General features: G+C 65.4%; 59 protein-coding genes, 4 tRNA genes and 1 riboswitch (2 of these 64 only partly in view). Of the genes, 34 read left to right on the top strand and 29 right to left on the bottom strand.

Features of this window, described 5'->3' with window-relative positions; translation table 11 throughout:
• A protein-coding gene (locus AC1DJH_RS12800) for a voltage-gated chloride channel family protein (RefSeq protein ID WP_055839859.1) crosses the window boundary here: on the bottom strand, positions 1–1083 show its 5' portion. Its footprint begins 255 nt before the window's first position; the window shows 1083 of its 1338 coding nt (coding positions 1–1083); it begins with the start codon at positions 1081–1083; its stop codon lies off the left edge, out of view.
• 81 nt (positions 1084–1164) lie between these two features.
• Positions 1165–1237, bottom strand: a riboswitch (Fluoride riboswitch).
• Positions 1238–2068: 831 nt separating this feature from the next.
• Here AC1DJH_RS12800 and AC1DJH_RS12805 point away from each other — a divergent pair.
• Positions 2069–2959 (top strand): restriction endonuclease, encoded by an 891-nt coding sequence (locus tag AC1DJH_RS12805; protein ID WP_478185938.1) that lies wholly within the window; start codon positions 2069–2071, stop codon positions 2957–2959.
• 120 nt (positions 2960–3079) lie between these two features.
• Here the strand turns inward: AC1DJH_RS12805 and AC1DJH_RS12810 are convergent, their stop codons facing one another.
• On the bottom strand, positions 3080–3970 hold the full coding sequence (locus AC1DJH_RS12810) for an ORF6N domain-containing protein (RefSeq protein ID WP_478185939.1): 891 nt from the start codon (positions 3968–3970) through the stop codon (positions 3080–3082).
• An 8-nt stretch (positions 3971–3978) separates the two neighbouring features.
• Positions 3979–4104 (bottom strand): hypothetical protein, encoded by a 126-nt coding sequence (locus tag AC1DJH_RS12815; RefSeq protein WP_478185940.1) that lies wholly within the window; start codon positions 4102–4104, stop codon positions 3979–3981.
• Positions 4105–4418: 314 nt separating this feature from the next.
• Between AC1DJH_RS12815 and AC1DJH_RS12820 the strand changes: the two genes are divergently transcribed.
• Positions 4419–4733: a hypothetical protein gene (locus AC1DJH_RS12820; RefSeq protein WP_478185941.1), complete on the top strand. Its 315-nt coding sequence runs from the start codon at positions 4419–4421 to the stop codon at positions 4731–4733.
• 202 nt (positions 4734–4935) lie between these two features.
• Here the strand turns inward: AC1DJH_RS12820 and AC1DJH_RS12825 are convergent, their stop codons facing one another.
• Entirely contained in the window at positions 4936–5859 is a 924-nt protein-coding gene (locus tag AC1DJH_RS12825; RefSeq protein ID WP_478185942.1) for a Kiwa anti-phage protein KwaB-like domain-containing protein, read from the bottom strand.
• Positions 5852–6448: a hypothetical protein gene (locus AC1DJH_RS12830; protein WP_478185943.1), complete on the bottom strand. Its 597-nt coding sequence runs from the start codon at positions 6446–6448 to the stop codon at positions 5852–5854. The genes AC1DJH_RS12825 and AC1DJH_RS12830 overlap by 8 nt, the downstream gene beginning before the upstream one ends.
• A gap of 355 nt (positions 6449–6803) precedes the next feature.
• Between AC1DJH_RS12830 and AC1DJH_RS12835 the strand changes: the two genes are divergently transcribed.
• Together AC1DJH_RS12835 and AC1DJH_RS12840 are read left to right on the top strand one after the other, a co-directional pair.
• Entirely contained in the window at positions 6804–7391 is a 588-nt protein-coding gene (locus AC1DJH_RS12835) for a ComF family protein (RefSeq protein WP_478185944.1), read from the top strand.
• Positions 7388–7939, top strand: coding sequence for a hypothetical protein (locus tag AC1DJH_RS12840; protein WP_478185945.1), 552 nt, complete (start codon positions 7388–7390; stop codon positions 7937–7939). The genes AC1DJH_RS12835 and AC1DJH_RS12840 overlap by 4 nt, the downstream gene beginning before the upstream one ends.
• A 344-nt stretch (positions 7940–8283) precedes the next feature.
• On the opposite strand, the gene AC1DJH_RS12845 is transcribed toward AC1DJH_RS12840, so the two are convergent.
• From AC1DJH_RS12845 to AC1DJH_RS12875, 7 genes are all read right to left on the bottom strand, one after another.
• Positions 8284–8730 carry a DUF4124 domain-containing protein gene (locus AC1DJH_RS12845; RefSeq protein ID WP_478185946.1) on the bottom strand — a complete coding sequence of 149 codons (447 nt, stop codon included), beginning with the start codon at positions 8728–8730 and terminating at the stop codon, positions 8284–8286.
• Positions 8731–9169: 439 nt separating this feature from the next.
• Positions 9170–9245, bottom strand: a tRNA-Thr gene (locus AC1DJH_RS12850).
• Between the two features lie 25 nt (positions 9246–9270).
• Positions 9271–10284, bottom strand: coding sequence for a class 1 fructose-bisphosphatase (locus AC1DJH_RS12855; protein ID WP_472118784.1), 1014 nt, complete (start codon positions 10282–10284; stop codon positions 9271–9273).
• Positions 10285–10310: 26 nt separating this feature from the next.
• Entirely contained in the window at positions 10311–13004 is a 2694-nt protein-coding gene (gene pepN, locus AC1DJH_RS12860; protein WP_478185947.1) for an aminopeptidase N, read from the bottom strand.
• Positions 12991–13686 carry an HAD family hydrolase gene (locus tag AC1DJH_RS12865; RefSeq protein WP_478185948.1) on the bottom strand — a complete coding sequence of 232 codons (696 nt, stop codon included), beginning with the start codon at positions 13684–13686 and terminating at the stop codon, positions 12991–12993. The genes pepN and AC1DJH_RS12865 overlap by 14 nt, the downstream gene beginning before the upstream one ends.
• A gap of 5 nt (positions 13687–13691) precedes the next feature.
• Positions 13692–14796, bottom strand: a protein-coding gene (prfB, locus tag AC1DJH_RS12870) for a peptide chain release factor 2 (protein WP_187111328.1) whose coding sequence is annotated in 2 segments (ribosomal slippage) — positions 13692–14714 and positions 14716–14796 — 1104 coding nt in all. Because the reading frame shifts where the segments join, the coding sequence is not laid out codon by codon here.
• A gap of 230 nt (positions 14797–15026) precedes the next feature.
• A complete protein-coding gene (locus tag AC1DJH_RS12875) occupies positions 15027–15839 on the bottom strand; it encodes a MetQ/NlpA family ABC transporter substrate-binding protein (protein WP_472118796.1) in 813 nt (270 codons plus the stop codon).
• A 246-nt stretch (positions 15840–16085) separates the two neighbouring features.
• On the opposite strand from AC1DJH_RS12875, the gene AC1DJH_RS12880 reads away from it, so the two are divergent.
• From AC1DJH_RS12880 to AC1DJH_RS12895, 4 genes are read left to right on the top strand one after another with little or no spacing between them, the layout of a single operon-like run.
• Entirely contained in the window at positions 16086–16955 is an 870-nt protein-coding gene (locus AC1DJH_RS12880) for a methionine ABC transporter ATP-binding protein (protein ID WP_478185949.1), read from the top strand.
• Positions 16948–17610 (top strand): methionine ABC transporter permease, encoded by a 663-nt coding sequence (locus tag AC1DJH_RS12885; RefSeq protein WP_435444524.1) that lies wholly within the window; start codon positions 16948–16950, stop codon positions 17608–17610. Before AC1DJH_RS12880 ends, AC1DJH_RS12885 begins: the two co-directional genes overlap by 8 nt.
• A gap of 35 nt (positions 17611–17645) precedes the next feature.
• On the top strand, positions 17646–18473 hold the full coding sequence (locus AC1DJH_RS12890; protein ID WP_478185950.1) for a MetQ/NlpA family ABC transporter substrate-binding protein: 828 nt from the start codon (positions 17646–17648) through the stop codon (positions 18471–18473).
• A gap of 33 nt (positions 18474–18506) precedes the next feature.
• Entirely contained in the window at positions 18507–18857 is a 351-nt protein-coding gene (locus AC1DJH_RS12895; RefSeq protein WP_435484552.1) for a hypothetical protein, read from the top strand.
• A 279-nt stretch (positions 18858–19136) separates the two neighbouring features.
• Here the strand turns inward: AC1DJH_RS12895 and AC1DJH_RS12900 are convergent, their stop codons facing one another.
• The 3 genes from AC1DJH_RS12900 to AC1DJH_RS12910 all read right to left on the bottom strand — a co-directional run bounded on the left by AC1DJH_RS12900 (position 19137) and on the right by AC1DJH_RS12910 (position 22431).
• Positions 19137–20501 (bottom strand): LLM class flavin-dependent oxidoreductase, encoded by a 1365-nt coding sequence (locus AC1DJH_RS12900; protein ID WP_478185951.1) that lies wholly within the window; start codon positions 20499–20501, stop codon positions 19137–19139.
• Positions 20498–21331: a MetQ/NlpA family ABC transporter substrate-binding protein gene (locus AC1DJH_RS12905; RefSeq protein WP_472118808.1), complete on the bottom strand. Its 834-nt coding sequence runs from the start codon at positions 21329–21331 to the stop codon at positions 20498–20500. Before AC1DJH_RS12905 ends, AC1DJH_RS12900 begins: the two co-directional genes overlap by 4 nt.
• A gap of 161 nt (positions 21332–21492) precedes the next feature.
• On the bottom strand, positions 21493–22431 hold the full coding sequence (locus tag AC1DJH_RS12910) for an alpha/beta fold hydrolase (protein ID WP_478185952.1): 939 nt from the start codon (positions 22429–22431) through the stop codon (positions 21493–21495).
• 126 nt (positions 22432–22557) lie between these two features.
• On the opposite strand from AC1DJH_RS12910, the gene AC1DJH_RS12915 reads away from it, so the two are divergent.
• The 5 genes from AC1DJH_RS12915 to AC1DJH_RS12935 all read left to right on the top strand — a co-directional run bounded on the left by AC1DJH_RS12915 (position 22558) and on the right by AC1DJH_RS12935 (position 26019).
• The gene (locus AC1DJH_RS12915) at positions 22558–23619 is read left to right on the top strand and encodes an aldo/keto reductase (protein WP_478185953.1); all 1062 of its coding nucleotides are present in this window, start codon (positions 22558–22560) and stop codon (positions 23617–23619) included.
• 61 nt (positions 23620–23680) lie between these two features.
• On the top strand, positions 23681–24172 hold the full coding sequence (locus AC1DJH_RS12920) for an aminoacyl-tRNA deacylase (RefSeq protein WP_478185954.1): 492 nt from the start codon (positions 23681–23683) through the stop codon (positions 24170–24172).
• Between the two features lie 8 nt (positions 24173–24180).
• Entirely contained in the window at positions 24181–24987 is an 807-nt protein-coding gene (locus AC1DJH_RS12925; protein WP_478185955.1) for a DUF6348 family protein, read from the top strand.
• A 28-nt stretch (positions 24988–25015) separates the two neighbouring features.
• Positions 25016–25654: a glycerol-3-phosphate 1-O-acyltransferase PlsY gene (plsY, locus tag AC1DJH_RS12930; protein WP_478185956.1), complete on the top strand. Its 639-nt coding sequence runs from the start codon at positions 25016–25018 to the stop codon at positions 25652–25654.
• A gap of 11 nt (positions 25655–25665) precedes the next feature.
• Positions 25666–26019 carry a RidA family protein gene (locus tag AC1DJH_RS12935; RefSeq protein WP_435436314.1) on the top strand — a complete coding sequence of 118 codons (354 nt, stop codon included), beginning with the start codon at positions 25666–25668 and terminating at the stop codon, positions 26017–26019.
• A gap of 17 nt (positions 26020–26036) precedes the next feature.
• On the opposite strand, the gene AC1DJH_RS12940 is transcribed toward AC1DJH_RS12935, so the two are convergent.
• Positions 26037–26708: a retropepsin-like aspartic protease family protein gene (locus tag AC1DJH_RS12940; RefSeq protein ID WP_478185957.1), complete on the bottom strand. Its 672-nt coding sequence runs from the start codon at positions 26706–26708 to the stop codon at positions 26037–26039.
• A gap of 10 nt (positions 26709–26718) precedes the next feature.
• Complete coding sequence (locus tag AC1DJH_RS12945; RefSeq protein WP_435436316.1) at positions 26719–27204, bottom strand: YajQ family cyclic di-GMP-binding protein; 486 nt, start codon at positions 27202–27204, stop codon at positions 26719–26721.
• Between the two features lie 45 nt (positions 27205–27249).
• Between AC1DJH_RS12945 and murB the strand changes: the two genes are divergently transcribed.
• Both murB and AC1DJH_RS12955 read left to right on the top strand, forming a co-directional pair.
• On the top strand, positions 27250–28302 hold the full coding sequence (gene murB, locus AC1DJH_RS12950; protein ID WP_478185958.1) for a UDP-N-acetylmuramate dehydrogenase: 1053 nt from the start codon (positions 27250–27252) through the stop codon (positions 28300–28302).
• An 18-nt stretch (positions 28303–28320) separates the two neighbouring features.
• Complete coding sequence (locus AC1DJH_RS12955) at positions 28321–29178, top strand: glycine-rich domain-containing protein (protein WP_478185959.1); 858 nt, start codon at positions 28321–28323, stop codon at positions 29176–29178.
• 69 nt (positions 29179–29247) lie between these two features.
• Here AC1DJH_RS12955 and argG read toward each other — a convergent pair whose 3' ends face one another.
• The 4 genes from argG to AC1DJH_RS12975 all read right to left on the bottom strand — a co-directional run bounded on the left by argG (position 29248) and on the right by AC1DJH_RS12975 (position 32223).
• Positions 29248–30588, bottom strand: coding sequence for an argininosuccinate synthase (gene argG / locus AC1DJH_RS12960; protein WP_478185960.1), 1341 nt, complete (start codon positions 30586–30588; stop codon positions 29248–29250).
• 165 nt (positions 30589–30753) lie between these two features.
• Positions 30754–31080: a pyrimidine/purine nucleoside phosphorylase gene (gene ppnP, locus AC1DJH_RS12965; RefSeq protein ID WP_435436320.1), complete on the bottom strand. Its 327-nt coding sequence runs from the start codon at positions 31078–31080 to the stop codon at positions 30754–30756.
• Between the two features lie 125 nt (positions 31081–31205).
• On the bottom strand, positions 31206–31811 hold the full coding sequence (locus AC1DJH_RS12970; protein WP_478185961.1) for a hypothetical protein: 606 nt from the start codon (positions 31809–31811) through the stop codon (positions 31206–31208).
• A 58-nt stretch (positions 31812–31869) separates the two neighbouring features.
• Complete coding sequence (locus AC1DJH_RS12975) at positions 31870–32223, bottom strand: ArsC family reductase (protein ID WP_472118845.1); 354 nt, start codon at positions 32221–32223, stop codon at positions 31870–31872.
• A gap of 36 nt (positions 32224–32259) precedes the next feature.
• Between AC1DJH_RS12975 and folC the strand changes: the two genes are divergently transcribed.
• From folC to AC1DJH_RS13025, 10 genes are all read left to right on the top strand, one after another.
• Positions 32260–33567: a bifunctional tetrahydrofolate synthase/dihydrofolate synthase gene (folC, locus tag AC1DJH_RS12980; protein WP_478185962.1), complete on the top strand. Its 1308-nt coding sequence runs from the start codon at positions 32260–32262 to the stop codon at positions 33565–33567.
• Between the two features lie 73 nt (positions 33568–33640).
• Positions 33641–34507, top strand: a complete 867-nt coding sequence (locus AC1DJH_RS12985) for an SPOR domain-containing protein (protein ID WP_472118850.1) — start codon at positions 33641–33643, stop codon at positions 34505–34507.
• Positions 34508–34529: 22 nt separating this feature from the next.
• Positions 34530–35015: a CvpA family protein gene (locus AC1DJH_RS12990; RefSeq protein WP_435484538.1), complete on the top strand. Its 486-nt coding sequence runs from the start codon at positions 34530–34532 to the stop codon at positions 35013–35015.
• A 12-nt stretch (positions 35016–35027) separates the two neighbouring features.
• Positions 35028–36530, top strand: a complete 1503-nt coding sequence (gene purF, locus AC1DJH_RS12995; RefSeq protein ID WP_472118853.1) for an amidophosphoribosyltransferase — start codon at positions 35028–35030, stop codon at positions 36528–36530.
• Positions 36531–36538: 8 nt separating this feature from the next.
• Positions 36539–37768, top strand: coding sequence for an O-succinylhomoserine sulfhydrylase (locus tag AC1DJH_RS13000; protein ID WP_478185963.1), 1230 nt, complete (start codon positions 36539–36541; stop codon positions 37766–37768).
• A gap of 9 nt (positions 37769–37777) precedes the next feature.
• Positions 37778–39166: a glutamate--tRNA ligase gene (gene gltX / locus AC1DJH_RS13005; RefSeq protein ID WP_472118861.1), complete on the top strand. Its 1389-nt coding sequence runs from the start codon at positions 37778–37780 to the stop codon at positions 39164–39166.
• A 34-nt stretch (positions 39167–39200) separates the two neighbouring features.
• Positions 39201–39276 (top strand) — tRNA-Ala (locus AC1DJH_RS13010).
• A 53-nt stretch (positions 39277–39329) separates the two neighbouring features.
• Positions 39330–39405: transfer RNA gene (locus AC1DJH_RS13015), tRNA-Glu, on the top strand.
• Between the two features lie 70 nt (positions 39406–39475).
• Positions 39476–39552: transfer RNA gene (locus AC1DJH_RS13020), tRNA-Asp, on the top strand.
• A 466-nt stretch (positions 39553–40018) separates the two neighbouring features.
• Positions 40019–40420 carry an HU family DNA-binding protein gene (locus AC1DJH_RS13025; protein WP_435436694.1) on the top strand — a complete coding sequence of 134 codons (402 nt, stop codon included), beginning with the start codon at positions 40019–40021 and terminating at the stop codon, positions 40418–40420.
• A 98-nt stretch (positions 40421–40518) separates the two neighbouring features.
• Here AC1DJH_RS13025 and AC1DJH_RS13030 read toward each other — a convergent pair whose 3' ends face one another.
• The 3 genes from AC1DJH_RS13030 to AC1DJH_RS13040 form a co-directional block, all read right to left on the bottom strand.
• Positions 40519–40728, bottom strand: coding sequence for a hypothetical protein (locus tag AC1DJH_RS13030; RefSeq protein WP_435484533.1), 210 nt, complete (start codon positions 40726–40728; stop codon positions 40519–40521).
• Between the two features lie 160 nt (positions 40729–40888).
• Positions 40889–41557, bottom strand: a complete 669-nt coding sequence (locus AC1DJH_RS13035) for a DUF418 domain-containing protein (RefSeq protein WP_478185964.1) — start codon at positions 41555–41557, stop codon at positions 40889–40891.
• A gap of 130 nt (positions 41558–41687) precedes the next feature.
• Positions 41688–42704, bottom strand: a complete 1017-nt coding sequence (locus AC1DJH_RS13040; protein WP_478185965.1) for an AraC family transcriptional regulator — start codon at positions 42702–42704, stop codon at positions 41688–41690.
• 197 nt (positions 42705–42901) lie between these two features.
• On the opposite strand from AC1DJH_RS13040, the gene AC1DJH_RS13045 reads away from it, so the two are divergent.
• From AC1DJH_RS13045 to AC1DJH_RS13060, 4 genes are read left to right on the top strand one after another with little or no spacing between them, the layout of a single operon-like run.
• Positions 42902–43693, top strand: coding sequence for an SDR family oxidoreductase (locus tag AC1DJH_RS13045; protein WP_478185966.1), 792 nt, complete (start codon positions 42902–42904; stop codon positions 43691–43693).
• A 16-nt stretch (positions 43694–43709) separates the two neighbouring features.
• On the top strand, positions 43710–44948 hold the full coding sequence (locus AC1DJH_RS13050) for a styrene monooxygenase/indole monooxygenase family protein (protein WP_478185967.1): 1239 nt from the start codon (positions 43710–43712) through the stop codon (positions 44946–44948).
• Positions 44945–45469 carry a flavin reductase family protein gene (locus AC1DJH_RS13055; RefSeq protein ID WP_478185968.1) on the top strand — a complete coding sequence of 175 codons (525 nt, stop codon included), beginning with the start codon at positions 44945–44947 and terminating at the stop codon, positions 45467–45469. The genes AC1DJH_RS13050 and AC1DJH_RS13055 overlap by 4 nt, the downstream gene beginning before the upstream one ends.
• A gap of 44 nt (positions 45470–45513) precedes the next feature.
• Positions 45514–46764: a dienelactone hydrolase family protein gene (locus AC1DJH_RS13060; protein ID WP_478185969.1), complete on the top strand. Its 1251-nt coding sequence runs from the start codon at positions 45514–45516 to the stop codon at positions 46762–46764.
• Between the two features lie 32 nt (positions 46765–46796).
• Here AC1DJH_RS13060 and AC1DJH_RS13065 read toward each other — a convergent pair whose 3' ends face one another.
• The 4 genes from AC1DJH_RS13065 to AC1DJH_RS13080 form a co-directional block, all read right to left on the bottom strand.
• Entirely contained in the window at positions 46797–47156 is a 360-nt protein-coding gene (locus AC1DJH_RS13065) for a hypothetical protein (RefSeq protein WP_435436336.1), read from the bottom strand.
• Between the two features lie 109 nt (positions 47157–47265).
• Positions 47266–47649, bottom strand: coding sequence for a roadblock/LC7 domain-containing protein (locus AC1DJH_RS13070; RefSeq protein WP_478185970.1), 384 nt, complete (start codon positions 47647–47649; stop codon positions 47266–47268).
• Positions 47650–47676: 27 nt separating this feature from the next.
• Complete coding sequence (locus AC1DJH_RS13075; RefSeq protein WP_435436338.1) at positions 47677–48201, bottom strand: GTP-binding protein; 525 nt, start codon at positions 48199–48201, stop codon at positions 47677–47679.
• Positions 48198–48941 carry a hypothetical protein gene (locus tag AC1DJH_RS13080; protein WP_478185971.1) on the bottom strand — a complete coding sequence of 248 codons (744 nt, stop codon included), beginning with the start codon at positions 48939–48941 and terminating at the stop codon, positions 48198–48200. The genes AC1DJH_RS13075 and AC1DJH_RS13080 overlap by 4 nt, the downstream gene beginning before the upstream one ends.
• A gap of 401 nt (positions 48942–49342) precedes the next feature.
• Here AC1DJH_RS13080 and AC1DJH_RS13085 point away from each other — a divergent pair, with 401 nt between their 5' ends.
• On the top strand, positions 49343–49927 hold the full coding sequence (locus tag AC1DJH_RS13085; protein ID WP_472118888.1) for a BPSL1445 family SYLF domain-containing lipoprotein: 585 nt from the start codon (positions 49343–49345) through the stop codon (positions 49925–49927).
• A 42-nt stretch (positions 49928–49969) separates the two neighbouring features.
• On the opposite strand, the gene AC1DJH_RS13090 is transcribed toward AC1DJH_RS13085, so the two are convergent.
• Positions 49970–50800 (bottom strand): ParB N-terminal domain-containing protein, encoded by an 831-nt coding sequence (locus AC1DJH_RS13090; RefSeq protein WP_478185972.1) that lies wholly within the window; start codon positions 50798–50800, stop codon positions 49970–49972.
• 285 nt (positions 50801–51085) lie between these two features.
• On the opposite strand from AC1DJH_RS13090, the gene AC1DJH_RS13095 reads away from it, so the two are divergent.
• The 4 genes from AC1DJH_RS13095 to AC1DJH_RS13110 form a co-directional block, all read left to right on the top strand.
• Positions 51086–51607 (top strand): sigma-70 family RNA polymerase sigma factor, encoded by a 522-nt coding sequence (locus AC1DJH_RS13095; protein WP_478185973.1) that lies wholly within the window; start codon positions 51086–51088, stop codon positions 51605–51607.
• A 336-nt stretch (positions 51608–51943) separates the two neighbouring features.
• Positions 51944–52195, top strand: coding sequence for an MbtH family protein (locus AC1DJH_RS13100; protein ID WP_478185974.1), 252 nt, complete (start codon positions 51944–51946; stop codon positions 52193–52195).
• A 5-nt stretch (positions 52196–52200) separates the two neighbouring features.
• Entirely contained in the window at positions 52201–52962 is a 762-nt protein-coding gene (locus tag AC1DJH_RS13105; protein ID WP_478186101.1) for a thioesterase II family protein, read from the top strand.
• On the top strand, positions 52940–52985 hold the start of the coding sequence (locus AC1DJH_RS13110; protein ID WP_478185975.1) for a 4'-phosphopantetheinyl transferase family protein. The gene runs 641 nt beyond the window's last position; 46 of the gene's 687 nt are visible here — the first part of the coding sequence; its start codon is at positions 52940–52942; the stop codon falls past the right edge of the window. Before AC1DJH_RS13105 ends, AC1DJH_RS13110 begins: the two co-directional genes overlap by 23 nt.

The following is a 52985-nucleotide window of genomic DNA, read 5'->3' on the forward strand; positions in this document are numbered from 1 at the left end:
GCCCGCGAACACGGCCACAAAGCCGATGCCGGCGAGCATGGCGAAGGGCAGCTGCAGCATGGGCGCCAGGACGTTGCCCAAGGTCGCGCCGATGTAGAACAGCGGCGTGACCTCGCCGCCCTTGAAGCCTGTGCCGAGCGAGGTGACGGTGAAGGCCAGCTTGCCAAAAAAATCCCACGGCGCCGAAGGTTCCTGGAAGGCGTTGACGATGCTAGGAATGCCCAGCCCGATGTAGCGATGCGCATCGAAGCCCGCTCTGCCGAGAGCCCAGAGGGCGAGCGCGATCACGATGCCGCCCAACATCGGGCGCAGCGGCGGATAAAAGATCCATCGCTTGACAAGCCCTCCGAGCTGGTGCGTCGCGGTCGCAAACACGAGGCCGACGAGACCGAAAATCACACCAGCGATCACGACGGCTCCGACGCTCCAAGGCGTAACCGCGACCACCTCTCCGATCGCGTAGTGCATGTGGTGCACGCCCCAGGCCATGCCGACCTGATCGGCCACGATGCCAGCGACCATGCAGGGAAATAGGGCGTCGTAGCGCATCCGGCCTATGGCCAGCACCTCGAGGCCGAAGAGTGCCCCCGCCAGCGGGGTCCCGAACACGGAGGCGAAGCCAGCGCTGATGCCCGCCATCAGCAGGATGCGGCGATCGGCAGGCTGCATTCGAAAGACGTGCGTGAGCTGGTCCGCCAGTGCGCCGCCCATCTGCACCGCCGTCCCCTCGCGACCCACGGACGCGCCGAAGAGATGTGACATGACGGTGCCGCCCAGGACGAGCGGGACCATGCGCAGCGGCACGACCTTCTTCGGGTCGTGGATCTCGTCGATCAGCAGGTTGTTGCCGGCCTCGACCTGCTTGCCGAGCTTGAAGTACACCCAGCCGACGGCGCCACCGGCGAGGGGCAACAGCCAGATGATCCAACGATGCGCTTCGCGCCAAGCCGTGGCGCGGTCGAGGGCGAAGAGGAAAAGTGCGGAAGCGCTGCCGGCCAGGAAGGCCACAACGGAGGCAATCACGAGCCACTTGCCGATGTACGGCAGCAGGTCGAATTGTTCAGGTCGTCTAAATCGGCTCATGCGGGTCAAGGAAACGAATCAATCGGCCTGACCAAGCAAAGAATCTGAGCGCGAACGCCTACAGCCCTGTAATGTGATCAGGTGTCTGTAGGCATCATTAGCCCCGGGCGATGCCAGGGCGGTTCACGGAAGGAATGCCATCTCCGTCGAAAAATTATAGCGAAATGGACTGGAAAAAGTAAAACGGCGCGGCATGCGGTTGAGGCTGCTTTCAGATCACAAGGCAAACATCAACTCGGCAAGTCATGAAGAGGTCGTACTTGCAACATACCCTGCCCGACATTTACATCACCTGGGGCAGCTGGTGCAGGGAGCATCGCACTCGCCGGCAGCAATGGCGACGTCAGGAACGTTGATGTGGGCGACGCCGCACAGTAGGGGTGTTCATCCGAAATAAGCCGTCAGCCGTCAGCAAACGGCAGCTACCCCGCCTAGAGCAGACACTGATCGGCCGACGGTCGCCGGCAGCAATCGCTGCAAAGCGGACATTCGAAGGGCTCGGTCGGCTGACTATCCAGCCGATCTTCCTGACGCGTACGGCCGCATCCAACCCCGCCTTCCTGCTGACGAAGCGCGAGACGCTGATCCTTGTGTCCGGCTAAAGCGTGGCCCTTCGCGCGCAGATCATCGACCAGTGGCAGGAACTTGAGGCGGCAGTCGCTCGGCCGGCGTTGTCAAACTTTGGCGACCCGAAGGCCGCCGACTCGCCCATCGCAAAGCTCCTCCTAGAAGGGGAGCTTTACCCCCAGAAAGGGGAAAACTCTCGATCCCGTGAAGCGCGCCCAAAAGGGCGATCTTTAGGCGGCGCGCCGGGTCGGGCCGGGCGGAATCGCGACTGAGAAGTTTTCGCCCAAGAAGGCGTAAACCTAGCGATGGACGATCGCGCGACGGCACGAAGCGGTCGCTAGGCGGCCCCCATTGAGAGCCGCCATCGGGCTCGGCCTTAACGATAATTTGCTCATCACAAACTGAGCTTTGGGACACGATGGCCGCGATCCGAACACTCGACATGCTTATGTTGGACGACATCCTTGGGATGGATGGTGGCTATGTCCTAAACTTTAAAGATCGCACTTTCACGACGTTTTTCGCCGACGAATTAAATATCGATATCGACAACCCGCTGTATGCGCGCGACGGCGCGTCTAAGGCAAAGCGGTTGCGGTGTTTTCTCAGGACGGTGGATGTGCCTACTGCGGCCCGAGTGCTTCGGGCACTTTGGGAGTACCGTGAGGCGACGCGTCAGCGCGCTGGAAAAGAAGAAACGGTCGCAAACGCGGCTGGTCAATTTTGGACCCTGATAAACCGTCTGGAAGGGCGAGGGGTTAGCGATCCGCGCCCGCCTGTCGCGAACACAGTGGGGCAGGCTCCGATCCCGGCTTACGATCGTCAGAAAATCGTGACACTGCGGCACGAGCTGCTTGCGCTTTCCGGCCTCTCGCCACAAGCGCGGGGCTACGAGTTCGAAGGTTTTTTGAAGCGCCTGTTCGATGCTCACGGCCTCGCAGCGCGAGAGCCGTTCCGGCTGCGGGGCGAGCAGATCGATGGAAGCTTTCAACTCGACGGCGAAACCTACCTTGTCGAAGCCAAATGGCAGGCAGAGCCGACGGGTAACGGCGATCTGCACACTTTCCATGGAAAACTCGAACAGAAGGCCTTCTGGACGCGCGGCCTGTTTGTGAGCAATAGTGGTTTCACGCCCGACGGACTGGCAGCATTCGGAAAAGGAAAGCGCGTGATCTGCATGGACGGCCTCGATATCTATGAGACTCTAGAACGCGAAATCCCGCTGAATCATGTTCTAGCGCAGAAGGTGCGACGTGCTTCTGAAACTGGCGAGGCTTTTGTGCGGGTGCGCGATCTCTTCCCGCGTTGAGGGCCGCGCGCTTCACACCCCCACCCTTGCATCCGATCGAGCGGAAATAAGAACCGGCTGGTCGCCGGTTTTAAATCGAGATTCCGGGATACGCAGAACGTGCGTACCCCGGCGCAGTCACTACAGGCGCTTGCGCTTGGTGATGCCGCCCGCGTTGCTGGCCGGCTCGGCCGTCATGCGCTTCGGTGGCTCCGTCAACGCCTGGACGCCATTCGCATCGCGCAGGACTGCGACAAGCCCCGGCATCATCTGCGCGAACCCGTTGGCGATGGACGCGAAGCCTTCGATCGCCGCTTGCAGTTCACCGGCATGGGCGATGGCGGTGCGGGCGGCTTCCTTCGGCGTCTCGTATCCGGTTACGTGACGCTCAACGATGTACAGCGCTTCGACGAACTCGGCGCGCGGGATGTCGCGGTAGGAGACCTTGAAGTGCGCTTTCAACTTCGACCAGCCGGTTCGCAGAAACACACCCTGAGCATCGCGCGGCAGGCGCTGGGCGGCCGCGTTGAGCGCGTTGCGCAGTTGGTCTTGCTCCGCACGGTCGAGCGTGTCGGTCTTGCCCACGCTGTACGCGATGGCCGGTGCCCGCATGGGGACTGGCTGACTGCGGAAGTAGGTGTCTTCCAATGCCTCGAAGACCGTCCACGCCGCTTCTGTTGTCAGCGCTTTGGCGTGACGCGCCGCGCCGCGCTCTGTCCAGAGAATCTGGTGCGCAGAGCGGCCCGCGACCAACCCGATATTTTCGGGTTGCTCCTTGAAGGCCCGCAGCGACTCGCCGCTGATCTTCACGAAGTGAGTGCCCTCCCGGAAGCGGTCGCGGTTGTTGCGGTAGTTGTCGTCCAGATGCTTCGCGTCGCAACCGAAGAAGGCTGCAAGCTGGCGCGTGGTAGCGAGCGGCCGTCCGTCGATCTTGATCACGGGGCTGGTTACACCGCCGACGGTGACCGTTTGGGCTTCGGCCGTTGGCTCGCGCCCGATGTGTCCGACAAGGATGATTTTTTGCTTGGTCATGGTGCGCCTCACGCGGAAAGGGTCAGCGCGAGCGTCGCACTACGGGCGGCATCGGCAGCGCCGACAGCGATGAAGGCCACAAGCAGCGGCCGGTGGTTGAAGTAGCGCGCAATGGCGCCGATGATGGTTCGCATTGGGATCTCCTGTTGCGACTGGATAAAAAGTCGCCGAAGGCCGCGCACCAAAAGAAAAAGCCACCAGAAATGCATCCCGGTCGCACACGCTCAAGTTGCCTTGAACGAGGCCCCGAAGGGCACGGGATGCATATCTGGTGGCTCTGACTCCGAGTGGGCGACTCTCGACTGCGACAAGTTTCCGGGAGGACAGCAAATCCCATGAAGTCGTTTTTCCCAAGCTGCTATGGCGCCGATGCGACGGAAGCGTACCCCCCTTGAACCGCTCTACGCCGCCGAGCACACTGCTACTTCTTCCGAAAGACGAAAGTGTCATGAGCCTGATCGCAACCAAAAATTGCCCGCTGTGTGAAAGCCCTGCGTCTTGTCGGACAGACTCACATGGCGTGATGGATGACTTCGAGTGCCCCGAATGCCACCGTTTCACCATTTCGCGCGATGCAGCGCGCCAATTGGCTAACGCTGCCGCGCACGTGCGCCGGAGCCTATCTTTGCAATCGATGAAATTGTCGAAAGAGCAACGACTGCGCATCACGCGATCGTCATTTTTGAACGAGCGTTTTACCGTGGTGGCGGAGCCGCGGCCTGAGCAGCGGGAGTTGCTCCGCTGCCAAGGCCGGCGGCCGTGACGCTGCGGGTGCTGACATTTAGCATCGCGGCGGCTTTGGTGTGACTGATCGGCGCCGCCTGATCGGAAGTCGGCAAATTTGACGAGTTACCGAATAGCCGATGCGCCGGCAGCCTCGCCAGCCTCGCCGCTATTGCCGCGTGCTGAGCGGCGGGTTCTCTGGCTGATCTTCATGAACCAGTAGCGGTGCTAAGTTGCCGAATTCAGGCGCCGCCTACTTGGGCAGCTGATGGGACATCAAATGTCCCCAAGGAAAGTTCGGAATAAAGTCTGTGATTGAGCAATACCTGCATGATTGTTCGCAGGCTCTCTTCCGTTGCAATTATTCGACCCTGCGGATCAAAGGCGATACCCCATTGCTTCTGGGCGTTTACTTGGCGAAGGCGAGCCATGTACTGCGGATCGGCGTAATGGGCTCGTTGCTCTATTACGGTCATTCGACGTAGATGCATGGTATTGGTGCCCACGTGCGCAATGAGGGGCGCAAGATCAACGAATAATTGTGAAAACTGTGGGCTCTGCTGTAAATTTGCGAATGAATTCTGATAGGTCAACCGATAGCTGAGCAGGGTTTCGAATGCAGGCTTCTTTAAAATTAGAATTCCGCCATTCAATGCAATAAAGTCGAAATCATTGGAAATGGTCAGTGTGCGACCGCCAACCAAATCTAATTGATTGGCCCCAGTGACAACTACATTTAGTACGCTAACGGCCTTCCTCGCAACCCACGCATCGCTCACTTTTTTGACGCAATACATAACCTGAGTGCCGGATCGTAGCCGGACCAGATATCCCGCGCTGTTGTCCAAATGCTTAGTGTTCGAGATTGTATTCTCAATCGCCGGGCGGTCTACAAGCTCTTTCAGGGTGTCGAAAATTGTCTCATCAGATTCCAGATGAAGACAGCTAACTTCGTTGGTTTGCGCTAGCAAGTCGTACTCTTCAACTTCGGTGGTGCGGCCCAGCCGTGCCACGACAATATCTCGTAGTGCAGTCTCCAGCGCAGCGGTAATGTTCACGGAGCGAGCCGTAAATCCAGCTGCGTTCTTCTTGAAAACCCAAAGCGATAATTGTGCATCAGCAACAGGAAATCCTTTTGCGGAAGCGAGCGTTTCTTCTTTAGCCATCGATTTTTTGGTGAGAAAGTACGTATATGCCTTGAATCAAACATGACCGAAGGCGTTGCTTGGGAAATACTGGACTTTTCGCGAGCGCTCGGAGATTTCGCTTATGGCCTTCCATGTCGGCTCGAATTTCGTATAGCTGCCAGCCGCCGACAAGAAGTAATGGATTCATCAAAATCTGTCCGGATCGATAGGTGATCAGAAACATCCAGCACAAAAACACGACAAATCCCCAGACCTTTCCTTGGCTACCTAATTCCAGTCCCATGAATGAAACAAGATACGGAAAGACGTAATTTATCAAGTCGTTAGGTATTGTTTTGCTTTCTTCGATGAGCATCTCTTGTTGGCCCTCAAAATGTCGTATGACAAGCCAAAAGAACAATATGCTAAAAGCCGTGACCGCCATGAATCCTATTGCCAACGTCGGATTCGCGAGCGTAGGTAAATAGCAGTCTTGCCAAAACTTTGCAGACTTGCACAAGGGTAGGCTCCAACTACTGGCCTGCACATCTTGAATAGCAAGAATGATCGACAGCGGGAAGTACGAGCCCAGAAACAAAAGCAGGGCGGCGAAGAAATTGAGTTGCATGGTTGCCTCAACAGTTGACGGCGAGGCGCTTACACATAGTAACGTGGCTTGCGCGCAGGTGGTAGTGGGGTCAGCGGCGTTTCGGCTACCCATTCTTAGTTACTTCGACGCCGAAGCACTGTATAAAAACACAGTATAAATGCGACCTCGATCCGTTGCCCGTTTTTTTGGGGAGTAAGCCGACCTCGCGACTTTGCGCTGTCTGTGCAGTCTTAAAACCTACGATCCGGCACGCCGACGAAGCCCTGAAAAGAGAGCTTTCCCTCTCGGGAATCTCATTACCGCCGCCTACAGTTCCTGCCCCTTCAACTCGGCATTCAAGACAGAGTGCCTTCAACTTTGGAATCTGGAACGCATGAAAGTCAACCTCAGGAAGATCACTGGTAACTGGACTGAGGGCTATGTCCTCGACAAGCACTCGCTGGGCAGCGTCTTCGTCGGCAACAACGAATGGGGTCACCCGCAGTTCGACACTACGCGAACCCCAGTCGGTGAGGCGACATTCCAGCTGAAGAATCGCGATGCCTTCGACCAGGCGCCGATCCTCGCGAAAGTTCTGGCCGAGGAGATCTATCCCCGGCTGACGAATGTCGGCTTCATCGTGCCGATGCCGGCGTCGACATGGCGCGCTCGGCAACCTGTGACCGAAGTCGCCATGGCCCTCGGGGCAATAACGGGCAAGCCTGTTTTTGACAACCTTCTTCTCAAGGCGAAGACCGGCCAATCGCTGAAGAATCTCACGTCCAAGGAAGAAAAGGTCGAAGCCATCGGCGACAGCATGTCGATCAACGATGAGATCACCAACGAGGGCAGGTGGAACTGCCTGCTCATCGACGATCTGTTTCACAGCGGCGCGTCGATGGAAAAGGCTTGTACAGTGCTGAAAAGCTACCCAAAAGTTGGAAATATCTACGTGGCAGCACTGACCTGGAGACCTGCATGACAACCGTATTCATCGCTGGGTCGATCACCATCAAGAGGCTCGATTCGCGCGTGCGCGAGCGGATTGACAAGGTGGTGGAAGCCGGCCATGACATCGTCGTCGGCGACGCCGACGGCGCCGACACCGGCATTCAAGATCATCTATTCAACATTTGCGCGCTTAGCGTAACGGTCTACTGCACCGGCACCGATCCGCGCAACAACATCGGTAACTGGCCGACGCACCTCGTCACCACGAAGTACGCGCCTGGCACGCGCGCGTTCTTCACGGCCAAGGACCTAGAGATGGCGAAGGTCGCGGATTTCGGGCTAATGGTGTGGGACACGAAGAGCACCGGCACTCTGAGCAACGTGCTCGAACTGCTGCAGCGAAATAAGAAATCAGTGGTCTATGTGAACAAGGACAAGCTATTCAAGAACGTCGGCACCGTGGACGAACTCGAAGCCCTAGTCAGCTGCATGTCCGAGCACGCCAAGGCAAAGGCCGAGGAGAAGATGCGGCTTTCCGAGCGCATTCAGGAGCTGAAGCAGACCACGATGTTCGCATGATGCCAGCGTGCTGAAGAAGCACGCGTCTAAGGCCGTCCGGTGGCGGGGGGCCATACCGAATAGACGCTGCCACGAAAGCGGTTGAACTTGTTGCAAGCCGACGCACAGACATTCGCGAATGTCAGATCGCAGAGCGTTTCGTTCACCCGAGTTCCGACGAGCTGGCTGCGCTCAGGTGCTTCAATGCCGCCGAGCCGGACCTTCATTTTGTTCGTAGATGCCCGGCACGCCGCAGCGCGCGGTGATCGTGTCGCCGTCGCTGACGCCGACCACAAAGCAGACGCGGGGCTCGCTGGCTTGGGCGACCGCGCTCTACGCGAGCATGTCGAGGATGGGGAAGCGCTTCAGCATTTCAGGTCGAAGAACTGCTTGCGCGCTTGATACAGGTCGAAATCGGCTTTCGCTTTGTCTCGTACTGGAGCGGTGGGGGCGGCGGCTTCGAGACGCGCGAGCCGGCCGTCCAGCGCCCCGCACTGCGCCAGATCTTTTCCGGGCAGGTGCACCCGGCGCCGCAGGACGTTCATTTCCTCGGTGGACTTACCTGTGATCGGGCGCACGGCGCCGTCGAACATCCGATTGAGTTCGTCGCGGCGCACCTCCTTGCCCTTGCTTGTGCGGCCGGTCATCTTGTCCATACCCTGCGTCGGGGTCGCGTCGATCACTTTGGCGCCGACACACGGCGCGTCGGAGTAGGCGACCTTGCCGTTCGACTCACAGCGGTAGACCGTGGGTTGCGCATCAACAGGCAACGCCAGCAAGGCAAATGCCGGGGCAGCAAGTAGGCGAACCATGCGAGGGCTCACCGGAACCTCCACCACGGCCGCGAACGGTCACCTTGGGGTCGCGTGTCCAGTGGCGGAGTCACCGTGGTCGGTGCGCCAAATCGTCGACGGCCCTCGGTTTCCAGCTGGTGCGCGATCCCTCGGGCGTCTTTCTCACCACGGAGTGCCCGTTGCCGCCATTCGTGGGCGTGGGCCAGGAGGTCGTCGTCTGGGATGTGGGCGAAATCAGGCATGCGGAGATTCTGGCGACGACTGCGGGTCGGGCCGCCTGCGATGTGGCTTTGGCGCGACATGTGCGTCGCTGCCAGTGCCAGCCGCGACGAGCGATGGCGGTACGTGGTGCAGTCTAAGTACCCGACGCTTCGAATTCTCTTACATCGGCCGTTACATAGCCAAAGAAAAAGACCCGGATGCTATGGTTTTTATAGCATCCGGGCCTTATCTGTATTGGTGCCGGAGAGATGAATCGAACACCCGACCTTCTCATTACGAATGAGCTGCTCTACCGACTGAGCTACACCGGCGAAGCCTCAGATTATAGCCAACAAATCACGCCTTCTCGGCGTGGTACTGCGTCAAACGCTCAACTTCGTTACGCGAACCCAACAGCACGCTCACGCGCTCGTGCAGTTTCGTGGGCTGCAGGTCAAGAATGCGCTGCTTGCCGTTGGTGGCGGCGCCGCCGGCCTGCTCGACCAGCCAGCTCATGGGGTTGGCCTCGTACATCAGGCGCAGCTTGCCGGCCTTCTCGGGCTCGCGCTTGTCCCACGGGTACATGAACACGCCGCCGCGCATCAGGATGCGGTGCACGTCGGCCACCATGCTGGCAATCCAGCGCATGTTGAAGTCCTTGCCGCGCGGGCCTTCCTTGCCGGCCAGGCACTCGTCGATGTAGCGCTTCACGGGCTCGTCCCAGTGGCGCATGTTGCTCATGTTGATGGCAAATTCTTTGGTGTCGGCCGGAATCTGGATGTCTTCCTGCGTCAGCACGAAGCTGCCTTGCTCGCGGTCGAGCGTGAACATGGCCACGCCGTTGCCCACGGTCAGCACCAGGGTGGTCTGCGGGCCGTAGATGCAGTAGCCGGCCGCCACCTGCTGGGTGCCGGGCTGCAGGAAGTCGCTTTCCTGCACGCCGGGGTGGTCGTCGGGCTTCTTCAGCACGCTGAAGATGGTGCCGATGCTCACGTTCACGTCAATGTTGCTGCTGCCGTCCAGCGGGTCGAACATCAACAGGTATTCGCCCTGCGGGTAGCGGTTGGGCACCACGTGGATGGTCTCCATCTCCTCGCTGGCCATGGCCGCCAGGTGACCGCCCCATTCGTTGGCCTCGATGAGCACTTCGTTGGCAATGATGTCCAGCTTCTTCTGGATCTCGCCCTGCACGTTCTCGCTCTCGGCCGTGCCCAGCACGCCGCCCAGCGCGCCCTTGTTGACGGCCTGGCTGATGCTCTTGCAGGCACGGGCCACCACTTCGAGCAGCAGGCGCAGCTGGCCGGGAATGAGGCCGTCGGCGCGCTGTTGTTCGACGAGGTAGCGGGTGAGGGAAATCTTTTGTTGAGCCATATGCTTTCTGTTGAGTCTCTTTTTGTTTAGTTGCCGGCCAGGGCGCGCGTGACAACCTCGTGCGTGTCCTTGCTCAGGTCGGGCTTGGCGGCAATGCGGGCGATGGCTTCGCGCGCGGCGCTGCGGTAGGGCTCGGCCAGCTTGCTCCAGCGGTCGAGCGCGCGCGCAAGGCGGGCCGCCACCTGGGGGTTGATGGCGTCGAGCTCGATCACGCGTTCGCTCCAGAAAACGTAGCCGGCTGCGTCGGGGCGGTGGAACGCACCGGGGTTGGCGCTGCAGAACGCGAAGATCACGCTGCGCGCGCGGTTGGGGTTCTTCAGCGAGAAGTCGGGGTGCTTCATGAGCTGCTTCACCAGCGGCAGGATGTCGCCGCCGCGGTCGCTGGCACCGGCCTGCAGGGAGAACCACTTGTCGATGACCAGCGCCTCGTTTTTGAAGATGGCGTGGAAGCGCGCGAGCGCCTGCGCCGCCAGGGTGTGGCCCGACGACACGAGCGCGTTGAGCGCGTTGAAGCGGTCGGTCATGTTGCCCGCGTCCTTGAAGCGCTGCAGCGTCTTGCCTGGCCACACCGCGTCGCCCGAGGCGCGCGCCGCCAGGCACAGAAAGTTGAGCGCCATGCCGGCGAGCGCGCGGCGGCCCGAAGACGTGGGGTCGGGGCTGTAGGCGCCGGAGTCCTTGTTGTCTTCGTACACCTGCTGCCAGTCGGCGAAGAGGGCGGTGGCCAGCTGGGCACGCATGGCTTCGCGCACCAGATGCACGCGCTGCGGGTCGACCACGTCGAGCTGCTCGGCAATGTAGGTTTCCGACGGCAGCGTGAGCACCAGCTCCTTGAAGGCGGCGTCGAGCTGCGGGTTGCGCAGCACGCTGCGCATGGCGTCGATGTAGGCGTCGTTCAGCACCGGGGTGGTGTCGGTGGCCAGGGCGGCAATGCCCTGCAGCGCGGCGCGCAGGCCCAGGCGCTGGCCGGCTTCCCAGCGGTTGAACGGGTCGGTGTCGTTGGCCAGCAGGGTCAGCAGCTGGGCGTCGGTGTATGCAAAGTCGAGCACCACCGGCGCGCTGAAGCCACGCAGGATGGAAGGCACGGGCTCGGCGTCCAGGCCCACGAAGGTGATCTGCTCGCCGGCGCGCGACAGCACCAGGGTGCGCGTGCCGCGGGTGACTTCGCTTTCGCCTTCGAGCTGCAGCGGCAGCTCGCGGCCGTTGGCGTCGAGCAGGCCCACGTTCAGCGGAATGACGAAGGGTTCCTTGGTCGGCTGGCCGGGGGTGGGCGGGCAGCTTTGCACCACGCTCAGGGTGTAGCTGCGGTTCTGCGCGTCGTACACGCCGTGCGCGGCCAGGCGGGGCGTGCCGGCCTGGCTGTACCAGCGCTTGAACTGGGGCAGCAGGCGGGCCAGTTCCGATTCGGGGTTGGCGTCGGCAATGGCCTGCGCAAAGTCGTCGCAGGTCACGGCCTGGCCGTCGAAGCGTTCGAAGTAAAGGGTGATGCCCTTCTCGAAGCCCTTGCGCCCGACCAGCGTCTGCATCATGCGGACGACTTCGGCGCCCTTTTCATAGATGGTGACGGTGTAGAAGTTGCTGATCTCGATGTAGCTGTCGGGCCGCACCGGGTGGGCCATGGGGCCTGCGTCTTCGGGGAACTGGGCGGTGCGCAGCACGCGCACGTCTTCGATGCGCTTCACGGCGCGGGCCGAGGCGTCGGCGCACAAATCTTGGCTGAATTCCTGGTCGCGGAAGACGGTGAGGCCTTCTTTCAGCGACAGCTGGAACCAGTCGCGGCAGGTCACGCGGTCGCCGCTCCAGTTGTGGAAGTACTCGTGGCCGACCACGCTTTCGATGTTGCTGTAGTCGGCGTCGGTGGCGGTGGCCTGGTTGGCCAGAACGTACTTCGTGTTGAAGATGTTCAGGCCCTTGTTCTCCATGGCGCCCATGTTGAAGTCGCTGGTGGCCACGATCATGAAGCGGTCCAGGTCCAGCGGCAGGCCGAAGCGGGCCTCGTCCCACAGCACGGAGTTGATGAGCGAGTTCATCGCGTGCTCGGTCTTGTCGAGATCGCCGGCACGCACGTACACCTGCAGCAGGTGGTCGCGGCCGTTGCGCGCCTTGATGCGCTGCTCGCGCGCCACCAGCTTGCCCGCCACCAGGGCGAACAGGTAGGCCGGTTTCTTGAAGGGGTCGACCCACTTGGCGAAGTGGCGGCCCTCGGGCAGCTCGCCCTGCTCGACCAGGTTGCCGTTGGACAGCAGCACCGGGTAGGCGGCCTTGGCGGCGCGCAGCGTGACGGTGTACATCGCCATCACGTCCGGGCGGTCCAGGAAGTAGGTGATGCGGCGGAAGCCCTCGGCCTCGCACTGCGTGAAGAAGGTGTCTTCGCTCACGAACAGGCCCATCAGCTTGGTGTTCTTGATGGGGCAGCAGGTGGTGAAGATCTCGAGCTCGAAGGCGTCGGGCAGGCCGTCGATGACGAGCTGGTCGCCTTCCATGCGGAACGACGCGCCCTGGCCGTTGACCAGCACGCGCGCCAGGTTCAGCTCGTCGCCGTCCAGGCGCAGCGGCTGCACCGGCACCTCGGGGTTGCGGCGCACCTGCATGCGGTTGAGCACGCGGGTCTTGGCGGGGTCGAGGTCGAAGGTAAGGTCGACGGTGTCGATCCAGTACGCCGGGGCGGCATAGTCTTCGCGGCGAATGGCAATCGGTTGCCCTTGAGCGTCACGCAGCATCATCGAGTGTCTCCAGAAAATTCGAGTGGGCGAGTTCGTCGTAGTCGCGAACCGCGGCAATCACATGGGGGCCGGCAAGCTCGGCGGCGGAATGGGTGCTGCACACGGCCACGGCACGCATGCCGCCGCGGCGCGCGGCCTCGATGCCGAAGGGGGCGTCCTCGAAGACGATGCAGCGCTCGGGCGCAACGCCGATGCGCCGCGCGGCTTCCAGGAAGATGGCGGGCGTGGGCTTGCCGCTGAAGCCTTCGTCGCCACCGACTATTGCCAGCGGCAGCGGGTCCATCTTGAGGCGCGACATGGCGAACTCGATGTTGCCCTTGTCGCCAGCCGTGCCCACGGCCACCTTGAGCCCGCGCGCAACGGCCGCCTTGGCAAAGGCCGTGAAGCCCGCCACCTCGGTGAAGTTGTCGCTGAACATGGCGCGGTAGATTTCTTCCTTCTCGTGCACCAGGGCCTGGCACTCGTCGTCGGAGAGTTCCCGGTCGAACAGCTCGCGCATGCACTCGGTGCCGGTGCGGCCCGTGGTGCGCGCGAGGATGTCGCTCACGTCGAGTTTCAGGCCGTGGCGTTCCACGAATTCGACCCACGAGCGCGCATGCCAGGGCATGGAGTCGATCATGGTGCCGTCCATGTCGAAGATGAAGGCTTCGACCTTGCCGTGTTTCGGGCTCGTGAGGCTCATTCGGTTCACACGCCTTGCTTCAAAGAGGCTTCGATGAACACGTCCAGGTCGCCGTCCAGCACCTTCTGGGTGGCCGAGACTTCGACGTTGGTGCGCAGGTCCTTGATGCGGCTGTTGTCCAGCACGTAGCTGCGGATCTGGTGGCCCCAGCCCACGTCGGTCTTGCTGTCTTCCAGCTTTTGCTGCTCTTCCTGGCGCTTGCGCATCTCGAAGTCGTACAGCCGCGAGCGCAGGCGCTTCCACGCCACGTCGCGGTTGCTGTGCTGGCTTCGGCCGTCCTGGCACTGCACCACGATGCCGGTCGGAATGTGCGTGAGGCGCACGGCCGAGTCGGTCTTGTTGATGTGCTGGCCACCCGCGCCGCTGGCACGGAAGGTGTCGGTGCGCACGTCGGAAGGGTTGATGTCGATCTCGATCGAATCGTCGATTTCCGGGTACACGAAGATGCTGGCAAAGCTGGTGTGGCGCCCGCCCGACGAGTCGAACGGCGACTTGCGCACCAGGCGGTGCACGCCGGTTTCGGTGCGCAGCAGGCCGAAGGCGTAGTCGCCCTCGACCTTGATGGTCGCGCCCTTGATGCCGGCGGTATCGCCCGGCGTTTCGTCTTCGATCTGCGTCTTGAAGCCCTTGCGCTCGGCGTACTTCAGGTACTGGCGCAGCAGCATGCTGGCCCAGTCGCAAGCCTCGGTGCCGCCGGCGCCGGCCTGGATGTCGACGAAGGCGTTGAGCGGGTCGGCCGGGTTGTTGAACATCCGGCGGAATTCGAGCTGCTTGATGTCGGCTTCGAGCGTGGCGGCGTCATCTGCAATGGCCTGCAGGCCGTCCATGTCGCCGTCGGCCTTCGACATTTCGAAGAGCTCGGTGTTGTCGGACAAGCCGTTGGTGAGCTTGTCGAGCGTGACGACCACGTCGTCGAGCGACTTCTTCTCCTTGCCGAGTTCCTGGGCCTTCTTGGGGTCGTTCCAGACGTTCGGGTCTTCGAGCGATGCGTTGACTGTCCTCAGTCGTTCAGCTTTGGCATCGTAGTCAAAGATACCTCCGTAAATCGACCGTACGGACGCTCAGGTCCGCGAGCATTGCGCCGATTTGGTTGATTTGTTCTGCGTCCATGGGGTGTCCTGACTGTGGAGGGTTGGTGTTCGGGGGGAACCCGACATTTTCTCACGGTCCGCGAACCTGCTTGGGAGCGCCCCTGTATTGCTCCTTCCCCCTTTGGGGGAAGGCTGGGATGGGGGCGGGCAGGGCGCTTGTTTCGGGCATTGCGCCCAATGCGAGCGCCGTCGTGCCCCCACCCCGGCCCTCCCCCAGCGGGGGAGGGAGAAAGTCCAAAAAGGCCGAACTCAGAACGCGGGAACGAGCGACCCCTTGAACTGCGTCTCGATGAAGCTCTTCACCTCCGGCGACTGGTAAGCCGCCACCAGGCGCTTGGCCCAGGGCTTGTCCTTGTCGGCGCGGCGCACGGCAATGATGTTGGCGTAGGGGCCCTTGGGGGCTTCCTTGATCACGGCGTCCTTCTCGAGCGTGAGGCCGGCCTTGCCGGCGTAGTCGTTGTTGATGGCGGCAATGGTCAGGTCGTCCAGCGAGCGCGGCAGCTGGGCGGCGTCCAGCGCCACCAGCTTCAGCTTCTTGGGGTTGGTCACCACGTCCAGCGGGGTGGCGGTGTTGTTCTTCACCGCGTCGGGCTTCAGCGTGATCAGGCCGGCCTGCTGCAGCAGCAGCAAGGCGCGGTTGCCGTTCGACGGGTCGTTCTGGATGCCGACGGCCGCGCCGTCGGGCAGCTGGTCGATCGACTTGAGCTTGCGCGAGTAGAAGCCCAGCGGCGCGGTGATGGTCAGGCCCACGGGCACGATGTCGAAGCCGCGTGCCTTGTTCTGGTTGTCCAGGAAGGGCTGGTGCTGGAAGGCGTTGGCGTCCAGGTCTCCCGAAGCCAGGGCCGCGTTGGGCAGCTGGTAGTCGTTGAACACCACGAGCTGGATGTTCAGGCCGTCCTTGGCGGCAACCTTCTTGACCACTTCGAAGATCTGCTCGGCACTGCCGACGGAAACGCCCACCTTCAGCGTGTTCTTGTCCTGCGCAAAGGCGGCGCTGCCAGAGAAAAGGGCGGCCGCCAGGGTGGCGACAAGGGCGGTGCGGCGGCGAAAAGTGGTGTGCATGGTGGCGCTGAAAAAACGAAAAGCAAAAAATGAAGGCGCGAATGTGACAGGGCGCGACGCGTTTGAGAACGAACGAATAGGCATATCGATATGGCGTGTTTGGTTCGCACCCCGATTTCCATATGCACATTGCGATATAAACACCCTCCTTTTTCTTCGTTCTCTTTTGCCGCTTTTGTTTTCATACTCGGCACCTTTTTCGCGAACCTTCGTGTTCGGCCTTGTCGCCGGACGCACTTCTTTCCCATGAGCCATCCTTCGCCCGATGCGGGCCGCGACCCTGCGACGCCCGTCATCCGTCTTCAATCCGTGCAGAAGTCATTTGCACTGCCCAGCGGCGAGGTGTTCGACGCCGTGCAGTCGCTGTCGCTCGAGATCCAGCAGGGCGACGTGTTCGGCCTGATCGGCAAGAGCGGCGCGGGCAAGTCGACGCTGCTGCGCCTCATCAACCTGCTGGAGCGGCCCGATTCGGGCCAGGTGCTGGTGGGCGGGCGCGACCTGACCACGCTCTCGCGCCGCGAGCTGCGCGACACGCGCCAGAACATCGGCATGATCTTTCAGCAGTTCAACCTGCTGCAGAACGCGACGGTGTTCGACAACGTGGCCTTTCCGCTGAAGATCCACGGCCACCATTCGAAGGCCGAGATCGATGCGCGGGTTCGCGAGTGCCTCGAACTGGTCGGCCTGGCCGAGAAGATCGACACCTACCCGGCCCAACTCTCGGGCGGGCAGAAGCAGCGCGTGGCGATTGCCCGCGCGCTGGCGCCGCGCCCGCAGGTGCTGCTGTGCGACGAGCCCACCTCGGCGCTCGACTCCGAAACCACGCGCTCGCTGCTGGAAACGCTGCGCGACATCAACCAGAAGATCGGCGTGACCATCGTCATCGTGACGCACGAGCTGTCGGTGGTCGAGGTGCTGTGCCGCAACGTGGCCATCCTGGAGAAGGGCCGGCTGGTGGAGCAGTTCGCCGTGGAAGACGCGCCCAAGGCCGAGCGCAAGACGGCGCTGGGCCGTGAAATCGACGAGCTGGTGCGCCGCCGCGAACGCGATTCGCGAGAAGCCGCGGCCCTGCGCACCGCGCCGGGCCTCAACGCCCAGGAGCCCGCTTATGTTTGAGAACATCGCCCCCATCCTCCCCGAGCTGTGGATCGCCACGGGCCAGACTTTCATGATGCTGGCCATCGGCCTCACGGCCGCGGTGCTCATCGGCGGGCCGCTGGGCATCCTGCTGTTTTTGCTGGGCCCGGGCCAGTCGCTGGAGAACAAGCCCGCGTTCCTGGTGCTGAACTGGATCGTGAACACGGTGCGGTCCTTTCCTTTCATCATCCTGCTGGTGGCGCTGGTGCCGTTCACGCGGGTGATCGCGGGCACGTCGATCGGGCCGTTGGCCGCGGCGGTGCCGCTGTCGTTCGCCGCCATTCCGTACCTGGCGCGCCTGGTCGACCAGTGCCTGCGCGAAGTGCCGCGCGGCGTGATCGAGGCGGCGCACGCCATGGGCGCCTCGGAGCTGCAGATCGTCTGGCGCGTGCTGCTGGTGGAGGCCCGTTCGGGCCTGGTGCTGGCGCTGACGGTGCTGGCCGTGAGCTTTCTCTCCTACTCGGCGGTGGCCGGCGTGGTGGGCGGCGGCGGCATCGGCGACCTGGCCATCCGCTACGGCTACTACCGTTTCCAGACCGACGTGATGGTGCTCACCGTGGCGCTGCTCGTGGTGCTGGTACAGATCCTGCAGTTCGTGGGCAACACCACGGCACGCAGGCTGGACAAGCGTTGATCTTTTTCTCTCTCTCTAGCTTTTTGCTCTATCTCATGAAGACCGTTTTCCTGCGCCGTTCCGTTCTTGCCCTCTCGCTGGCTGCCCTGTCGCTGGGCGGCCTCTCGCTGCAGGCCCATGCGCAAGACCCCGCCAAGAAGACCCTGGTGATCGGCGGCACCGCCGGCTCCAATGCCGACCAGCTCAAGCAAGGCATCGTGCCCCTGCTCCAGAAGAAGGGCTACACCGTGAAGGTGGTGGAGTTCAACGACTACGTGCAGCCCAACCTGGCACTGGCCCAGGGCTCGCTCGACGCCAATTTCTTCCAGCACCAGATCTACCTGAAGAAGTTCGCCGCCGACCAGAAGCTGGACATCACCGAGCTGGTGCAGGGCCCGATCGCGCCCATGGGCGTGTACTCGACCAAGCGCAAGACCCTGGGCGAAGCCAAGGAAGGCGACCGCGTGACGCTGCCGAACGACCCGAGCAACCTGGCCCGCGCGCTGGTGCTGCTGGAGCAGAACAAGCTGGTCACCATCAAGGCCGGCGTGGACCCGATTCGCGCGTCTGAAAAGGACGTGGCCGAGAACCCGAAGAAGCTGAAGTTCATTCCGCTGGAAGCCGCGCAGCTGCCGCGCTCGCTGGGCGACACCGAGTACGCCATCGTCAACGGCAACTTCGCGATCTCGTCGGGCCTGAAGCTCACCGAGGCCGTGGTGCTTGAGAAGACGCCCGACTACTACCTGAATGTGGTCGCCGTGAAGACGGCCGACAAGAACACGCAGTGGGCCAAGGACATTGCCGAGGCCTACCGTTCGAAGGAATTCAAGGCGGTGGTCGACAGCAAGTTCCAGGGCTACGCCAAGCCCAGCTTCCTGCAATAACGCTTTCTCTCTTTCCCGACAAAGGACGCTCCCATGCCCGTTCTGGCCGTATTCGATGCCCAAGGAAGCTGGCGCGACACGCACGTGTGCGACGGCTGGATCACCGATCACCTGGCGGGGCAGGGCGTGAGCTGGGGGCGAGGCAAGAAGAAGGGGCAGCAGGTGCTCGACAGCGCCGGCCTGTTCTATTTGCCTGTCACCGACGGCTATCTGGGTTTGCTGGTCGAGGCCGGCGAGTGGGTTTCGGTGCCTGCGGACAAGCCGCATTTCTTCGATGCGGGCGAGGCAGAGTCTTTCGACGCCTTGCCGGCTTCGTTGCCGCTGTTCGAGGCCTTTGTCGAGGAAGTGCTCTCTTTGACGGGCAACGACGCCGACGAGGAGTAAAGCGTCGCGTTGCTCCTTCCCCCTCTGGGGGAAGGCTGGGATGGGGGCTAGCGGCGCTTGCTGAAGCCGTGCAAGCGCGAAGGCCGCGTGCCCCCACCCCAACCCTCCCCCGGGAGGGGAGGGAGAAAGAAAAAAAAGCGCTCCGGGCCCTGTGTTGCTCCTTCCCCCTCTGGGGGAAGGCTGGGATGGGGGCAAGCGGCGTTCGATAAGCAGCTGTTGGCGCGTAGGCCGCGTGCCCCCACCCCAGCCCTCCCCCAGCGGGGGAGGAAGAAATGCACATCAGGCCGCGAGTTGCTGTGCCACTCGCCCGCCGGGCCGCGCCAACCCGAGGTGATCGCGCAACGTGCGCCCCTCGTACTCCGTGCGGAAGATCCCGCGCTTCTGCAGGATCGGCACCACGCCGTCCACAAAGTCCTGCAGCCCGTGCGGCAACGCATCAGGCATCAGGTTGAACCCGTCCGCCGCACCGGCCTTGAACCAGTGTTCGATGTCGTCCGCAATCTGCTCCGGCGTGCCGACGATCACGCGGTGCCCGCCGCCGCCCGCCAGTTCGCGAATCAGCTGGCGCACCGTGTAGCCGTGCGTACGGCCCGCCGCCACCACCGCGTTGAAGAAGGTGTGGTTGCCGTTGCCATTGCCGGGCAAGGGCAGGTCTTCGGGCAGGCGCTCGTCGAGCTTCAGGCGGTCGGGCGTGATGCCCAGCGTGCCGGCGATGCGCGTGAGGCTGTAGTCCCACGGAATCAGGTCGACCAGCTCGTCGCGGCGGCGGCGCGCTTCGGCCTCGGTGCTGCCGACGATGGTGGTCAGGCCCGCGAGCACTTTCACCGCGTCGGGGCCGCGGCCCAGTTCTGCCGCGCGGGTCTTCAGCGCGCGGGCGTACGCGAGCGATTCCTCGAACGACTGCGAGGCCGAGAACACCGCCTCTGCATGGCGCGACGCCAGCTCGCGCCCGTCGGCCGAAGCGCCCGCCTGCACCAGCACCGGGTGGCCCTGCGGTGCGCGCGGCAGGTTCAGCGGGCCCTGCACCGCGAAGTGCTCGCCGCGGTGCGCAATGGCGTGCACCTTGGCCGGGTCAATGAAGCGGCCCGTGGCCTTGTCGCCGATGAAGGCGTCGTCTTCCCAGCTGTCCCACAGCGCCTTCACGATGTCGGTGAACTCCGAGGCGCGCGCGTAGCGCTTCGCATGGTCGGGCGTGGCGTCCAGGCCGAAGTTGCGCGCCGAGGGCAGGTCGGCCGTGGTCACCACGTTCCAGCCCGCGCGCCCGCCGCTCACATGGTCGAGCGTGGCGAAGCGGCGGGCGATGTTGTAGGGCTCGTTGTAGCTGGTCGAGGCGGTCGCGATCAGGCCGATGTGCGTCGTGGCCGCGGCCACGCAGGCCAGCAGAATGGTCGGCTCCAGCGCGGTGATCGGGCGAAAGTGGACCTGGTCGACGATGGCCGCGTTGTCCGCGAGGAACACCGCGTCGAGCTTGCCCGCTTCCGCGATCTGCGCCGTGCGGATGTAGTGCTGGATGTCGGCAAAGGCCCAGGGGTCGCTTTCGGGCAGGCGCCAGGCCGAGGGCACGAAGCCCGAATGCAGGATGTTGACGTTCAGGTGCAGCTGGCGCGGCCGAGGTGACGTGGGGCTGTGGTTCGAAGCGCTCATTGGGCGAAATAGTCGGGCAGGCGGTAGCCGGCCCAGGTCGGGTTGGCCTTGAAGAAGCGCTGGAACTCGGGCGACTGGTAGGCGGCGGCAATGTCTTTCGCGAACTTGGCGTTCTCGTTGCTGCGCTTGACGGCCACCACGTTCACGTAGGGCAGGGTCATGTCTTCGAGCTTCAGCGCTTCGGTGAGCTTCAGCCCCGAAGCCACGGCAAAGTTGCCTTGCACGGCAGCGATGTCGCTGTCGGCCAGCGAACGCGGTGCCTGCGCGGCGTCCAGCGGCACCAGCTTCAGCCGCTTGGGGTTGTCGACCACGTCGCGCTCCGACACGGCGAGCGGGCTCACGCCCTGCTTCAGCGTGACCCAGCCGACGGCCGCAAGGATGTTGAGCGCACGCGCCGCGTTCACCGGGTCGGCGGGCAGTGTGACGGTGGCGCCGTCGGGCACCGCATCGAGCGACTTGTGGCGCTGCGAGTACAGGCCCATGGGCGGCGTGGGCACATGCACGATCGGCACCAGGTCGAAGTTCTGCTGCTTGTTGGTGGCGTTGAGGTACAGCGTGTGCTGGAAGATGTTGGCGTCGATCTGCCCGCGCTCCACGGCGTCGTTGGGCTGCACGCCCTGGCTGAACTCGACGTACTTGACGCTGTAGCCCAGCTTCTTCAGCTGGGGCTCGATGCCGTGGGTGAACGCGTCGCGGTAGGGGCCGGGCATGAAGCCCACGCGCAGGTCCGCGGCTTGGGCGGACACGTGGAGCAGCAGGCTCAGGGCGAGGCCGCCCAGCAACGGCACGGACCAGCGCGCCAGCAAGGGCGCGCGCGAAGAAATACGCATAGCAGGCAACTCCGGGGAGGCAAGGGAGCTGCGCACTCTAGGGCGCGGTGCCTGCGCCGCGAACGAAGATTCGCGCGCTTGGATATCCGCTCGCCGAATATCGGCGGCGCTGGCCCTCGCGCTTTAGGGAGTCGGCGAAGCGACCCGCGGCCCGGCCGGCTTCAGCCTGCGGTGAATTCCTCGATCATCCGCGCCACGCGCTGCGGCTGGTCGTGGTGCAGCATGTGGCCGGCGTCCTCCAGCCGCTCGATGCGCGCGGTGGGCACGGACTTCAGCCGCTCGTGGAATTCGTCGAGCGTGTAGCGGTTCTTCCACCAGCCCTGCAGGCTGTCGTCCGAGGCCTCGACCATCAGCAGCGGCGCGGTGATGCGCGCATAGAGCGCCAGCGTCTCGTCGACGCGGAAGATGTGAGCGTTGACGATCTTGTGCGCCGGGTCGCCAAGAATCTGCCAGCGCTCGCCGCCGTCGGGATGCCCGTGGTTCACCGACCAGTGGCTGGCGAGCCAGTTGGCCTTGTCGGGCGTGAGGCGGGGGTTGGTCTTCATGAGGCGGCGTGCCACGCCGTCCACGCCCGAGTAGCCGGCCAGCGCCATTTCGCCGCGGTGCAGGCGCTTGAGCTCGTCGATCCACTGGCCGTAGCGTGCGGGCGCTTCCTCGGGCCGGCGCGCGGGCATGCCGAAGCCTTCGAGGTTGACGAGGCGGCGAATGCGCTCCGGGCGCACGCCGGCGTAGTGCATGACGACGTTGCCGCCCATGCTGTGGCCGACGAGGTCGACGGGCCTGGCGCTCTCGCCTTCGCCCGCCTCGCCAACGTAATGGTCGAGCAGCCATTCGAGGTCGGCCAGGTAGTCGGCGAGCCAGTAGTTGTCGACGCCGCCGCCTTCGGTCAGGCCGAAGCCGCGCCAGTCGGGGGCGATGATGAAGCGGTCTTCTTCCATGGCGTCGACCACGAACTGCCACGAAGCCGCCACGTCCATCCAGCCGTGCACGAGCACGAGCGGCGGGCGCGCGTCGGAGGGCTGGCCCCACAGGCGCACGTGGTAGCTGAGGTTGCGCACGGGCACGAATTCACTGCGGGAGGGGCGGAGGGCTTGGTACATGGCGACCGATGATAAGGAGGCCCTTGTGCCGGCGCAGTCCGCCACACGACAGCGGCAGGGCGCGACGTGCTCGGGTTTTGCGCCGGCGGCCAGCAGCTTGCCGGGGAGGGCGGTAGCATCCCGCGCATGAAAAAGATACAACTCGGTCAAAGCGACCTGCACGTCACCCCGATCTGCCTCGGCACGATGACCTTCGGCGAACAGGTGGACGAGCCCACCTCCCATGCCATCCTGAGCCGCTCGCTCGAGCGTGGCGTTGATTTCATCGACACCGCCGAGATGTATTCGGTGCCCACCCGCAAGGAAACCTACAGCGTCACGGAAACCATCATCGGCAACTGGTTCGCCGCCAACCCCGGCGCGCGCGAGAAGCTGGTGCTGGCCACCAAGGTGGCTGGCCCCTCGCGCAACATGCCCTGGGTGCGCGAAGGCACCGGCATGACGCCCGCCGACATCGAGGCCTCGTGCAACGCGAGCCTGAAGCGCCTGAAGACCGACGTCATCGACCTGTACCAGATCCATTGGCCCGAGCGCCATGTGCCGGTGTTCGGCGCCATGTACTACGACCCGGCGAAGGAAAGCTCCAAGACGCCGATTCACGACCAGCTCGAGGCGCTGGGCAAGCTGGTGAAGGCGGGCAAGGTGCGCGCCATCGGCCTGTCGAACGAAACCCCTTACGGCGTGCACGAGTTCGTGCGCGTGGCCGAGCAGCACGGCCTGCCGCGCGTGGCCACGGTGCAGAACGTGTACAGCCTCGTGAGCCGCGCCCACGAAAACGGCCTGGACGAGACCATGCACCGCCTGAACGTGTCGCTGCTGGCCTACTCGCCGCTGGCCTTCGGCCTGCTCACGGGCAAGTACGACCAGAGCGGCATCGACGGCCCCGACGCACCGAAGGGCGCACGCATTTCGAGCTACGAGTCGGTGCGCAAGCAGCGCTGGGGCAAGCCCGATTCACTGCGCGCCGCCAGGCGCTACAACCAGCTCGCCCGTGACAACGGCCTGACGCCCACGCAGCTGGCGCTGGCCTTCTGCTACACGAAGTGGCAGGTCGCGAGCACCATCATCGGGGTGACCTCGGTGGCGCAGCTGGAAGAAGACCTTGACGCGTACGGCACCACGCTGTCGCCGGAGATCCTGGCAGAGATCGACAAGATCCGCCTGGAAATCCGCGACCCGGCGGCGTGAGCGCAGCGCCGGGCCGCCCCAAGCAAGCGCGTACCGCAGTGCGAAGCACGAAGGTACTTCGATGAGCAAAAAGACGCACGTGTCCGAAACGCCCGCAACGCAGCTGTTGCGTGCGCACAAGGTCGCGTTCACCGAGCATCCGTACGAGTACATGGAACACGGCGGCGCGCAGCGCGGTGCCGAGATGCTGGGGCTCGACCCGTTCACCGTCATCAAGACGCTGGTGATGCAGGACCAGGACGCCAAGCCGCTCATCGTGCTGATGCATGGCAACCGCACCGTGTCGACCAAGAACCTGGCGCGGCAGATCGGCGCCAAGTCGGTCGAGCCGTGCAAGCCCGAGGTGGCGCAGCGCCACAGCGGCTACATGGTGGGTGGCACCTCGCCCTTCGGCACGCGGCGCGAGATGCCGGTGTACGTGGAAGCGACAGTGCTCGAGCTGCCGCGGATCGTGCTCAACGGCGGTCGGCGCGGCTACCTGATCGGCATCGATCCGCGGGTGTGCGTGGAGCTCCTGGGCGCCACGCCCGTGCAATGTGCGCTGGCAGAATAGCCGGCGCCATGACGCACCCGCCTTCCGACTTCTTCCCCTCCCGACGGGCCGCGAACCCGGGCCAGGGTGCATCGTTCGAGATGTCGTACCGCAACGACGAGCGCAGCTGGAGCGAGACGGTCGACCTGTCGGCCATGCTGCTCCAAGCGCTCGCGGCGCGGGGCCATGAGGGCCGGCTCGAGCGCGAGGGCTGGGTCGTGCTGCCTGACGGGCTCTGGCTGCTGCCGCAGATACTGAGCCTTTCGGTCGAAGGCGGCGGCAAGGCCAGCAGTTCCACCACCATCGAGGTGGCGCATGCGCAACTGCTGCCGGGCGGCACCTTCGAGTTCCAGCATTCCGCCGGCGATACGGCCGCCGACACGCTGACCCGTGGCTTCGACCTGTGGGCCCAGGTCGACCTGGTGGTGTACCAGGACGCCCTGCGCAAGGACCTGGGCCACTGCACGTCGATGGACATGAGCTGGCAGGAAGGCCGCGCGCGGCGCGTGCTGTTCGGGCCCGTGGCGCACCGTGTGGCGCACCCCGAAGTCGAGGCGCACGAAGAACACCCGTTCTGCCCCTGCTGCCTGTTCACCAACACCTGGGACGCCTTCAGGCCGCTGCTCGAATCGGATGCGGTGCACGGCGTGCGCCTGTATGCCGCGCGCGACGCGCAGGGCGAGGTGCAGGCCGACTGCCGCGTCGACGGCGAAGACTGGCCGGCCGGCGCCGAGGCGTTGCGCGCCTATGTGACACAGTGGCCCGACCGCGGCCTGGAGTTTCGCAAGCAGTATGTTGTGATCCAATCGCCGCCCCAGGCGGTCGTCGCCGAATAAGAACAACTTTTCCCTGCGGAGTGCCGTCTTGAGTTTCACCTTGCCTTCCCTCATTGCCATCGTGGCGTCCTACCTGATCGGTTCGCTGTCCTTCGCGGTCATCGTGAGCAAGGCGCTCGGCATGGCCGACCCGCGCAGCTACGGCAGCAAGAACCCCGGGGCCACCAACGTGCTGCGCTCGGGCAACAAGGGCGCGGCGCTGGCCACGCTGCTGCTCGACGCGCTCAAGGGCTGGGTGCCGGTGTTCCTCATTCACCAGTTCGGCGCGCAGTGGGGCCTGGGCGCCGGCGTGGCCGCGCTCGCGGGCCTGGCGGCCTTCCTCGGGCATCTGTACCCGGTGTTCTTCGGCTTCCAGGGTGGCAAGGGCGTGGCGACCGCGGCGGGCGTGCTGGTGGGCGTCGCGCCCTGGCTGGGACTGGCGACGGGCGCGACCTGGCTGATCGTTGCGGTGTTCTTCCGCTACTCGTCGCTGGCGTCGCTGGCGGCGGCCTTCTTCGCGCCGGCCTACTACCTGATAGGCGGCAACATTGCATGGCCTCTCGACCGCACGGTGCTGATTGCGATCATCATCATGAGCTTGCTGCTGTTCTGGCGGCACCGCGAAAACATCCGCCGGCTCGCGGCCGGCACGGAGTCGAAGCTCGGCGCCAAGAAAAAATCGAACTGAAGGAACACACCATGGCCACCATCACCCGCCACCACGTCGGTCCCCGCCTCTCGGAAACGGCCGTGCACAACGGCACCGTCTACCTCGCCGGCCAGGTGCCCGACGACACCGCCGAAGACATCCGCGGCCAGACCGCGCAGGTGCTCGCCATGGTCGACCGGCTGCTGGCCGAGGCCGGCAGCGACAAGTCGCGCATTCTCTCGACGCAGATCTTCCTGGCCGACATCGGCGACATCACGGCCATGAACGAGGTGTGGGACGCGTGGATTCCGGCCGGCAACACGCCGCCCCGCGCGACGGTGCAGGCCAAGATGGCCAATGCGGCCTACAAGATCGAGATCGTGGTGACGGCTGCGCAGGCCTAAAGGAAGCGCCGGCGCGCTCAGAACCGCTTTTCGAGGACCATCTGGTCGGCGTCCCGGCGCATCGAGAAGCGGTTGATGAAGCTGTTGCCCAGCAGCACGAAGGGCATGCCCTGCGGCGAGACGATGGCGTCGATGTCGTACACCTCGACGTCGCCCACCCGCACCGAATCCAGTCGCAGCCGAAAGCCCGGTGCGACGCCGTTGCCGGTGTTGATCTGCACGGGCTGGCCCTTGCTGTAGTCGAGCCCGATGCGCTGCGCGTCGGCCACCGACATCGCGACGGTGGTGGCGCCGGTGTCGAGCATGAAGGTCACGGGCCGCCCGTTGATGGCGCCCTGCGTCATGAAGTGGCCGCGGCTGTCGGCCGAAAGCACCACGCGGTTGCCTGCGCCGCCCGTGGCGCCGCCGCCGCCGATGCTCACGGGCGTGTCCATGCGCAGGTTGACGCGCTTGCCCTCGAGCTCGACCACCGCCTGCTCGGTCTGCAGCGACACGAGCTTCACGCCCTGGTAGCTCTCGCCGACCGCCACGGTCTTGGGCGCATTGCCGTTCACGATCAGGATCGCGCGGCTGCCGATGCTGCCGGTCAGCGTGACCGAGCTGGCGGCATGCGCCACGGCAGCGGCGGCCATCAGCTGCGCTGCAACTGCCGCAAGCAGCAGCCGCTTCGCGCCAGCGTGCGCTTTCATGCAGCGGGGTTCAGTCGCGGAAGTTGTTGAAGGACAGCGGCATGTCGGGCACGTCCTTCTTGATGAGGGCCATGGCGGCCTGCAGGTCGTCGCGCTTGGCGCCGGTGATGCGCACCGCATCGCCCTGGATCGCGGCCTGCACCTTGAGCTTGCTGTCCTTGATGATGCGGGTGATCTTCTTGGCCTGCTCGCTCTCGATGCCGCTCTTGACCTTGATGACCTGCTTGACCTTGTCGCCGCCCATCTTCTGGACGTCGCCCTTGTCGAGAAAGCGCACGTCCACGCTGCGCTTGGTGAGCTTGCTGCGAAGGATGTCTTCGACCTGCACGAGCTGGAACTCGGCGTCACCGATCATGGTGATCTCCTTGTCCTTGAGATCGACGGCGGCGGCGGTGCCCTTGAAATCGAAGCGCGTGCCGATTTCCTTGGCGGTGTTCTCGACCGCGTTCTTCACTTCGGGCAGGTTGGGCTCGCAGACGGTATCGAAAGACGGCATGGACACTCTCCTGAATTCACTGGTGCTGGATGCGACAATTCTCCCATGATCGTGGAGTCCAATGTCCCGCTGCAGCCCTACAACAGCTTCGGCATCGTCGCGCGTGCACAGCATCTTGCGCGCATTGCAGAAGAGGCAGACCTGGCCGCGCTGAGCACCGACGCGCAATGGCGTGCAGTGCCGCGTTTCGTGCTGGGCGGCGGCAGCAACATCGTCATCACCGGGGACGTCAAGCAACTGGTGCTGAAGGTCGAAATCAAGGGCCTGCGGCTGGTCGAGGAGAGCGAGCGTGCCTGGATCGTGGAGGCCGGTGCCGGCGAAGTCTGGCACGACGCGGTCGAATGGATGGTGCGCAATGGCTATCCCGGCCTCGAAAACCTCGCGCTCATTCCCGGCACGGTGGGCGGTGCGCCGGTGCAGAACATCGGCGCCTACGGCGTCGAGCTCCAGGACCGCTTCGATTCGCTCGACGCCTACGACCTGGAAACCGGCCGCAGCTTCACGCTCGACGCCGCGCAGTGCGCCTTCGGCTACCGCGATTCGGTGTTCAAGCATGTGCGCGGCGTGCCGAACGACTTCGGCCTTGCGGGCCGCGCGGTCATCACCCGGGTGCGCTTTCGTCTGCCCAAGCCGTGGAAGGCGGTGGTCGGCTACTTCGACCTGGAGCGCAAGATGGAAGAAACCGGCAACTTCACGCCGAGCGCCCAGGACGTGTTCGACTGGATCTGCGCCATTCGCCGCGCCAAGCTGCCCGACTGGCGCGTGCTGGGCAACGCCGGAAGCTTCTTCAAGAACCCGACGGTCACGCCCGAGCAGTGCGCCGACATCATCGCGCGCGACCCCAAGATCGTGCACTACCCGATGGACGACGGCAGCATCAAGCTGGCGGCCGGCTGGCTCATCGACGCCTGCGGCTGGAAGGGCAAGTCGGTGGGCAATGCCGGCGTGTACGAGCGGCAGGCGCTGGTGCTGGTGAACCGCGGCGGCCGCGAGAACCCCGTGACGGGCGGCGAGGTGATGACCCTGGCCAAGGCCATCCAGACCAGCGTGTACGAGCGCTTCGGTATCCGGCTGGAGCCGGAGCCGGTGGTCGTCTGACCCCCTGACGCTGCCGGCATGGACCTCGACTTCCTGCACCTGAACTTCCGCCGGCGCATCGGCGCGCTGGTATGGGCCCGGCGCGCGGTGCCTTTGGCGGCGCTGCTGGCCGTGTTGCTGAGTTCGCGCCGCTTTGGCGCGACGGTGACCGCGATCGTGATGGCGGTGCTGTTCTCGGCCGTGCTCAAGTTCCTCGAGACCAGCCTGCGGCGCCAGTTCATCCGCGAGGCGCGCCTGCCGCCGTTCCTGATCGGCAAGCTGCAGCAAGCCCATCCGCAGCTGAGCCGCCGCGACGCCGAACTGGTGCTGCGCGGCCTGCGGCAGTTCTTCATGTCGCACCTGCGCAGCAACCGCAAGTTCGTCGCCATGCCCTCGAAGGTGGTCGACACGGCGTGGCACGAGTTCATCCTGCACACCCAGGGCTACCAGAGCTGGTGCAAGGCGGCCTTCGGCGGCATGCTGCACCACAGCCCGGCCGAGGTGCTGGGGCGCGACCCGAAGCGCAACGACGGCCTGCGCCGCACCTGGTACTGGGCCTGCAAGGAGGAAAGCATCGACCCGCGCAACCCGGCGCGGCTGCCGCTGCTGTTTGCGCTGGACATCAAGTTCGCGATTGCCGGCGGCTTTCACTACGTGCCCGACTGCCGCGCGGTGGAGCGCCACATCGGCTCGGACGCCCAGTGCGGCACCAGCTTCGGCGAATCGTCGTCCGACGGGGGCAGCTCGGGCGATGCGGGTGGCTTCGGCGGCAGCGAGTCGGGCAGCAGCAGCGGCGACGGCGATGGCGGTGGCGGTGGCGGCTCGAGCGACGGCGGGGGATCGAGCGGCGATTCCTCCGGCTGTGGCGGTGGTTGCGGCGGTGGTGGCGGAGACTGATCTTCGCCGGCGCAATGAAAAACGGGCCCCGCGGGGCCCGTTGTCTTTGAGGCTGAAATCAGCGCGCGATCAGCTGTCCTGGCCGTCGTTGGTCAGCTTCGGCAGCGACGCGCCTTCGCTCGACGTCAGCAGGCCGACGCGGGTGTAGATCGCCAGCTTTTCGCGCGTGTCGACGATGTCGAGGTTGCGCATGGTGAGCTGGCCGATGCGGTCCAGCGGCGTGAACGCGCCTTCGACCTTTTCCATGCTCAGGCGCTCGGGCTTGTACGTCAGGTTGGCCGACTCGGTGTTCATGATCGAGTAGTCGTTGCCGCGGCGCAGCTCGACCGTCACTTCGCCGGTGATGGCGCGCGCTACCCAGCGTTGCGCAGTCTCGCGCAGCATGATGGCCTGCGGGTCGAACCAGCGGCCCTGGTACAGCAGGCGGCCGAGCCGGCGGCCGTTGTCGCGGTACTGCTCGATGGTGTCTTCGTTGTGGATGCCGGTGACCAGTCGCTCGTAGGCGATGAACAGCAGCGCCAGGCCCGGGGCCTCGTAGATGCCGCGGCTCTTGGCCTCGATGATGCGGTTCTCGATCTGGTCGCTCATGCCCAGGCCGTGACGGCCGCCGATGCGGTTGGCTTCGAGGATCAGCTCGACCAGGCTCGGGAAGCTTTGGCCGTTCAGGGCCACGGGCACGCCCTCTTCGAAGCGCACCGACACGGTTTCGCGCTTGACCTCGACCTCGTCCTTCCAGAAGGCCACGCCCATGATGGGCTGCACGATCTGGATGCCGCTGTTCAGGTGCTCGAGGTCCTTGGCCTCGTGGGTGGCGCCGAGCATGTTCGAGTCGGTCGAATAGGCCTTCTCGGACGACATCTTGTAGGCGAAGCCGGCCTTCTGCATGAATTCGGACATCTCGGTGCGGCCGCCGAGCTCGTCGATGAAGACCTGGTCGAGCCAGGGCTTGTAGATCTTCAGGTTGGGGTTGGTCAGCAGGCCGTAGCGGTAGAAGCGCTCGATGTCGTTGCCCTTGTAGGTGCTGCCGTCGCCCCAGATGTGGACGTCGTCTTCCTTCATGGCCGACACCAGCATGGTGCCCGTCACCGCGCGGCCCAGCGGCGTGGTGTTGAAGTAGGTCACGCCGGCGGTGGTCACGTGGAAGGCGCCGGCCTGCAGCGCGGCGATGCCTTCGTTGGCCAGCTGCACGCGGCAGTCGATCAGGCGGGCGTTCTCGGCGCCGTAGAGCATCGCCTTGCGCGGGATCTCGTCGTAGTCGGGCTCGTCGGGCTGGCCGAGGTTGGCGGTGTAGGCGTAGGGAATGGCGCCCTTGTTGCGCATCCAGTGGAGCGCCGCGCTGGTGTCCAGGCCGCCCGAGAAGGCGATGCCGACCTTCTGGCCGGCGGGAACGTTTTGGAGGATGGTCGACATGATGGGAGTTCCGTTGGTGGTGGCGCGGTTCAATGGTTCATGACATTCGTGGCACGACTCTCGCTCTGTGCCGTGGATACCGTGGAACTGGCTTCGCCGGGCCACTGGTATCGCCCCCTGCAAGGGGGGTGGAGAAGCGACACGAAGTGCGCGAAGCCTGGGGGTTTACCCAAAATGGCAGATGTAGCTGTAGGGCTCGCCGCTCACGCGGATCTGGAAGCTCGAGTTGCCGGGAATGCTGAATTTCTGGCCGGGGCCGGAGGCGACCCACTCGGTGGTGCCCGCAAGCTGGTATTCGCAGCTGCCGCCGGCGCATTCCATGATTTCAGGGGCGCCGGTGTTGAAGGTGAGGGTGGACGGCAGGATCACGCCGACCGATTTCTTGGTGCCGTCCGCCAGCGTGAGGTTGTGGCTCACGCACTTGCCGTCGAAGTACACATTGGCCTTGGTGGCCACTGTGGCGCTGTTGATTGTGTCGGTAGTCGTCGTCATTGGGTGGCGCCGGCGCCATGGCGGTCGGCGAATCGAGGACGCACCGCACCAGCGGCGCACCCGTCAAGGGTTGGAAAAGTCCACGATTTTAGGGGCTGGGCCGGCCAGCGCGGCCGGCCGTCGGCTCAGCGGTGCCAGCCGCCGCGGTAGCCGCCGTATCCGCGATATCCACCGTACCCGCGATAGCCGCCACCCCAGCCGCGCGAGTAGCCCAGATTCAGCGAAATGCCGACCGGCGGGTAGACGTAAGGGTAGCCGTAGGCATAGCCCGGATCGACGTAGACCGGGGCGGGTGCGTACACCGGCGCCGGCCGCACGTAGACGGGAGGAGGCCCGCCCGCGCCGACCACCACGCCGGGTTCGGGCACCACGTTGTCCCAGGGCGAGCCGCCGGACTGCTGCGCATAGCCGCCGTTGCTGGCCTCGACCGGGTAGGTCTGCACCTGCGATTGCGGCGCCACCGCCGAGGTCGTCACGCCGTAGCCGCTGGCCTGGATCGGGATGGTCGCGCCGGGCCGGCTGTTCATGCGGGTGGTGTATTGCTGCCCGTTGTACTCGTAGGTGACGTTGTAGCTGACGTCGCTGCCGGTGGTTTCACGAAGGGGGGTGGCCGAGATCACCCGCGCCTGGACGACCTGTCCCTGTGACTGGGCGTGCACGAGGCCGGTGCCCGCCGCGAGTGCGCCGGCCACGGAAAGGCCGGCGAGGGTGCGAAAAGCGAGTTTGTTCATGGTATGTCTCTCCTGCGGATGGCGGTTGGAGGTGCTTCGACCGGGCGGGTTCCGGGGTTTACACGGCGTTGACAGCCCAGGCTTCGGCGTCGAATCCGGTGGTTACCGCTTTTTTCGGACCCCAGTCGACCACGGGGCGCTTGATCAGGCTCGGGTTGGCCAGCAGCACCGGGCGGGCGGACGCGGCGTCGACCACGGCCTGGCGGGCGGCTTCGTCCAGCTTGCGCCAGGTGGTGCCCTTGCGGTTGACCAATGCCTCCCAGCCGGGCTTCTTCAGCCATTGGTCGAGCTGGGCCTCTGGCACGCCCTGTTTCTTGAAATCGTGGAAGGTGTAGGCGACGCCGTGTTCGTCGAGCCAGGTGCGGGCGCGCTTGACGGTGTCGCAGTTCGGGATGCCGTATAGGGTTGTCATGGACGCCATGATGCCGCGATCGTCGGGTCGGCGACAATGCCCGCCTCCATGGAAACCCTTAACGACTGGCTCGCTCGCGCCGAGCAACTGCACCCAAAGAACATCGAGCTCGGGCTCGACCGCGCCAAAGAAATGGCGCAGCGCCTCGGCCTGCGCTTCGGCTGCCCCGTCATCACGGTGGCGGGCACCAACGGCAAGGGCTCGACCTGCGCCATGCTCGAGTCGATCCTGACGCACGCGGGTTACCGCACGGCCGTGTTCACCTCGCCCCACCTGGTGCGCTTCGAGGAACGGCTGCGGCTCAAGGGCGAAGCCGTCGATGCTGCCAAATTGATAGCAAGCTTCGAAGTGGTGGAGCAGGCGCGCGGCGAATTGAACCTCACCTATTTCGAGTTCACGACGCTGGGCATCCTGCACTGCATGATCGAGGAAAAGCCCGACGTGGCGATCCTCGAAGTCGGGCTGGGCGGGCGGCTGGACGCCGTCAACATCATCGACGCCGACTGCGCGGTCATCACCAGCATCGACCTCGACCACATGGAGTACCTCGGGCCCGACCGCGAGAGCATCGGCTTCGAAAAAGCCGGCATCTTGCGCCCCGGCAAGCCCGCCATCGTGAGCGACCCGATGCCGCCGCAGAGCGTGATCGACCATGCCAACGCCATCGGTGCCGACCTGTGGCGCTTCGGCACGGACTTCAACGTGTCGGGCGACAAGCAGCAATGGGGCTGGTCGGGGCGCGGGCGGCGCTACAGCGGGCTGGCCTATCCGGCGCTGCGCGGCGCCAACCAGCTCATCAATGCGGCGGGCGTGCTCGCGGCGCTCGAGGCGGTGCGGCCGCAGCTGCCGATCACGGCGCAGGCGGTGCGCAGCGGGCTGGCCATGGTCGAGCTGCCGGGCCGCTTCCAGATCGTGCCGGGCGAGCCCGCGCTGGTGCTCGACGTGGCCCACAACGCGCACGCCGTGGCCGCGCTGGCCGAGAACCTCGACGCGATGGGTTTCTACCCGACAACGCACGGCGTGTTCGGCGTCATGGCGGACAAGGACCTCGCGCCGATCCTGGCGCGCATCGGGCCGCTGATCGACCGCTGGTACTTCACCGACCTGCCCACGCCGCGCGCGGCCAAGGGCGCCGATCTGCTGGCCGCGTGGCAGGCACAGAACACGCGCGCGGATGCCTCCGGCAGCGTGCATGCGGGCCCCATGGACGCGTTGCGCGCAGCCATCGAGCACGCGGACCCCGCTGATAGAATCGTTGTCTTCGGATCGTTCTTCACCGTGGGCGGCGTGCTCGAAAACGGCACCCCCCGCCTGCAAGCCAAACACCTGCTGCCGGGCGGCTGATCGCCGGGCTGTCCACACACCCATCCGGCACCATCGGGCACACCTCGCTGCACTCCTCCAGGGATCGAACTTCATGGCGTTTTTCAAGTTCCGCACGCGCGGCCCACAAGGCAACGAAGGACGCAGCGCACCGGCTGCCGTGCCGGCGGAAAGTGTCGAATCCATGCGTCGGCGTGCGCGCCACCGGCTGCTCGGCGCCGCGGTGCTGGTGCTGCTCGGCGTGATTGGTTTTCCGCTGCTGTTCGACACCCAGCCGCGCCCCGTGTCGGTCGACATTCCCATCGAGATTCCCGACCGCAACAAGGTCAAGCCGCTGCCCGTGCCTGCCACGCCAGCGCCCGCGACGAGCACCGCCCCGGCCGCGCCCGACAACGCGTCGCGCGTGGCCTCGGCCGGCGGCATGATCACCGAGTCCGCCGACGGCACCGAGATCGATACCGGCAAGCCGGTCGCCAGCACGCCCGCTGCGGCCGCCCCGGTGGAACGCAAGCCCGATCCCAAGCCGGAACCGAAACCGGAACCGAAGCCCGAACACAAGCCTGAACCCAAACCCGAGGCCAAGCCGAAGCCGGAACCCAAGCCTGAGCCGAAGCCCGAACCGAAGCCCAAGCCGGCTGCCACCGCGGACGACGGCGCGCGTGCCCGCGCACTGCTCGAAGGCAAGCCCCCGACCGCGGCCGCCGCCACACCCAAGGCCGGCGACGAAGCCGCCGGCCGCTTCGTGGTGCAGGTCGGCGCTTTCGCCGATGCGGACAAGGCGCGCGAAGTGCGCCAGAAGCTCGAGCGGGCCGGCCTGAAGACCTATGTGCACGTGGCCAAGACGGCCGACGGCGAACGCACGCGTGTGCGTGTCGGCCCGTTCGCCTCGCGTGCCGAAGCCGACCGCGCCGCCGAGAAGGTCAAGGGCTTGTCTTTGGCGGCCGCGATCCTCACGTTGTAAGCCAGCGTCACCGCCTGTCGCCGTGGCCTTGCTCGACTGGATTGCCGTCGCGCTCATCGGGGTGTCGATGCTCTTCGGCCTGATGCGCGGGCTGGTGTTCGAAGTGATTTCGCTGATCGGCTGGGTGGCCGCCTTCATCGCCGCCCAATGGCTGGCTTCCGGTGTGGCGGCATGGTTGCCGTTCGGCGATCCGCAGGCGGCGTGGCGCTATCCGCTGGCCTTCGTGCTGGTGTTCGTGGCCGTGGCGTTCGGCGTGGGCCTGGTGGCCGCGCTGACGCGAAAGTTGATCACGGTCGTGGGTCTGCGTCCGGTGGACCGGATTCTGGGAGCGGCGTTCGGCGCGGCGCGGGGTGCTGTGGCCCTGCTCGTGCTGGCCGTTGTTGTTCATTTGCTGGTGTTGAGCGACAGTGCCTGGTGGCACGAATCGCGCAGCGCCGTTGTTCTCGATGCGGCATTGCAGGGCCTGAAACCCGCGCTGCCTGAAAAGTTGGCAAGCTACCTGCCCTGAGAGGAATCGTTCATGTGTGGAATCGTCGGCGTTGTCAGCAACGCACCCGTCAACCAGTTGCTCTATGACGCACTGCTGCTGCTGCAGCATCGCGGCCAGGATGCGGCTGGCATCGTCACCTTGCTCGAGCGCAAGTTCTTCATGCACAAGGCCAAGGGCATGGTGCGCGACGTGTTCCGCACGCGCAACATGCGCGCCTTGCCAGGCAACGTGGGCCTGGGCCAGGTGCGCTACCCGACCGCCGGCAATGCGTACAGCGAGGAAGAGGCGCAGCCCTTCTACGTGAACGCGCCCTTCGGCATCGTGCTGGTGCACAACGGCAACCTGACCAACGCGCACGCACTGCGTTCGGAGCTGTTCTCCACCGACCACCGCCACACCAACACCGAGAGCGACTCCGAAGTGCTGCTCAACGTGCTGGCGCACGAACTGGAGCGCTCCACGCGCGGCGTGCCGCTGCACCCGGCCGAGGTGTTCGCCGCGGTCAAGAACATGTACAAGCGCCTGCGCGGCTCGTACGCCGTGGTGTCGCTCATCGCCGGCCACGGCCTGCTCGCCTTCCGCGACCCGTACGGCATTCGCCCGCTGTGCATGGGCCGCAGCGCCGACGGCGCCGTCATGGTGGCCAGCGAATCGGTCGCGCTCGAAGGCTCCGGCCATGTGTTCGAGCGTGACATCGCACCCGGCGAGGCGGTGTTCATCGACCTCGAGGGCAACGTGCATTCGATGCAGTGCGCCGAATCGCCGTCGCTCAACCCCTGCATCTTCGAATTCGTGTACCTCGCGCGTCCGGACTCTGTGCTCGACGGCATCTCGGTCTACCAGGCGCGCCTGAACCTTGGCGAAACGCTGGCCAAGCGCGTGGTGTCCACCGTGCCGCCGAACCAGATCGACGTGATCATTCCGATCCCCGAGTCGAGCCGCCCGAGCGCCACCCAGCTCGCGCACCTGCTGGGCGTGCCGTACCGCGAAGGCTTCGTGAAGAACCGCTACGTGGGCCGCACCTTCATCATGCCGGGGCAGGGCGTGCGCAAGAAGTCGGTTCGCCAGAAGCTCAACGTGATCGCCAGCGAGTTCAAGGGCCGCAACGTGCTCCTGGTCGACGACTCGATCGTGCGCGGCACCACCAGCCAGGAAATCGTTCAGATGGCGCGCGACGCCGGTGCCCGCAAGGTGTACCTGGCCAGCGCCGCGCCGCCGGTGCGCTACCCCAACGTCTACGGCATCGACATGCCGACCAAGGGTGAACTGGTGGCGCACGACCGCACCATCGAGGAAATCCGCCAGCTGATCGGCTGCGACGCGCTGATCTACCAGGACGTCGACGCCATGAAGCGCGCCATCGGCTCGCTCAACCCCAAGCTCGACGGCTTCGATGCCTCGTGCTTCGACGGCGTATACGTGACCGGCGACATCGACACCGAAGCCATCTCGCGCATGAACGGCAACCGTCCCCGCATCGAAGAGACCGAAGAAGACTCTTCGCGCCTCGCGCTGCCCAACTTCAGCGAGTGAGTGTCGAAGTGACCGACGAACGAACCCTGCCGCCCGGCCTGCACCGCGACACGCTCGCGCTGCGCAGCGGGCTGGCGCCGAGCCAGTACGGCGAACATTCCGAAGCGCTGTTCCTCACGAGCGGCTTTGTGCAGCCCGACGCCGAAACCTCGGCGCGCCGCTTTGCGGGCACCGAGGCGGGCTTCACCTACTCGCGCACGTCCAACCCCACGGTGACGAGCTTCGAGCAACGCCTGGCGGCGCTCGAAGGCACCGAGGCCGCCATCGGCGCCTCGACCGGCATGGGCGCCATCCTCATGATGTGCATGGGCCTGCTGAAGGCCGGCGACCATGTGATCTGCTCGCGCTCGGTATTCGGCTCCACGCTGAACCTGTTCGGCAAGGAGTTCGCCAAGTTCGGCGTGGAGACCACGTTCGTGTCGCAGACCGACGTGGGCGAATGGCGCGCCGCGATGAAGCCCAACACCAGGCTGCTGTTCGCCGAAACGCCGACCAATCCGCTCACCGAGGTGTGCGACATCCGGGCGCTGGCCGACCTGGCGCATGGTGCGGGCGCGCTGCTGGCGGTGGACAACTGCTTCTGCACGCCGATCCTGCAGCGCCCCACCGAACTGGGCGCCGACCTCGTCATTCATTCGGGCACCAAGTACCTCGACGGCCAGGGCCGCGTGATGGCCGGCGCGATCTGCGGGCCGTCGAAGCTCATCGTCGACGTGTTCGGCCCTGTGGTGCGCACCGCCGGCATGGCGCTGTCGCCGTTCAATGCGTGGGTCGTGCTCAAGGGCATGGAAACGCTCGGCATCCGGATGAAGGCGCAGTGCGCGAATGCGCTGGCCGTGGCGCAGTGGCTCGAGAAGCAGCCCGGCATCGCGCGCGTCTATTACCCGGGTCTCGCGTCGCATGGGCAGCACGAACTGGCGATGCGCCAGCAGTCGGGGCAGGGCGGGGCGGTGGTGTCGTTCGACGTGGTCGGCGACACGCCCGAAGCCGCACGCGCCAACGCCTTCCACGTGATCAACAGCACGCGCGTGGTGAGCATCGCCACCAACCTGGGCGACACCAAGACCATCATCACGCACCCCGGCACGACGTCGCACGGCCGCCTCACTGAAGTGCAGCGCCAGGCGGCCGGCATCAGCCAGGGGTTGATCCGCCTCGCGGTCGGCCTCGAGTACATCGACGACATCACGGCCGACCTCTCACGAGGTCTTCGTGGCCTGAGCACCCTGAATTCCTGAATCGACCCCATGACCGGCAAAGTTAGAACCCGCATCGCACCGTCACCCACCGGTTTCCTCCACCTGGGCACGGCCCGCACCGCGCTTTATTCGTGGGCCTATGCACGCCACCATGGCGGCGAATTCGTGCTGCGCATCGAAGACACCGACGTGGCCCGCTCCACGCAGGACTCGACCGACCAGATCCTGGCGTCGATGCACTGGCTCGGCCTGGACTACGACGAAGGCCCGATCTACCAGATGCAGCGCCTGGAGCGCTACCGCGAAGTCATCGCCCAGATGCTCGCCGCAGGCACGGCCTACCACTGCTACTGCACGCCCGCAGAGCTCGACGCCATGCGCGAAGCGCAACGCGAGCGCGGCGAGAAGACGCTGTACGACCGCCGCTGGCGTCCCGAGCCGGGCAAGGTGCTGCCACCCGTGCCTGAAGGCGTGCCGCCGGTGGTGCGCTTCTGCAATCCGCCCGAAGGCGACGTGACGTGGAACGACCTCGTCAAGGGCGAGATCACCATCAACAACCGCGAGATCGACGACCTGATCATCCTGCGGCCCGACGGTGTGCCGACGTACAACTTTGCCGTGGTGGTCGACGACTGGGACATGAACATCACGCACGTGTTCCGCGGCGACGAGCACATCAACAACACGCCCTGGCAGATCAACATCTTCCGCGCGCTCGGTGCGCCGTTGCCCGAGTTTGGCCATGTGCCGGTGATCCTTGGCGACGACGGGCAGAAGCTGTCCAAGCGCCGCGGCGCAGTGAGCGTCACTGCCTACGAAGAGAACGGCTACCTGCCCGAAGCGATGCTGAACTACCTCGCGCGCCTGGGCTGGAGCCATGGCGACGACGAGCTCTTCACACGCGATCAGATGGTGAGCTGGTTCGACGGCACGCACCTCTCGAAGAGCCCTGCGCAGTGGGATGCGGCAAAGCTGGCGTGGGTCAATGCGCAGTACATCAAGGCGAAGAACGGCGATGAACTCGCGCCGCTGGTTGCGGCGCAGTTGCAAAAGCGCGGCATCGTGGCCGATGAGCGCTTGCCTGCGATCTGCACGCTCTTCAAGGATCGTTGCGACACGACCGTGGCTCTCGCGGACTGGGCGGCTGCGTTCTACGCCGACGTCACGGTGTCCGAAGCCGACCGCGCACAGCACATCACCGAGGCCGTTAAGCCCGCGATTGCAACATTGGCAGAAAAATTGATGACGGCGACCTGGGATAAGGCCTCAATCGCAGTTATGATCAAGGAAGTGCTCGCAGCGCACAGCATGAAAATGCCGATGCTTGCGATGCCAGTACGTGTGCTTGTGATGGGAACATCGCAGACACCGTCCCTCGATGCAGTCCTCGAGATTTTTTCGAAAGAAAAAGTTATCGAAAGATTGAAAAAGGCCTGATAAACGGGCTATAATTCGAGGCTCGACACCCACAGGGGGTATAGCTCAGCTGGGAGAGCGCTTGCATGGCATGCAAGAGGTCATCGGTTCGATCCCGTTTACCTCCACCATAAAGTGTCGAGAAGAAGATAAGTGCTGATCTCAGCACGGTTCCTAAGGTTTTGACCCTATCGTCTAGAGGCCTAGGACACCACCCTTTCACGGTGGCTACCGGGGTTCGAATCCCCGTAGGGTCGCCAGTTTCACGCAAGTGACTCAGGCACAAGTGGCAACACTTGGCTCGGTAAAACGAGTGAAAGTTGTCTACCAGGAGTGGTAGTTCAGTTGGTTAGAATACCGGCCTGTCACGCCGGGGGTCGCGGGTTCGAGTCCCGTCCACTCCGCCAGTTCCGACAAGGGTTAGCAGATTCGTCTGCTAACCCTTTTGTCTTTTCGGAATCGGCTGTTGGCTGTCACGCCGATCGGCCACGCATCCCCCAGATTTTTCTTTGTTCGCCATGCCTGCAAGCAGCAGCATTAACGCGGCCGTCTGTTGGATGAGGCGAGCGCGTTCTGCGATTCGCTTGCCTACTTTGGTCGACGCCTTAACTCGATGCTGATGGCGTTGACCTTGGCGTACTGACGACGAGGCAATCCGAGCGCAACGGACCCTGGATGCAGAGGAGTTTTCCCTCCTTGCCATGTGTTCAAAACGCTCACGAACCCCCTGTTCAATGCTTCATCGATACCACTTTAAGTGGCCGCGTTACATAGGCCTTCTCGCAGTCGAATAAACTCCGCCCCGCTTGCAGCTTGTATTCGTGCTGCGCCGCCATAGGCAACATGGCGAAATTAAACCTATTAGGAACTCAGTTGAACCGCATCGAACTCGTCGAAAAAATCGCAACCGCCCACAACGTCAGCAAGGCAGAAGCCGCGCGCATCCTCGAGACCATCACCGGCTCGATCGTTGCCGCAGTGAAGAAGGGCGACCCCGTGCAGATCGTCGGCTTCGGCACCTTCAAGCAAGTCGCTCGTGCCGCACGCTCGGGTTTCAACCCCAGCGCCGGTACCAAGATCAAGATTGCTGCGCAGAAGGTGCCGAAGTTCGTGCCGGGCGCCGCCTTCAAGGCCGCCGTGGATCCGAAGGCTGCCAAGCGCAAGGCTGACAAGGCCGTCGTCGCAAAGCCAGCCGCCAAGCCCGCAGCCAAGAAGGCCGTGCCTGCCAAGAAGGCAGCAGCGCCCGCCAAGAAGGCCGCTGCCAAGAAGAAGTAAGCGACGTGCCGCGGCCTTGGTGGCCGTGCATGCACCCAATAAAAACGGCCCTTTCGGGCCGTTTTTTCATGGGCGCGGCGCGTACGCGATGCGCGGCGTCAATCGGGCTTGATGACGCCCTCACCCAGGTAGCGCTGGTATTCGGACAAGGGGATGGCCGTCGTCTGGATGTTGCCGGCGTCGCCCCAGCTCAACACGGCGCTGTCGGGTGCAAGTTGCACCTCGATAGGGCCTTGAGGAATGAGGATCAGGGGGCCGTCACCAGCTCTGTATTCGACATCTCCGGTGACTTTCGCGTTGGCTGCCATGGGTGCGCTCCTCGGGTTCGGGTTGCGGGGTTACTGATTGGGTTGTAGCTCAGCTTACGCCCGGGGCCAGCGCGTAGGGTCATCGGGCTGCGGCGCTGCGTGTAGGCCATGGCCCGATTGCGCGGCGGCCCGGCCGTCCTCGTGCGCGGCGGCCTTGGTGTCAGGAGCCCCGAACGGCCCTGAGCCACTGCACCGGCTGCAGCCGGGCCAGGCTCAGGCGTTGCCATGCCCCCTCGAGCGGGCCCTGTCGAAAGCGCGCCATCCACCAGCAACTCGCCATCGCCTGCAGCGCGAAGACGCCTGCGCCGAGGAGGGCCGCGCTCGCGAGGCTTCCCACGTCGAGACCCAGCCGGGGGACGAGCACCAGGCCCATCAGCGCCAGCGCAAGGCAGTGGGTGAACGCCATGCGGCCCATCGGCGCGAGTTTGCGCAACTGGCGCCGCCATGCGGTGCGCTGGAACAGCAGCACGAACGCAGCGATGCAGAACAGGCCCTGGGCCAGCGATGCGACCTGCAGCAGCAGGCGGTCTGCCAAGGTGCTGGCGCCGGCATGGCGAAGAACGAGCAGCACAGTCACGACGAAGCTCACGGCCAGCAACCCGCGCCAGAAGCGCCGGTGCTCCACCGATTCCCGCAACACGCCTACCCGGCCCACGCCGAAGAGCACGACAAGCAGCATCACCGATTTCGCATCGAACAGCGGGATGCGGTGCAGGGCGAGCATCGACGCGCCCAGCAGCGCGAAGCCGCGCAGCGCGTCGAGGAGTTCAATGCGGCGCAAGCCGCCGGACGCCGAACGGCGTGGCGTGGGGGCAGGGGTAAAGGTCATGGGAGTCCGCAAAGTCGGGCTGGCAACCCTGTGGCGAGCTGCCATGCGAAGCAGCCCGCGCCAGACGCGCGATGCTACGAATCGGCATTGCGCCAACATTGCGTGGCGCGCGCTCGCCCCGCGCGGCGGGTCAGTGGCCCGGAACCAGCCGCTCGCGCGTCTCCGAAGGCCGTTCGCCGAAGCGTGCGCGGTATTGCGCCGCGAAGTGCCCCAGGTGCAGAAAGCCGTATTTCTGCGCCACTTCGCGAACCCCCGTGCCTGGCAGGCGCGCCGAGGCCTTCAGTTCTTCGCGCACGCGGTCGAGCCGCAGTTCGCGCAGGAACTCCATCGGCCCCTGGCCCGCGTGCTGGCGAAACGCGAGCTGCAGCGCGCGCGCACTGCACCCGATCTCGCCGCAGACGTCGGCCAGCGACAGCGGCTGCTCGGCGTGCGCTGCCATGTACTCCTGCGCCTTGCGCACCACGCGCGGCAGCAGCTGGCGCTGCGTGTCGCCCGCCAGCGCACGCGAATGGTTGTGGCCCGCCGACATCAGCAGGCTCGACATGAGGTACTCCTCGGCATGCTCGGCGAGGCGGCCGCCGGCGTGCAGCGCATTGCCGGCGTCCAGCGTGAGCCGCAGGTAGTCGATGAAATGCACCAGCGGGGCGAGCGCGGGGTTGTCGAGCGGCACGCCCAGCTCGAACACCAGCGCCTGCTTCACCGGCGCCTGCAGCAGCGACTCCAGCCGCGACAGCAGCGCCGCGCGTGCGAGCCGCACGATGAGGTGCGGGCTGTCGTCGGCCCAGCGCATCGACAGCGGCTCGGTGGGCGAGGGCAGCGAGGCCAGGCTGGGCGTGGCGTCGATCTGCTGGCCGCCGCAGCGGATGCTGGCGCCGCCGCGCAACGGAATCTGCAGCAGGAAGAAGTCCTGCAGGTAGCCCGGGTCGATCTGCACGCCGGGGCCGTACTGCACGTAGTTGAGGCTCACGTCGCGGTGCAGCTGCGCGCTGTGGTGGCAGGCATCGAGTTCGGTGCGGGGCTGCAGCATGGTCAGGCCGTGCGGGCAAAACACCCGCGCCACGCTCTCGCGCGCCTCGTCCATGTCGTGGCTCTCGAACAGGCGATAGCGCTGCAGGGGCAGCCCTGGGGTGATGGCGGCGGTTTCCATGGGGGACTGTGGGTTGGGGTCACCGTAGCAAAAACCATCCCTGCCCACAATTCGGATCGCCCCTCGGCAGAAACCTGCGCGCCAGGGACATCGCCTGCGCTTGCGGGATGCGACAACCGCCCCTGCGCGCCTAACGTACGTCCCACAGGCCGCCCCGGCCTGCAGCCCACTGTTCACTACCCAGGAGAGCCAAGCTCATGTTCAAGGGACTCGAAGGCAGGAGCGCCATCGTCACGGGCGGCGCCACATTGATAGGCACCGGCGTGGTGCGGGCCTTGCACGCTGCCGGCGTGAAGGTCGTCGTTGCCGACATCGACGAAGCCAACGGACAGCCGCTGGCCGATGCCCTTGGCGCCGGCGTGCGCTTCGTACGCACCGACATCACCGACGACACGCAGGTCGAGGCCTGCGTGGCGCAGGCGGTGCAACACCATGGCGGCGTGCACTTCCTGGTGAACCTTGCCTGCTCGTACGTGGACGACGGCTTCAAGTCGCCGCGCGCCGACTGGCTCACCTCGTTCAACGTGAATGTCGCGAGCGCCGTGGCCATGCTGCAGGCGGTGCATCCGCACATGGTGGCCGCCGGCGGCGGTGCGGTGGTCAATTTCACGAGCATCTCGTCGCGCGTGGCGCAGACGGGGCGCTGGCTGTACCCGGTCAGCAAGGCCGCCATGGCGCAGCTCACGCGCAACATGGCGATGGACCTGGCGGCCGACCGCATCCGCGTGAACAGCGTGTCGCCGGGCTGGACGTGGTCCGCCGTGATGGACAAGTTGAGCGGCGGCGACCGCGCCAAGACCGACCGCGTGGCTGCGCCCTTCCACCTGCTCGGGCGCGTCGGCGACCCCGACGAGGTGGCGCAGGTGGTGCTGTTCCTGTGCTCGGAGCACGCGAGCTTCGTGACCGGCGCGGACTACGCGGTGGACGGCGGCTACTCCGCCATGGGCCCCGAGCAGGCCGTCCCGGCCATTCCCCAATTGATGGACTGATCAAGGAGCCAAGGCAATGAAACGTATCGCTATCGTCGGCGCGGGCCAGTCGGGCCTGCAACTGGGACTCGGGCTGCTGGGCGCGGGCTACGAGGTCACGATGTTCAGCAATCGCACGGGAGAAGACATCCGCCGCGGCAAGGTGATGTCGAGCCAGTGCATGTTCCACACCTCGCTGCAGATCGAGCGCGACCTGGGGCTGGACCACTGGGCCAATGAATGCCCCACGGTGGACGGCATCGGCCTGGCCGTGCCGCACCCCGAGCAGAGGGGCGCCAAGGCCATCGACTGGGCCGCGCGGCTGCATTCGAGCGCGCAATCGGTCGACCAGCGCGTGAAGATCCCGGCGTGGATGGCCGAGTTCCAGCGCAAGGGCGGCGAGCTGGTGTTCAAGGACGCGGGCATCGACGAGCTGGAGGCCTGCACGCTCAGCCACGACCTCACGCTGGTGGCGAGCGGCAAGGGAGAGATTTCCAAGCTGTTCGCACGCGACGCGCACAAGTCGCGCTTCGACGCGCCGCAGCGCGCGCTCGCGCTCACCTACGTGAAGGGCATGAAGCCCGCCGAGCCCTTCTCGCGCGTGAGCTTCAACCTGATTCCGGGCGTGGGCGAGTACTTCGTCTTTCCCGCGCTGACCACCTCCGGCCCGTGCGAGATCATGGTGTTCGAAGGCGTGCCCGGCGGCCCCATGGACTGCTGGGCCGACGTGAAGACACCGCAGGAGCACCTGGCGCGCAGCAAGTGGGTGCTCGACACCTTCGTTCCGTGGGAGGCCGAGCGCTGCCGCGACATCGAACTCACCGACGACAACGGCATCCTCTCGGGCCGCTTCGCGCCCACGGTGCGCAAGCCCGTGGCCACGCTGCCCTCGGGCCGCAAGGTGCTGGGGCTGGCCGACGTGGTGGTGCTCAACGACCCCATCACCGGCCAGGGCTCGAACAACGCGGCCAAGTGCGCTGACGTGTACCTCAAGAGCATCGTCGCGCGCGGCGATGGCCAGGGCGACGCCGCATGGATGCAGCAGACCTTCGACCGCTACTGGTTCGGCTATTCGCAATGGGTCACGCAGTGGACCAACATGCTGCTCATGCCGCCGCCGGACCACGTGCTCAAGCTGCTGGGCACGGCGGGCGCGGTGCCGCCGCTGGCCAGCGCCATTGCCAACGGCTTCGACGATCCGCGCACCTTCTTCCCTTGGTTCGCCGACCCCGTCGAGGCCGACCGCTACATCGAGACCTGGGCCGAGGCTGCATGACGCGCGCAAGCACCATCGCAGCGCCCGAGCGCTTCGACCGGCAGGACTTCCGCAAGGCGCTGGGCCGGTTCAGCACCGGCGTCACGGTCGTCACCACGCGCGCGAGCGACGGCCGGCGCGTGGGCATGACGGCCAACTCGTTCTCGTCGGTCTCGCTGGAGCCGCCGCTGGTGCTGTGGAGCCTTGCGCGCCACGCGCCCAGCGTGGCAGACTTCACCGGTGCGAGCCACTTCGCGATCAACGTGCTGGCGGCGCACCAGCACCACCTGTCGCGCCAGTTCTCCACGCCGCGGCCCGACAAGTTCGACGGTGTGGACTGCTGCGACGGCACGGCCGGCGTGCCGCTGCTGAACGGGGCTATCGCGCGATTCGTGTGCCGCAACGTGAAGCAGTACGACGGCGGCGACCACCTGATCTTCATCGGAGAGGTCGAGCGCTACGATCGCTTCGACGGCGAGCCGCTGGTGTTTCACTCGGGCTGCTACCAGGTGACGACCCGGCATCCGGAATGCGCCCAGTGAGAACGCTGACGAGCCCTTTCAATCCATCGATCGGAGAACACCCCATGCAGGAACAGACAACGGCCCACGGACAGCGCATCCGCATCGAGGCCGCGGACGGCAGCGGCAGCTTCAGCGGCTACCTGGCCTTGCCCCGCGCGGGCAGCGGCCCGGGCCTGGTGATCGCGCAGGAAATCTTCGGCGTGAACCACACCATGCGCGAGGTGGCCGACTACTACGCCGAGGAGGGCTACGTGGTGCTGGTGCCCGACCTGTTCTGGCGCCAGGAGCCCGGCGTGGAGCTCGGCTACAGCGAAGCCGACTGGCAGCGCGCCTTCGCGCTCTACGGCGGCTTCGACGAAGCCAAGGGCATGCAGGACATGCAGAGCGCCATCGACACGCTGCGCGCCCGCGCCGAAGTGCCTGAAAACAAGGTCGGCGTGCTCGGCTTCTGCCTTGGCGGCAAGCTGGCCTACCTGGCCGCCTGCCGCACCGGCGCGGACGCCGCGGTCGGCTACTACGGCGTGGGCATCGACGCCGCGCTGGACGAGGCCGACAAGATCAAGTGCCCGCTGACGCTGCACGTCGCCGAGCTCGACAAGTTCTGCCCACCCGAAGCACGCGAGCGCATCGTCGCCACGCTCAAGGGCCGCCCGGGTGTGTCGCTGTACGTGTACCCCGGCATGGACCATGCCTTCGCGCGCACCGGCGGCGAGCACTTTCACAAGCCCTCGGCACTGATGGCGCACGAGCGCAGCATTGCCACGCTGAAGGGCGCCATCGGCCCGCACTACGACCTGTCGGCGCTGTGGGACAAGCACTGCGAGTACGAGTTCGGCACCCGCAACGTCGACGACACCATGGGCACCATGGTGGCCGAGCCCTACGTCAACCACATCCCCACCATGACCGGCGGCGTGGGCTACAAGGACCTGCACGCGTTCTATACGAACCACTTCGTCAACAGCAACCCGCCCGACACCGCGCTGGTGCCGATCTCGCGCACGGTGGGCGCCACGCAGGTGGTCGACGAGATGCTGTTCTCCTTCACCCACACCACCGAGATCCCGTGGATGCTGCCGGGCGTGGCACCCACCGGCAAGCGCGTGGAAGTGCCGCTGCTGGCGGTCATCAAGTTCCGCGGCGACAAGCTCTACCACGAGCACATCTACTGGGACCAGGCCAGCGTGCTGGTGCAGGTGGGGCTGCTCGATGCCAAGTTGCTGCCGGTGGCGGGCATCGAGACGGCGCGCAAGCTGCTCGACGAGACGCTGCCGTCGAACACGCTGATGCAGCCGCGCGGCGGCCAGGTCTGAGCCGCCGCTGACGCGGAGTGCGGCGGGGCGGCTCAGACCGCCAGGTTCTGCTCGACGTCCAGCGTCTTGCGGCGCGCCATGGCCAGGTTCGACTTGGCCTTGTCCAGCACGAGGTAGACGAACAGGCCTTCCTTCTTCTGCATCGGGCGGATGATGTGGTACTGCTTGCCCAGCGTGATGAGGAGGTCTTCGATCACGTCGTTCAGACCCAGGTCGCGCATGGTGCGCAGCTTGGCGCGAACCACCTCGGTGTTGCCTGCGGCCGCCACTTCGAGGTCCACGCCAGACCCGATCTGCCCCAGGATCATGCCGCTGCCCGAGTCGACCAGCGCGGCGCACATGGCGCCGTCGCAGGTCATCAGGTCGTCCATGGATTGCTTGATGTTTGCCATCGAAACCTTTCGTAGTCCCTCGCCCCTGAAAGTCGGCAGCCACCCGGGCGAAGGGTGGGCGGCTGCCGGTGTCGAACCGATGCCGGTCAGGTGACGGCCATGCGCCGCCTCAGGCCTGCTGCAGCGACAGCGTGGCCTGCTTCGCGAAGTAGAGGACCTGGCCGATGATGGCTTCCTTGCCGGCGACCACGCTCACGATCAGCGTCACCTCGGGGTGGCGCGCCTGCAGCATCAGGATGTGGCCGTGCGCGGCCTCGATGCTCACGTTGTCGCACTGGCCCAGGCCGCTTTCCTCGCCGGCAACCGCGCCCAGGGCGGCAAGCGAGCTGGCAATGGCCGAGAGCCGCGAAACCTGTGCCGTGTTCTCCACGCGCGCGGCCAGCTCCAGGCCGTCCTCGGTCGAGATGACCACCGCCTTCACGCCCTTGATCTCGCGCATGAGCGTGGCGATGGCGGCTTCGGCGGCGAGCTTGATGCGGGGAGAAATGTTCATGGCTGCCCTGGAATGAAGGGGAGGGGTTCAGGCCTCGAGCTGGAGCAGGAGCAGTTCCAGCAACTGGACGACTTGCCGCGGGTCGGTCACGTTGGCCGCGAGCACCGGGCACAGCACGCCCCTGGCCTGCATGCGCCGGGCATAGGCGTCGATGTCCGGCTGCGGGTGCGCCTCCATTCGCCCTACCGCCACCACGCAGGCGGTCTGCGCGATGAGTTCGGCAAAGCCGTCGAGGTACACGTCCAGGTCGGCCAGCGGGTCGGGGCGGCTGTTGTCGATCAGCACCACCACGCCGAGCGCGCCGCGCGCCAGGATGCGCCACATGAAGTCGAAGCGCATCTGCCCGGGGGTGCCGTACAGGCGCAGCTTCTCGCCGTTGTCGAGCGTGAGTTCGCCGTAGTCGAGCCCGACGGTGGTGGTGGCCTTGGCGACCGAGGTGTCGCTGTTGCGCACGTCGGTGCTCACCGGCGGGATCTCGCTCACCGCGCCGATGGCGGTGGTCTTGCCGGCGCCCATGGTGCCGGTGAAGAGGATCTTGTGTTCGACAGTCATGGGTGCCCTGCCGGCAGCAGGCCGAGCCGGCTGCGGATGCGGGCCAGCAGGCCGGGTTGCACGGGGGCACGCGCCAGCGGCGTGGCGGGCCCCGCGGCCGCGGGCCGTGGGGCATCGGAGGGGTGCTGGGCAACCTGTGCCGCCTGTGAAACCTGGGCAACCTCGCTGACGTTCGCGAGCAGGCCGCTGCGGCGCAGGTCGGCGATGAACGCGAGGCAGTCTTGCGCCGCAAGGCCCGAGCGCTGGCGCAGCACGCCGAGCGACGTCGGCCGTCCGGTCATGAGCGTGGCCAGGCGAATGCGGTGCGGCGTTTCAAGCAGGGCGACCGGCGGCCAGCGCAGCAGGCGGAATTCCTCGTCGTCCGCCGGCGCCGCATCGGCTGCTGCCAGACCGAGTTCGCGGGCGTGAACGACCATCGCACCCAGTTGGTTGAGCGTTCTTTCCAGCGCTTCGGCATGCAGCGGCAGCGCCAGGAAATGCCCGCCGCGCGGCGCATCGGCTTGGCCGACGGCCAGCACGGGCACGGCGTGGGGCGGGGCGTTGGGGTCAGTAGGGGCGTCCTGGCCGACGACCCGGAGATCGGCCTGGTCGGCTCGCCAGGCCCAGTGCTGGTGGGTTCGGTGGTCCAGCAGGCGAACGAGCGACTTGAACAGCAGCTCTTCGCGGGGCGGCAGCCCCTCGACGCTGAAGCTCAGCAGGGCGCGCTGGCCCTTGACGACGGAGTGGGCGGCGGTGCTCATGCCTAGTGCGGCGGCCTGCGGCAAGCGGTGCCGCGTGAAACCCGAGGCAGGCAGTGGAGGCGCAAATGCCGTCGTGATTGCAACTTGAGGCTCCCGTGGCTGGAATTTTTCACCTGTCGGCGCAGGGCGCAAATCAAGTGAGAACTAAGGATTTATTACCGTTTGTAACTTAAAAATATAACAGCTGTTTCAATTAAAAACACTAGATTACAGACGAATTTTGCGCTGCGGCAACGCGGGCATGAGGGCGTTTTCGCCAACACCGCCACTTCGCGTAGGCCGACACCCAAAGCTCGGAATACCCTGTTTGCGCGGAATTACGATGGAATGCATCTGCCGAAGAAGGCAGACAACGACAAATATTTCCTCGTCAATTCACGTTTTCTGCAAAGGATTTCGCCATGAAAACCATCAACTTCCGCACGTTTGCGCTTTCTTCCGCCATGGTCGCTTGTAGCCTGGCCTTCGTGGGTTGCACCACCACGCGCCCGGGCGACCAGTCCAGCAGCGTGTCGTCCCGCGCCTCGATCGACGCCCAGACCGATGCCACCCTGTCGAAGCTCTACGAGTCCGTGAAGGGTTCGCGCGAGCTGGTTGCCCGTTCGAGCGGCGTGCTGGTGTTTCCGGCCGTGGTCGGCGGCAGCCTGGGCGTGGGCGCGGAATACGGCCGCGGTGCCTTGCGCGTGAACGGGCGCACGCAGTCCTACTACAGCACCACCGCAGGATCGGTGGGCTTCCAGGCCGGCGCGCAGTCGAAGGCGGTGGTCTACCTGTTCACCACGCAAGCGGCGCTGGACAAGTTCCGCAACAGCAAGGGCTGGACGGCCGGCGCCGACGCCACGGTGGCGCTCGCCACCCTCGGCGCCAACGGCAGCATTGACACCAACACGCTGCGCCAGCCGGTGGTGGGCTTCGTGATGACCAACGTGGGCCTGGAGGCCGGCGTGTCGCTGTCGGGCGCGAAGATCAGCGAAATCCAGCTTTAAGAGGCAAACACCTGCCCGTGCCGCGGCGCGGGCAAGGCGTTTTCAGTGGCCGAGTTGCGCTTGCAGCTCGGCCACTTTTGCGCGCAGGCTCGCGTTTTCGGCCGTGAGTTCGGCCACGCGCTGCTCGAGCGCCTGGACGGTGTCGGGCTTGGCCTGCGCTTCGCCGGAGCCTGCTTCGGTCGACTCTTCGCGCGGCTTCTTCTTCGAATCGCGCACGCGCTTGGCGGCCTGCTTCAGCTCGTCCTTGCCGGCGTTCGCGGCCGACACCTGCTCGTCGGCCGGCAACGAGGCCACCGCGGCCGCGGTGTTGATCGAAATCACGCCCGACTTCACCGCCGCCACGAGCTCTGGCGCGGCCTGCTTCTGGATCTTTTCGATCATGCCGACCTGGTTGCTGCTCAGGCGTGCGGCGCGCGCAATGGCTTCGCGGCTGCTCAGCGGGGCTTGCGGGGGCATTGCAGGGGCGGCGTCGTCGGCGGGCGGATCCACGTCGAACGGCGGGTCGTTCGGGTCGCTGGCAACAACCGGCTCGGCCATGGTGCGAGCGCGTTGCTGGTCGACGATGTCCTTCTTTCGCAGCGCGAGCACGCCGCGCAGGAAGTCCGAGATGCTGCGCCGGCCCAGGTGCTGGTCGATCATCCACAGGTGCACGTCGTCGATCGACTTGAAGCGCGTGTTCTGCACCGTCTGGAACGGCAGGCCGTGCTTCTGGCAGATGCCGTAGCGGTTGTGGCCGTCCACCAGCACGTCGCCCCACAGCACCAGCGCGTCGCGGCAGCCTTCGGCCAGGATGCTGCGTTCCAGCGATTCGTATTCCTCCGGCGTCAGGGGGTCGATATAGGCTTTGAGTTCTTCGTTGACGACGATGTTCATGAGGGGGCGGGGCGCGCAGCAGGCAAAGGGGCAAGATTCTAGAGGGGCGCGGCAAGCGGGCGGGGCGGCGCCGGTGGGTGTCTCTGTTTGGCCCGGCGAAACGTCTATGGAAGTAGGGAGACATCGCAAATCCGAGGTGTCATTCCTTTTTCAAATAGTAATGATTCTTATTTACTTCATGCGGCCTGTGCACCGGAGCAGGACGGGCTGCATCTCCGGCGGCGTGCCTCGCGCACGCCGTTTCCACATTCGACGCCCGATCCCCTCATCTGGAGTTGTTCAAAGATGCTGTCACTTTCGTCCGAGTCATCGCTGGGAGATGTCTTCGTCGCCAACCGCGCGCAGCTGCTGCACGTTGCCCGCAGGATCGTGCGCACCACCGACCTGGCCGACGACGTCGTGCAGGACGCCTACCTGCGAATTGCCGACGGCGCCTGCGACCGCAAGGTCGACAAGCCCATGGGCTATTGCTGCCAGGTGGTGCGCAACCTGGCGCTCGACCATTGCCGCCGCCAGTCGCTGGAAGCCACCTACCGCACCTTCGACGTCGACATCGAGACGCTGGACGTGCCCGGCCCGGCCTCGCCGGACCGCCTGATGCGCGACCGCCAGCTCGTAGGGCTCATCGACCATGTGCTGTCGCAGCTTCCGGCACGAACGCGGGTGGCCTTCCAGCTCTATCGGCTCGAGGGCCTCACGCAGCGCGACATTGCGGTCCAGCTCGGCTGTGCGCTCGGCCTGGTGAACCGCCTGATCGCCGAGGCCGACGAGGCCATCGGCGCCATGCACCACCTGATCGAGGACTGACGCGAATTCCCCGGCCGACGCCGGCCCGGCCTTCGGGTGTCTTGCCGACCCCGCCCATCGCAAGGCCTGCGACAAGGCCGCGCGCCTCCTGCTGCTCGCGGGCCTGGTGCCCACGCGTCGACGTCGAGGCCTGGAAGCAAAGCCGCAAGACCCAGGGCGACCCCGCGCCCGGCGACGACGACTGATCGTCGCGCGCACCGCCTTCGGTGCGCATCGCGGCGGTGAACAGATTCGGGTGCGGACCGTCATGTTGATCAGGAGCGCAGCAAACGCTGCCACCGGCCGCCGGCCCGTGGCGCGAGCGCTTCCCCGATCCACCGCACAAGGCCACGCACCATGTCTACCAGCTGCTTCGACCGCGAAGACGAAACCTTCATCGTTCTGGTCAACCACGAAGACCAGTACTCCATCTGGCCCCACTGGAAGGCCGTGCCCAGCGGCTGGAAGGCCGTCGACGGCGTCAAGGGCGACAAGAAGACCGCGCTCGACTACGTGGAAAAGAACTGGACCGACATGCGCCCCAAGTCGCTGCGCGACTGGATGGCGGCGCAGGAAGCCGCGCCCTTCGCAACCACCGCCGCGCACTGATGGCCATGCCGGCAAGCGTCTCGCTGCTGTGCCTGCCGTGCGCGGGCGCCAGCGCGTCCATGTACCTGCGCTGGCGGCGCCTGCTGCCGCGCTGGATCGAGGTCGTGCCCGTCGAGTTGCCGGGCCGCGGCGCGCGCATGGGCGAGCCCTTCGTCGAGAACTTCGATGCGCAGGTCGAACGCATCTGCGTCGAGCAGGCGCGGGCCATGCAGCGCGGCTTCGTGCTTTTCGGCCACAGCATGGGCGCCTTGCTGGCCTATGGCGTCGCCCAGCGGTTGCGCGCGCTGGGCCGGCCGTTGCCGCGCGCGCTGCTCGCCTCGGGCAGTCCGGCGCCGTCGCAGCGCGACCCCGCCCGGCTGCCCGACACGCACGACGACACCGCGCTCACCGCCGACCTGCGCAAGCAGGGCGGCACGCCCGAAGAGGTGTTTGCCAGTCCCGAGCTGATGCGCATGACCCTCGACACGCTGGGCGCCGACTACCGCGTCTGCGAGAGCTTCAGCTACACGGCCGAAGCGCCCTTGCCGATGCCCCTGCACGTCTTCGCGGGCCGCCAGGACGACATCGACGCGCAGCGCATCGAGGCCTGGTCGGCGCATGCGGCCGGCGCGTTCACGCTCGACTGGTTCGACGGCGGCCACTTCTTCCTGCGCCAGCATGAAACGGCGTTCCTCGACGCCCTGACGCGGGGCCTGGCCCAGGTTCAAGCCCAGGCGCAGGCGCAGGCCGTGGCTGGAGGGCGGCATGCGCCTCATGCCCTGGCATGACGCCTTGCCGAGGGGCATGGAGG

It is taken from the genome of Variovorax sp. 10N412 (genome assembly GCF_056394985.1).

What these genes read in the sequence shown, in the direction of transcription:
- AC1DJH_RS12805 (WP_478185938.1), top strand. Translation starts at nt 2,069, where the DNA reads ATGGCCGCGATCCGAACACTCGACATGCTTATGTTGGACGACATCCTT.
- AC1DJH_RS12810 (WP_478185939.1), bottom strand. Translation starts at nt 3,970, where the DNA reads ATGACCAAGCAAAAAATCATCCTTGTCGGACACATCGGGCGCGAGCCA.
- AC1DJH_RS12815 (WP_478185940.1), bottom strand. Translation starts at nt 4,104, where the DNA reads ATGCGAACCATCATCGGCGCCATTGCGCGCTACTTCAACCACCGGCCG.
- AC1DJH_RS12820 (WP_478185941.1), top strand. Translation starts at nt 4,419, where the DNA reads ATGAGCCTGATCGCAACCAAAAATTGCCCGCTGTGTGAAAGCCCTGCG.
- AC1DJH_RS12825 (WP_478185942.1), bottom strand. Translation starts at nt 5,859, where the DNA reads ATGGCTAAAGAAGAAACGCTCGCTTCCGCAAAAGGATTTCCTGTTGCT.
- AC1DJH_RS12830 (WP_478185943.1), bottom strand. Translation starts at nt 6,448, where the DNA reads ATGCAACTCAATTTCTTCGCCGCCCTGCTTTTGTTTCTGGGCTCGTAC.
- AC1DJH_RS12835 (WP_478185944.1), top strand. Translation starts at nt 6,804, where the DNA reads ATGAAAGTCAACCTCAGGAAGATCACTGGTAACTGGACTGAGGGCTAT.
- AC1DJH_RS12840 (WP_478185945.1), top strand. Translation starts at nt 7,388, where the DNA reads ATGACAACCGTATTCATCGCTGGGTCGATCACCATCAAGAGGCTCGAT.
- AC1DJH_RS12845 (WP_478185946.1), bottom strand. Translation starts at nt 8,730, where the DNA reads ATGGTTCGCCTACTTGCTGCCCCGGCATTTGCCTTGCTGGCGTTGCCT.
- AC1DJH_RS12855 (WP_472118784.1), bottom strand. Translation starts at nt 10,284, where the DNA reads ATGGCTCAACAAAAGATTTCCCTCACCCGCTACCTCGTCGAACAACAG.
- pepN (WP_478185947.1), bottom strand. Translation starts at nt 13,004, where the DNA reads ATGATGCTGCGTGACGCTCAAGGGCAACCGATTGCCATTCGCCGCGAA.
- AC1DJH_RS12865 (WP_478185948.1), bottom strand. Translation starts at nt 13,686, where the DNA reads ATGAGCCTCACGAGCCCGAAACACGGCAAGGTCGAAGCCTTCATCTTC.
- AC1DJH_RS12875 (WP_472118796.1), bottom strand. Translation starts at nt 15,839, where the DNA reads ATGCACACCACTTTTCGCCGCCGCACCGCCCTTGTCGCCACCCTGGCG.
- AC1DJH_RS12880 (WP_478185949.1), top strand. Translation starts at nt 16,086, where the DNA reads ATGAGCCATCCTTCGCCCGATGCGGGCCGCGACCCTGCGACGCCCGTC.
- AC1DJH_RS12885 (WP_435444524.1), top strand. Translation starts at nt 16,948, where the DNA reads ATGTTTGAGAACATCGCCCCCATCCTCCCCGAGCTGTGGATCGCCACG.
- AC1DJH_RS12890 (WP_478185950.1), top strand. Translation starts at nt 17,646, where the DNA reads ATGAAGACCGTTTTCCTGCGCCGTTCCGTTCTTGCCCTCTCGCTGGCT.
- AC1DJH_RS12895 (WP_435484552.1), top strand. Translation starts at nt 18,507, where the DNA reads ATGCCCGTTCTGGCCGTATTCGATGCCCAAGGAAGCTGGCGCGACACG.
- AC1DJH_RS12900 (WP_478185951.1), bottom strand. Translation starts at nt 20,501, where the DNA reads ATGAGCGCTTCGAACCACAGCCCCACGTCACCTCGGCCGCGCCAGCTG.
- AC1DJH_RS12905 (WP_472118808.1), bottom strand. Translation starts at nt 21,331, where the DNA reads ATGCGTATTTCTTCGCGCGCGCCCTTGCTGGCGCGCTGGTCCGTGCCG.
- AC1DJH_RS12910 (WP_478185952.1), bottom strand. Translation starts at nt 22,431, where the DNA reads ATGTACCAAGCCCTCCGCCCCTCCCGCAGTGAATTCGTGCCCGTGCGC.
- AC1DJH_RS12915 (WP_478185953.1), top strand. Translation starts at nt 22,558, where the DNA reads ATGAAAAAGATACAACTCGGTCAAAGCGACCTGCACGTCACCCCGATC.
- AC1DJH_RS12920 (WP_478185954.1), top strand. Translation starts at nt 23,681, where the DNA reads ATGAGCAAAAAGACGCACGTGTCCGAAACGCCCGCAACGCAGCTGTTG.
- AC1DJH_RS12925 (WP_478185955.1), top strand. Translation starts at nt 24,181, where the DNA reads ATGACGCACCCGCCTTCCGACTTCTTCCCCTCCCGACGGGCCGCGAAC.
- AC1DJH_RS12935 (WP_435436314.1), top strand. Translation starts at nt 25,666, where the DNA reads ATGGCCACCATCACCCGCCACCACGTCGGTCCCCGCCTCTCGGAAACG.
- AC1DJH_RS12940 (WP_478185957.1), bottom strand. Translation starts at nt 26,708, where the DNA reads ATGAAAGCGCACGCTGGCGCGAAGCGGCTGCTGCTTGCGGCAGTTGCA.
- AC1DJH_RS12945 (WP_435436316.1), bottom strand. Translation starts at nt 27,204, where the DNA reads ATGCCGTCTTTCGATACCGTCTGCGAGCCCAACCTGCCCGAAGTGAAG.
- murB (WP_478185958.1), top strand. Translation starts at nt 27,250, where the DNA reads ATGATCGTGGAGTCCAATGTCCCGCTGCAGCCCTACAACAGCTTCGGC.
- AC1DJH_RS12955 (WP_478185959.1), top strand. Translation starts at nt 28,321, where the DNA reads ATGGACCTCGACTTCCTGCACCTGAACTTCCGCCGGCGCATCGGCGCG.
- argG (WP_478185960.1), bottom strand. Translation starts at nt 30,588, where the DNA reads ATGTCGACCATCCTCCAAAACGTTCCCGCCGGCCAGAAGGTCGGCATC.
- ppnP (WP_435436320.1), bottom strand. Translation starts at nt 31,080, where the DNA reads ATGACGACGACTACCGACACAATCAACAGCGCCACAGTGGCCACCAAG.
- AC1DJH_RS12970 (WP_478185961.1), bottom strand. Translation starts at nt 31,811, where the DNA reads ATGAACAAACTCGCTTTTCGCACCCTCGCCGGCCTTTCCGTGGCCGGC.
- AC1DJH_RS12975 (WP_472118845.1), bottom strand. Translation starts at nt 32,223, where the DNA reads ATGACAACCCTATACGGCATCCCGAACTGCGACACCGTCAAGCGCGCC.
- folC (WP_478185962.1), top strand. Translation starts at nt 32,260, where the DNA reads ATGCCCGCCTCCATGGAAACCCTTAACGACTGGCTCGCTCGCGCCGAG.
- AC1DJH_RS12985 (WP_472118850.1), top strand. Translation starts at nt 33,641, where the DNA reads ATGGCGTTTTTCAAGTTCCGCACGCGCGGCCCACAAGGCAACGAAGGA.
- purF (WP_472118853.1), top strand. Translation starts at nt 35,028, where the DNA reads ATGTGTGGAATCGTCGGCGTTGTCAGCAACGCACCCGTCAACCAGTTG.
- gltX (WP_472118861.1), top strand. Translation starts at nt 37,778, where the DNA reads ATGACCGGCAAAGTTAGAACCCGCATCGCACCGTCACCCACCGGTTTC.
- AC1DJH_RS13030 (WP_435484533.1), bottom strand. Translation starts at nt 40,728, where the DNA reads ATGGCAGCCAACGCGAAAGTCACCGGAGATGTCGAATACAGAGCTGGT.
- AC1DJH_RS13035 (WP_478185964.1), bottom strand. Translation starts at nt 41,557, where the DNA reads ATGACCTTTACCCCTGCCCCCACGCCACGCCGTTCGGCGTCCGGCGGC.
- AC1DJH_RS13040 (WP_478185965.1), bottom strand. Translation starts at nt 42,704, where the DNA reads ATGGAAACCGCCGCCATCACCCCAGGGCTGCCCCTGCAGCGCTATCGC.
- AC1DJH_RS13045 (WP_478185966.1), top strand. Translation starts at nt 42,902, where the DNA reads ATGTTCAAGGGACTCGAAGGCAGGAGCGCCATCGTCACGGGCGGCGCC.
- AC1DJH_RS13050 (WP_478185967.1), top strand. Translation starts at nt 43,710, where the DNA reads ATGAAACGTATCGCTATCGTCGGCGCGGGCCAGTCGGGCCTGCAACTG.
- AC1DJH_RS13055 (WP_478185968.1), top strand. Translation starts at nt 44,945, where the DNA reads ATGACGCGCGCAAGCACCATCGCAGCGCCCGAGCGCTTCGACCGGCAG.
- AC1DJH_RS13060 (WP_478185969.1), top strand. Translation starts at nt 45,514, where the DNA reads ATGCAGGAACAGACAACGGCCCACGGACAGCGCATCCGCATCGAGGCC.
- AC1DJH_RS13065 (WP_435436336.1), bottom strand. Translation starts at nt 47,156, where the DNA reads ATGGCAAACATCAAGCAATCCATGGACGACCTGATGACCTGCGACGGC.
- AC1DJH_RS13070 (WP_478185970.1), bottom strand. Translation starts at nt 47,649, where the DNA reads ATGAACATTTCTCCCCGCATCAAGCTCGCCGCCGAAGCCGCCATCGCC.
- AC1DJH_RS13075 (WP_435436338.1), bottom strand. Translation starts at nt 48,201, where the DNA reads ATGACTGTCGAACACAAGATCCTCTTCACCGGCACCATGGGCGCCGGC.
- AC1DJH_RS13080 (WP_478185971.1), bottom strand. Translation starts at nt 48,941, where the DNA reads ATGAGCACCGCCGCCCACTCCGTCGTCAAGGGCCAGCGCGCCCTGCTG.
- AC1DJH_RS13085 (WP_472118888.1), top strand. Translation starts at nt 49,343, where the DNA reads ATGAAAACCATCAACTTCCGCACGTTTGCGCTTTCTTCCGCCATGGTC.
- AC1DJH_RS13090 (WP_478185972.1), bottom strand. Translation starts at nt 50,800, where the DNA reads ATGAACATCGTCGTCAACGAAGAACTCAAAGCCTATATCGACCCCCTG.
- AC1DJH_RS13095 (WP_478185973.1), top strand. Translation starts at nt 51,086, where the DNA reads ATGCTGTCACTTTCGTCCGAGTCATCGCTGGGAGATGTCTTCGTCGCC.
- AC1DJH_RS13100 (WP_478185974.1), top strand. Translation starts at nt 51,944, where the DNA reads ATGTCTACCAGCTGCTTCGACCGCGAAGACGAAACCTTCATCGTTCTG.
- AC1DJH_RS13105 (WP_478186101.1), top strand. Translation starts at nt 52,201, where the DNA reads ATGCCGGCAAGCGTCTCGCTGCTGTGCCTGCCGTGCGCGGGCGCCAGC.